The 57671-nt window shown below is 61.1% G+C and carries 43 protein-coding genes (2 of these 43 running past the window's edge); 11 read left to right on the forward strand and 32 right to left on the reverse strand.

Annotated elements, in window-relative coordinates; genetic code table 11:
- A protein-coding gene (locus ACTNB2_RS03400) for a MurR/RpiR family transcriptional regulator (RefSeq protein WP_427719831.1) crosses the window boundary here: on the forward strand, positions 1 to 5 show its final stretch. It extends 850 nt beyond the left edge of the window; 5 of the gene's 855 nt are visible here — the last part of the coding sequence; its start codon lies beyond the left edge, outside the window; the stop codon is at positions 3 to 5.
- A gap of 235 nt (positions 6 to 240) precedes the next feature.
- Here the strand turns inward: ACTNB2_RS03400 and pyrE are convergent, their stop codons facing one another.
- From pyrE to ACTNB2_RS03420, 4 genes are all read right to left on the reverse strand, one after another.
- On the reverse strand, positions 241 to 924 hold the full coding sequence (gene pyrE / locus ACTNB2_RS03405; RefSeq protein WP_154518188.1) for an orotate phosphoribosyltransferase: 684 nt from the start codon (positions 922 to 924) through the stop codon (positions 241 to 243).
- 121 nt (positions 925 to 1045) lie between these two features.
- Positions 1046 to 2581 (reverse strand): LuxR C-terminal-related transcriptional regulator, encoded by a 1536-nt coding sequence (locus ACTNB2_RS03410; protein WP_427718140.1) that lies wholly within the window; start codon positions 2579 to 2581, stop codon positions 1046 to 1048.
- Positions 2582 to 2905: 324 nt separating this feature from the next.
- Positions 2906 to 4219 (reverse strand): apiosidase-like domain-containing protein, encoded by a 1314-nt coding sequence (locus ACTNB2_RS03415; protein WP_427718137.1) that lies wholly within the window; start codon positions 4217 to 4219, stop codon positions 2906 to 2908.
- Positions 4220 to 4429: 210 nt separating this feature from the next.
- Positions 4430 to 5857, reverse strand: coding sequence for a PTS transporter subunit EIIC (locus ACTNB2_RS03420; protein ID WP_441044904.1), 1428 nt, complete (start codon positions 5855 to 5857; stop codon positions 4430 to 4432).
- A 490-nt stretch (positions 5858 to 6347) separates the two neighbouring features.
- Here ACTNB2_RS03420 and ACTNB2_RS03425 point away from each other — a divergent pair, with 490 nt between their 5' ends.
- The 6 genes from ACTNB2_RS03425 (at position 6348) to ACTNB2_RS03450 (ending at position 13964) form a co-directional block, all read left to right on the forward strand.
- Complete coding sequence (locus tag ACTNB2_RS03425; RefSeq protein WP_441041549.1) at positions 6348 to 7682, forward strand: prolyl oligopeptidase family serine peptidase; 1335 nt, start codon at positions 6348 to 6350, stop codon at positions 7680 to 7682.
- A 264-nt stretch (positions 7683 to 7946) separates the two neighbouring features.
- Complete coding sequence (locus tag ACTNB2_RS03430; RefSeq protein WP_441041547.1) at positions 7947 to 9458, forward strand: nucleoside hydrolase-like domain-containing protein; 1512 nt, start codon at positions 7947 to 7949, stop codon at positions 9456 to 9458.
- Positions 9459 to 9666: 208 nt separating this feature from the next.
- Positions 9667 to 10404, forward strand: coding sequence for a DUF4428 domain-containing protein (locus ACTNB2_RS03435; protein WP_154518194.1), 738 nt, complete (start codon positions 9667 to 9669; stop codon positions 10402 to 10404).
- A 24-nt stretch (positions 10405 to 10428) separates the two neighbouring features.
- Positions 10429 to 11751, forward strand: a complete 1323-nt coding sequence (locus tag ACTNB2_RS03440; RefSeq protein WP_441041546.1) for a hypothetical protein — start codon at positions 10429 to 10431, stop codon at positions 11749 to 11751.
- 48 nt (positions 11752 to 11799) lie between these two features.
- Positions 11800 to 13041, forward strand: a complete 1242-nt coding sequence (locus ACTNB2_RS03445) for an SPFH domain-containing protein (RefSeq protein WP_441041545.1) — start codon at positions 11800 to 11802, stop codon at positions 13039 to 13041.
- Between the two features lie 80 nt (positions 13042 to 13121).
- Positions 13122 to 13964: a hypothetical protein gene (locus ACTNB2_RS03450; RefSeq protein WP_441041543.1), complete on the forward strand. Its 843-nt coding sequence runs from the start codon at positions 13122 to 13124 to the stop codon at positions 13962 to 13964.
- A gap of 192 nt (positions 13965 to 14156) precedes the next feature.
- Here ACTNB2_RS03450 and ACTNB2_RS03455 read toward each other — a convergent pair whose 3' ends face one another.
- From ACTNB2_RS03455 to ACTNB2_RS03515, 13 genes are all read right to left on the reverse strand, one after another.
- Positions 14157 to 14780, reverse strand: a complete 624-nt coding sequence (locus ACTNB2_RS03455) for a response regulator transcription factor (RefSeq protein WP_427795575.1) — start codon at positions 14778 to 14780, stop codon at positions 14157 to 14159.
- Complete coding sequence (locus ACTNB2_RS03460) at positions 14777 to 16270, reverse strand: sensor histidine kinase (RefSeq protein WP_441045713.1); 1494 nt, start codon at positions 16268 to 16270, stop codon at positions 14777 to 14779. Before ACTNB2_RS03460 ends, ACTNB2_RS03455 begins: the two co-directional genes overlap by 4 nt.
- Before the next feature lie 2 nt (positions 16271 to 16272).
- Positions 16273 to 18072 (reverse strand): histidine kinase N-terminal 7TM domain-containing protein, encoded by a 1800-nt coding sequence (locus ACTNB2_RS03465; RefSeq protein WP_441041541.1) that lies wholly within the window; start codon positions 18070 to 18072, stop codon positions 16273 to 16275.
- A gap of 225 nt (positions 18073 to 18297) precedes the next feature.
- Positions 18298 to 19728, reverse strand: a complete 1431-nt coding sequence (locus tag ACTNB2_RS03470) for a 6-phospho-beta-glucosidase (protein WP_427718111.1) — start codon at positions 19726 to 19728, stop codon at positions 18298 to 18300.
- 344 nt (positions 19729 to 20072) lie between these two features.
- Complete coding sequence (locus tag ACTNB2_RS03475; RefSeq protein WP_441041539.1) at positions 20073 to 20717, reverse strand: DUF4867 family protein; 645 nt, start codon at positions 20715 to 20717, stop codon at positions 20073 to 20075.
- Between the two features lie 144 nt (positions 20718 to 20861).
- Complete coding sequence (locus ACTNB2_RS03480; protein ID WP_427727273.1) at positions 20862 to 21350, reverse strand: S-ribosylhomocysteine lyase; 489 nt, start codon at positions 21348 to 21350, stop codon at positions 20862 to 20864.
- 149 nt (positions 21351 to 21499) lie between these two features.
- On the reverse strand, positions 21500 to 22990 hold the full coding sequence (locus ACTNB2_RS03485) for an FGGY family carbohydrate kinase (protein ID WP_441041536.1): 1491 nt from the start codon (positions 22988 to 22990) through the stop codon (positions 21500 to 21502).
- Positions 22991 to 23160: 170 nt separating this feature from the next.
- Positions 23161 to 24099 carry a transketolase family protein gene (locus ACTNB2_RS03490; protein ID WP_427718099.1) on the reverse strand — a complete coding sequence of 313 codons (939 nt, stop codon included), beginning with the start codon at positions 24097 to 24099 and terminating at the stop codon, positions 23161 to 23163.
- Entirely contained in the window at positions 24092 to 24928 is an 837-nt protein-coding gene (locus tag ACTNB2_RS03495; protein WP_427718096.1) for a transketolase, read from the reverse strand. Before ACTNB2_RS03495 ends, ACTNB2_RS03490 begins: the two co-directional genes overlap by 8 nt.
- 2 nt (positions 24929 to 24930) lie before the next feature.
- Positions 24931 to 26331 carry an L-fucose/L-arabinose isomerase family protein gene (locus tag ACTNB2_RS03500; protein ID WP_427747626.1) on the reverse strand — a complete coding sequence of 467 codons (1401 nt, stop codon included), beginning with the start codon at positions 26329 to 26331 and terminating at the stop codon, positions 24931 to 24933.
- Between the two features lie 255 nt (positions 26332 to 26586).
- Positions 26587 to 27597 (reverse strand): LacI family DNA-binding transcriptional regulator, encoded by a 1011-nt coding sequence (locus ACTNB2_RS03505; protein WP_441041533.1) that lies wholly within the window; start codon positions 27595 to 27597, stop codon positions 26587 to 26589.
- 219 nt (positions 27598 to 27816) lie between these two features.
- Complete coding sequence (locus ACTNB2_RS03510) at positions 27817 to 28791, reverse strand: nucleoside hydrolase (protein ID WP_441041532.1); 975 nt, start codon at positions 28789 to 28791, stop codon at positions 27817 to 27819.
- A gap of 4 nt (positions 28792 to 28795) precedes the next feature.
- A complete protein-coding gene (locus ACTNB2_RS03515) occupies positions 28796 to 29791 on the reverse strand; it encodes a ribokinase (protein ID WP_441041531.1) in 996 nt (331 codons plus the stop codon).
- Positions 29792 to 29977: 186 nt separating this feature from the next.
- On the opposite strand from ACTNB2_RS03515, the gene ACTNB2_RS03520 reads away from it, so the two are divergent.
- On the forward strand, positions 29978 to 32170 hold the full coding sequence (locus ACTNB2_RS03520; RefSeq protein ID WP_441041529.1) for an acyltransferase family protein: 2193 nt from the start codon (positions 29978 to 29980) through the stop codon (positions 32168 to 32170).
- A gap of 188 nt (positions 32171 to 32358) precedes the next feature.
- On the opposite strand, the gene ACTNB2_RS03525 is transcribed toward ACTNB2_RS03520, so the two are convergent.
- From ACTNB2_RS03525 to ACTNB2_RS03565, 9 genes are all read right to left on the reverse strand, one after another.
- Complete coding sequence (locus ACTNB2_RS03525; protein WP_427747655.1) at positions 32359 to 33555, reverse strand: Nramp family divalent metal transporter; 1197 nt, start codon at positions 33553 to 33555, stop codon at positions 32359 to 32361.
- A gap of 74 nt (positions 33556 to 33629) precedes the next feature.
- On the reverse strand, positions 33630 to 35474 hold the full coding sequence (locus ACTNB2_RS03530; protein WP_441041527.1) for a magnesium transporter: 1845 nt from the start codon (positions 35472 to 35474) through the stop codon (positions 33630 to 33632).
- 320 nt (positions 35475 to 35794) lie between these two features.
- Positions 35795 to 37201 (reverse strand): polysaccharide deacetylase family protein, encoded by a 1407-nt coding sequence (locus tag ACTNB2_RS03535; RefSeq protein ID WP_441041526.1) that lies wholly within the window; start codon positions 37199 to 37201, stop codon positions 35795 to 35797.
- Positions 37202 to 37273: 72 nt separating this feature from the next.
- Positions 37274 to 38029, reverse strand: coding sequence for a PRC-barrel domain containing protein (locus ACTNB2_RS03540; protein ID WP_154516592.1), 756 nt, complete (start codon positions 38027 to 38029; stop codon positions 37274 to 37276).
- Positions 38029 to 38418: a YtxH domain-containing protein gene (locus ACTNB2_RS03545; protein WP_441041524.1), complete on the reverse strand. Its 390-nt coding sequence runs from the start codon at positions 38416 to 38418 to the stop codon at positions 38029 to 38031. The genes ACTNB2_RS03540 and ACTNB2_RS03545 overlap by 1 nt, the downstream gene beginning before the upstream one ends.
- A 136-nt stretch (positions 38419 to 38554) precedes the next feature.
- Positions 38555 to 39382 carry a cyanophycin synthetase family protein gene (locus ACTNB2_RS03550; RefSeq protein WP_441041523.1) on the reverse strand — a complete coding sequence of 276 codons (828 nt, stop codon included), beginning with the start codon at positions 39380 to 39382 and terminating at the stop codon, positions 38555 to 38557.
- Between the two features lie 24 nt (positions 39383 to 39406).
- A complete protein-coding gene (locus tag ACTNB2_RS03555) occupies positions 39407 to 40780 on the reverse strand; it encodes a hemolysin family protein (RefSeq protein WP_427793690.1) in 1374 nt (457 codons plus the stop codon).
- Positions 40781 to 40894: 114 nt separating this feature from the next.
- A complete protein-coding gene (gene trhA / locus ACTNB2_RS03560; protein ID WP_441041521.1) occupies positions 40895 to 41578 on the reverse strand; it encodes a PAQR family membrane homeostasis protein TrhA in 684 nt (227 codons plus the stop codon).
- Positions 41579 to 41668: 90 nt separating this feature from the next.
- A complete protein-coding gene (locus ACTNB2_RS03565) occupies positions 41669 to 42067 on the reverse strand; it encodes a hypothetical protein (protein WP_441041520.1) in 399 nt (132 codons plus the stop codon).
- 178 nt (positions 42068 to 42245) lie between these two features.
- Between ACTNB2_RS03565 and ACTNB2_RS03570 the strand changes: the two genes are divergently transcribed.
- Positions 42246 to 42374 carry a hypothetical protein gene (locus ACTNB2_RS03570; protein ID WP_427718066.1) on the forward strand — a complete coding sequence of 43 codons (129 nt, stop codon included), beginning with the start codon at positions 42246 to 42248 and terminating at the stop codon, positions 42372 to 42374.
- Positions 42375 to 42535: 161 nt separating this feature from the next.
- On the opposite strand, the gene ACTNB2_RS03575 is transcribed toward ACTNB2_RS03570, so the two are convergent.
- The 4 genes from ACTNB2_RS03575 to ACTNB2_RS03590 all read right to left on the reverse strand — a co-directional run bounded on the left by ACTNB2_RS03575 (position 42536) and on the right by ACTNB2_RS03590 (position 47415).
- Positions 42536 to 43741, reverse strand: a complete 1206-nt coding sequence (locus ACTNB2_RS03575; RefSeq protein WP_441041518.1) for a DUF362 domain-containing protein — start codon at positions 43739 to 43741, stop codon at positions 42536 to 42538.
- A gap of 346 nt (positions 43742 to 44087) precedes the next feature.
- The gene (locus ACTNB2_RS03580) at positions 44088 to 45293 is read right to left on the reverse strand and encodes an ABC transporter permease (protein WP_441041517.1); all 1206 of its coding nucleotides are present in this window, start codon (positions 45291 to 45293) and stop codon (positions 44088 to 44090) included.
- Positions 45280 to 46467: an ABC transporter permease gene (locus ACTNB2_RS03585; protein ID WP_441041515.1), complete on the reverse strand. Its 1188-nt coding sequence runs from the start codon at positions 46465 to 46467 to the stop codon at positions 45280 to 45282. Before ACTNB2_RS03585 ends, ACTNB2_RS03580 begins: the two co-directional genes overlap by 14 nt.
- 9 nt (positions 46468 to 46476) lie before the next feature.
- Complete coding sequence (locus ACTNB2_RS03590) at positions 46477 to 47415, reverse strand: ATP-binding cassette domain-containing protein (protein ID WP_441041513.1); 939 nt, start codon at positions 47413 to 47415, stop codon at positions 46477 to 46479.
- A gap of 197 nt (positions 47416 to 47612) precedes the next feature.
- On the opposite strand from ACTNB2_RS03590, the gene ACTNB2_RS03595 reads away from it, so the two are divergent.
- Positions 47613 to 48758, forward strand: coding sequence for a sensor histidine kinase (locus ACTNB2_RS03595; RefSeq protein ID WP_441041511.1), 1146 nt, complete (start codon positions 47613 to 47615; stop codon positions 48756 to 48758).
- On the forward strand, positions 48755 to 49384 hold the full coding sequence (locus tag ACTNB2_RS03600) for a response regulator (RefSeq protein WP_441041510.1): 630 nt from the start codon (positions 48755 to 48757) through the stop codon (positions 49382 to 49384). The genes ACTNB2_RS03595 and ACTNB2_RS03600 overlap by 4 nt, the downstream gene beginning before the upstream one ends.
- Before the next feature lie 458 nt (positions 49385 to 49842).
- Here ACTNB2_RS03600 and ACTNB2_RS03605 read toward each other — a convergent pair whose 3' ends face one another.
- On the reverse strand, positions 49843 to 57174 hold the full coding sequence (locus ACTNB2_RS03605) for a Spy0128 family protein (protein WP_441041508.1): 7332 nt from the start codon (positions 57172 to 57174) through the stop codon (positions 49843 to 49845).
- Positions 57175 to 57631: 457 nt separating this feature from the next.
- Positions 57632 to 57671 carry the 3' portion of a 4Fe-4S dicluster domain-containing protein gene (locus ACTNB2_RS03610; RefSeq protein WP_441041506.1) on the reverse strand. The gene runs 302 nt beyond the window's last position, so 40 of the gene's 342 nt are visible here — the last part of the coding sequence; its start codon lies off the right edge, out of view; it ends in the stop codon at positions 57632 to 57634.

A 57671-nucleotide genomic window follows, 5' to 3' on the forward strand; every position in this document is an offset into this window, starting at 1 on the left:
AGTAGTCGTTTAAGAACGTCCCCAATGACTACTCTGGCAACGGCAGCGAGCGAGCCGCATTCGGAGCAAGACAACGCCGCAAGTAGAGGACGGACAGCGAGCGACGTCCAGGGCGAACAAGTTGGCGTGAAAAAGGCGAGGCATTGACCTTCTGGTCATGCCTCGCCTTTTGAATGACAAATTGTCGCCCTGGGCGGCGCGCAGCGTCGGCCGGTTACGGCGTTTGGTAAAACGCCGTAACTACTCCTGTGCTCCGTACTGCTCGTAGTAGGCGTCGATGGCGGTCTTAAGTTCGTCATCGATGACGACCTTGCCATCGATCTCGTGGTTGTAGAGGGTCTCGACGACCTCGGCCATGGAGACGATGCTCGCGACGGGGAAACCGTACTTTGCCTCGATCTCCTTCTGAGCGGTGGTCACGCCACCCTTGCCGACCTCCATGCGGTTGAGAGACACGATCAGGCCCTTGATTTCGACGTCGGCGGCAGCCTTAACCTTGGGATAGGTCTCGTCGATGGACTTGCCGCTGGTGGTAACGTCCTCGACCATGACCACACGGTCGCCGTCCTGGGGCTCATAACCCAGCAGGTTGCCCTTATCGGCACCGTGATCCTTGGCCTCCTTGCGGTCGCAGCAGTACTTGACCTCCTTGCCGTACAGCTCGTGGTAGGCAATTGCGGTCACGACGGCCAGCGGAATACCCTTGTAGGCCGGTCCAAACAGCACATCAAAGTCGTCGCCAAAGTTATCGTGGATGGCCTGGGCGTAATACTCGCCCAGCTTCTTGAGCTGATAGCCTGTCACGTAAGCGCCGGCGTTCATAAAAAACGGGGACTGACGGCCGCTCTTGAGCGTAAAGCTGCCGAACTTAAGAACGTCGGACTCAACCATAAACTTGATGAACTCTTGCTTGTAAGCCTCCATGCGGGCTCCTCTCGTAATCGCGTACGTGCCCTCCAGTTTAGCGCAGGCGAAGCGTCGATGCGGGTGCGCTTTGGAGCCACATCCCCCCGTTAGAGTAAGGAACTGGGCGGCGCCTCATACGCTAGTCCTTGGGTGCCCAGGACCAGAAGAAGTTGATCAGGGCCACACGCGAGGCGGTACCGGTCTTTTTGTTGATCGAGGAAATGTGACGATAGAGCGTGGAGCGCGAAAGGAAAAGCGTTGCGGCAATGTCCTGAACGCTCTGGTCCGAAACGACCAGGGCCTCAAGAATATCGCGCTCGCGCTCTGTAAGCCCAAAGGTGGCGACGAAGGCGTCGAGGCGCTCATCAGGCGTGAGCTCCGCTGCCTCCACGAGCGCGGGGTCGGAACATGCGGGCGCAAGATCTCCACCAAGATTGTCGGCAGCAAGCGCCAGCCCGTCCTGCATCACGGCATCATCGGTTCGTTGCCCCAACTGTCCCAGCAGCGTAATCGCAATACCCACAAACATCACGAGTGCCGCGCCGACTGCAGCCAGCACGTTTTGACTCGAGATAATCGCCACCGCCGGCGCCGTCACGAGCATCGAGCACACGTTATTGACGACGCGACCCATGCACGGCCAAAAATATGACCAGCGCGCATAGAGCGAGATAGCGGCGAATTTTGTGGTAAAGAACACCACAAAGAAGCCCGAGCCCAGATAAAAGATGATCGTGGCAGCAAGCTCGTTACCGCCATTGCCATCGATGATGAGCACAAAGAACGAAAGCGTGGACAGCATGGCGACACATGTCATGCCGATATTCATATACGAACGGCCATGCAGGTCAAATAGGGCGCCGGCGGCCAACGAGCTCGCAACAAGCAGCAGGCGCGGCCAATCGCCCAAATCGACAGCTCCAAAAGCATGCAAGGTCGTGAGGCCCGCGTTAAGAGCGGCGAATACGCCGGAAAGATACGCCGTCGCCACGGTCAGGCGAACTACGGCGCGGCGGAATGCCGCCTTTGCCTCGGGATCGTCATGCCACTTGGCGCCATATTCCAAAGCATCTACCGAAAGCCCGGCAGCACTGGGTTCAAAGTTTGGATCGGACTCGTCGCGCAGCTTGGCGCGTCGGACCCCATGAAGTAACGCCACCTGCGCGATCGCACAAACAACCAGAACAGCCTGCTGAGGAATGCCGACAGGCATCACCATATGGTTGAGAACCTGCACCAGAATGCCCATGGCATAGGAAAGCGCGGCGGCGCGCGCCAAGCAGGGCGTCCGCGCAAAGCGCCGCGCAAAGTTTGCATGGGCAGTCGATCCGCAGTAGCCCAGCGCACAGCACGCCACCAAACCGCCGGCGATTACCACCTCAGCCCGAACCGCCATGATCAACAGCAGGAATGCCGCCACCAGCAAAACGCCCGTGATATCGCTCGTTGCGTCGATGACATGGGGGCGGCGATAGTACAGAACGGGACGCACAAAGAAGCCAATCACGCTCGCGCCGAGGACAAGGCTCTCATAAATAACGACCTCGTTCGGAGACACGAGCTCGGCCATGCGAGTATCAAAGAGATACTCGCATGCCAAAAACGTGAAGAAGAACAGCGCCAGGCATATAATCTCCCGAATGCCCCGACGCAAATATGCGGTTGTGTCTCCCATGCCCCTCATGGTTAACCCCCAGCCGCTCAATTGTCTGGAATTCCATTTTAATAAAGAACCAGTCTCAATATCGAAGCCAGGCTCGAAATGCCGCTAATTTCGACCCCACCGTCCACATCACGCCGCGATTTTGAGCCGCATGGACCAGAAGGGACACGCGAGACCTCTAGCTCGGCTAGGAGCGTCTCCAACTACCACTCATTTAAGTACGTCCCCAATGAGTGCGACGGAATGGCTCCCTTGGCAGCTTAAAGCTGTCATGCAGGACCCATTCCGTCGCAACCTCATGAAAGGAACTGGATTGTAAATGTTGGAGAAGAGCCGTTAGCGCCCGGGAGTCAAGATCACCAGTGCGTCGTGCTCAAAGGGATGCTGAGCCACGCGCACGGTACCGTCACCGTTGTCGCGAACGGGCAGCTTGGCGATGCGCTTGTCCTCCATGTCGAGGACCGTCGCCGTCCAGCCGCACGCGCCGTCGAGCTTAAACTTGAGCGCCGTAGTGCGCGGCAGGTACGTGACGACGTGATCGCCAACGCGCGCCACACGAATGGCCTCGCGCGCGTCATCGAGCAGCTCCTGCGCCGGAACCACGGCAAGTGCGTCGTCGCCAGCCGTAGCGCCCAGACCGGCAAGCACATGCTCGATCGCGCCAAAGTCCCAAACGCCCGCAAACTGCAGGCACTCCTGCCAGCGGAACGGCATGTCGAAGCCCTCGCCCAGCACCGAGCCCTGGCTCTTGCTGGTCTGCCAGTTCCAAACGCCGTGCGCGCCATAGGTCACACCCGCGCTCGCACCGGCAAGGATCGACGACCACACGCTCGCGCGGCAGTCCTGCGCGGTGAAGCGCCAGTACACGTTGCGTGACGCGCCCATCTGCTCGTAACAGGGCTCGGAGTTGACCATCGGCTTTTTGGGGTAGTTGGCGGTAAAGTCCTGCGGCAGGTGCCAGGCCTCGGGCTGGCCCTCGTAGTTGTGGCCGGGCTGGAACATGTAAAAGTCCAGACGGTCCAGGTACTGTGCCGGAATGGTGCGGTTGCCGCGGTTGATATGCATAGTGCGCAACGCCTCGGGCGCGCGCTTGACGACTTCGTCGAGAGCATCCTCGTAGTAGGCGATCGCCTCGTCGCTGGTAAAGTCGGTATCGCCCGTCACCACGTAGACGGGGTCGAACTCGCCCAGGTTCTCGACGACGCGGGCAACGTGGGCACGGACTTCCTCGCGCGGCATAACCTCGGCACCGCAATGCTCAGCGATCTTGGCACCCCAGGTGCCGGGCACGTAGTTGCACCACATAAGCACGAGCGCCGGACGGATGCCGTGCTCGACGGCAGCGCGACACATGGCGGCGGCGCGATCCCAGTACGCCTGGTTGGGACGGGACCAATCAAAATGCACGCCGTCCTCGCTGGCATAGGGCCAAATGCCCAGATCGGGGCAACAGCGATCCCACTGCGGCAGCGTGTTGATCTGCAGCACGTTCATGCCCTGCTCGGCGCGGCGGGTCAGATAGTAGTCCCAATCGGCCTCGGTAATGCTCGTAAACGCGCTCCAGCACGTATCGGCAAACCAAAAGAACGGCTTGCCCTCGCACAAAAAGCCGTCCTGACGACCGTTGACGGTCAGCTTTCCCAAACTCATCTGCATGTCCTTTCGTTTGATAAAGGAGTTGCGAACCGGCAGATTCTTTCGCGGTAACCCCGCGCGAAAGCCCCTGGCGCTTAGCAAGCCCCGGCGAGCAGGCGCCACGCGCCCCCAATCAGTCTACCTTGTAAAAAGGGCCCCGCCGGGCTTGCGCCTGACGGGGCCCTGTCGTGTAGGTAAGGTCGTATGTGACCGAATGGTTTGGCCTTAGGCCTCCATCTCGGCGAGCTCCTCTTTGGAGAAGCCAGTGGCAAAGACGACGGCAGCGGCGATGGCAAAGGAGATTGCCATACCGACGATAGCCCAGACGGTGTTCATCTGGCCACCCTGCAGGTAGTTGGTGAAGACCAGGAAGTTGGAGGCACCGCCGGCCAGGTAGTAGGTAACACCCATGAAGCCGGAGAACACAGCGCCGATGGCACCGCCGATGAACATACCGAGCATGGTGCGACGGAAGCGCATGAGGATACCGAAGAGTGCGGGCTCGGTGACGCCGCCGGCGATGGCGGAGATGACGTAGCCCAGGGCAAGACCCTTCTCGTCGGGGTTCTTCATCTTGAGGAAGGCACCGAAAGCGCAGCCCCAAACGGCGGCCATAGCGCAGTTGGTGGAAACGAAGACGAAGGGATCGTAGCCGGCGGCGATGATCTGAACCTGAGCGAGCAGGATGACGGGCATGTGCATGCCGCAGACCACGAAGAGCTGCCAGAAGGCGCCGAGGACGGCCATGACGATCAGGATGCCGATACCGCCAAGGTCGGCGAGACCAAAGAGGGCGTTGGCAATCAGCGTACCGAGCTCGTTGCCGATCGGGGCAAGGACGATGAAGGCGATGGGGATGGTGACGATCATGGTGCAGAACGGCGTGAAGACCGTGGACAGCACGTCGGGCATGACCTTCTTAAAGAACTTCTCAACAAAGTAGAGGACCGGCACCGAGAGGATAATCGGCAGGACGGACTGCTGGTAGTTGGCAGCGGTGATCTGGATGCCATAGACGGAGATGATTCCGCCACCCTCCTGAGTCGCGACACTCACGACGGACGGGGCCATGAGAGCGCCGCCGAGGAGCATGCCCAGAACCGGAGAGGCGCCGAGCTTCTTAGCAGCGGCATAGCCCAAGTAGATGGGGATAAAGGTAAACGTGGCCTCGTACAGGGTGGTGTAGAGGAACGTGTAGGTCGGATCGGTATCGGAGATAACGCCGAGCATGGTGGGACCAAGAACCGCAGCGATGGTGCGGAACAGACCGCCGGCCATGAGCAGCGGAATCAGCTGGGTCATGGAACCCGACAGGTAGTCGAGGATGATGTTGGGCAGGTTCTTGATCTCGAACTTCTCCTTAGGAGCGTCGAGGTTCTCGTCGACCGCGGCACCCTGCTTGACGCCGGACATGGCGACGAACTCGGCGAGCACCTTGGGCACGTTCTGGCCGATGATGACCTGGAGCTGGCTGCCGGCGAACTGGCAGCCCAGAACACCCTTGACCTTCTTGATCTTCTCCACGTCGGCCTTGCTGTTATCCTTGAGCGTCAGACGCAGGCGCGTCATGCAGTTGGTGGCGACGGTGACGTTTTCCGCACCGCCCACGAGCTCGAGGACATCGGTGGCAATCTGCTTGTTATCTACTGCCATGGGACCCCTCCCCATATCGTCGTGTGCCTAATCGCCTGGGCGCAGGCACGCCTTTGGCCCGGTGACTATAACCCCTTACGGTTACCGAACCCTTGGATACGCTGTCGTAAACAATCTGTTTACTGAACGTTTACAGCGCTTAGTTTACACTCAGCGTTGAATTTGTGGCAGTTTTGCCGTTTGCAGTCCGGTGAACGGTAGGAAATCGGGGGTGAACGTAATTGAATGCAGAGGCATTACATATAGTGCCATTTATTTATAAATGGTCTTTTACGTGGGATTTTATATAATCTGGCACCTCAATGCCTTGTTGACTCATCAACAAAAGCCCTGCTAGATAGTAGTAAACGAGTGTTTAGTAGTTCATTGAACGTTTGATGCTACCGTTTACCGAGTTCATCCGCTTATTCTCAAATTCTGCTTTACACTAAACATGTTTAGATTGTATTGCCGCGATTGTTTAGCACGCGCGGCACAAGGGAGGCAGCTCATGGAACTCAAATCGTGCACCTACGCAACCGTCAGCACCTTGGGCGACTTTGGCCCCTGGATCAGCAAGGTCGTTCTCGACCTACCCTGCACCGTGCGCGCCAACGATGTCGATGCGAACACTTTCCATATATATGTAGAGCGTCACGAGCGCACGGGCGAGGTCCTGATGCGCAAGGAGCACGGCGCCGACCATGCCACGCCCTCCGTGGGTTACATCGACGTTCTCGCCGCGTATCCGAGTGACGAGAACGGCCGCAAGCTCGCCGTGGGCACCCATGTGGCACTCGAGGTCGCCGAGCAGCGCCTGACCAAAAAGATCGAAGGCGGCGTCATGGGCTCGCGCATGCTCGATAACCAGCTGCACGTCACGCAGCTCGCGGCTCTTCCCGGCGACGACGGCGAACCCACCTGCGGCCTGGTCTTCGATACCTGTCGCGGCGACATCTGCCCCGCGCTCAAGGGCTGGAGCAATGCCGTGCAAAAGACCGCCGTCAATGGCATCGCGCTCGAGTACGGCTTCTTTGAGCCCAGCTTTAAAGCCGAGGACTCGGCCTGCCTCAATCCCTTCGCGCCCGAGGCCACGGTCGTGCCCCAAAAGGCCCCGCTCGTGGTGTACCTACACGGCGCTGGCGAAGGCAGGGGTGCCACGCAGGGCGAAGGCGCCACGCGCGCCTATATCGGCAACCGTGTGACAGCCATTAGCCAGGCGCAAATCCAGCGCTACTTTGGCGGCTTTGCCTGGGTGCTCGTGCCGCAGTCTCCCACGTTTTGGATGGATAACGGCGTCGAGCAGCTCGGCCGCTCCAACCAGAGCATCTACTCCCCCGTACTCAAGGCGCTCATCGACGAGTTTGTCGCCGAGCATGCCGAGCGCATCGACACCGACCGCATCGTGGTCGCCGGCCTTTCCAACGGCGGCTTTATGACCCTGCGCCTGTGCGCCGACTACCCCGATTTCTTCGCCGCCGGCCTTCCCTGCTGTGCCCCGTGGTACAACGCCACGGACGAGGACGTAGCCGCGCTCGCCAAGACGCCGCTGTGGTTTACGCACTCCAAGGGCGACGAGCTCGTGTCGCCGCAGCAGACCGTGCTGCCGCTCACGGCACGCCTGCGTGACGCCGGAGCCAACGTGCACCTTACCTACTTTAGCCATGTCGAGGACCTGACCGGTCGCTATCGCGAGGCCGATGGCTCGCCCAAGAAGACGTTCAACCACGGCGTGTGGATCCACCAATTCAACGACCTGTGTTATCAAGACTTCGACGGGGGCAGCGTGCTCATCGACGGCGAGCCGGTGGGCTGCTGGGAGTGGTCGGCCAGAGTTTCGAGGTAGCCATCCCATCGGGGTCCCTGACCTTTAGTTTTGTAAACGTCCTCGCGCATGAGCCCCGCTTTTCCTGCTCCTTCGGAGCATCGGATAAGCGGGGCCCGCGCTGCGGAATGTTTACAAAACTAAAGGTCAGGGCCCCTAAGTTAACGTCGTTCGAAACGCTGGCCGGCCGCTTCCGGCAGCACGCCGGGTCGGCGGCGATGGGGACGGGGTCCCGTCTTGCCTTGGGCGTAACTGGCTGAATTGATTTTGATTGGAGCTGTTCCTATGTCCCAAGAGTTAACTCGGGTGATTGTTACTACCGATATGGAAGTCGACGATATGAACTCGCTCGTTCATTTGGCTCTGTATCTTAATGTGCTTGATGTTCAGGCTGTGGTGTATACGGCTTCGCAGTATCACTTTCTTGGGGATGGGGTTCATACGCTGGGCGAGGTGAATTCGCATTGGCGGACCAAAGGGCGTCGCTCTTATGAGTGGGATGTTGTGCCTCATGAACCCGATCCGCTGGCCGGCGAGCTTCGTGAGTATCGTCCGTTTCCCGAGCATTGGATTGAGAGTCTCTGGAGTAATGAATATGCCCAGGCTTGGCCGCAGTTGCAGGCGAATGCGGGCGCTGCCGGTGAGCCGCCGTTTCCCACGCCCGCCCAGATGATCGAGCGCACCTTTGTGGGAAATGTTGCCTTTGAGGGTGATGTGACTGAGGAAACTGAGGGATCTCGTGTAATTGCGCAGGCAATCTTGGATGATGATCCGCGTACGTTATGGCTGCTCAGCTGGGGTGGCATGAACACCATCGTTCGCGCCCTCATGAGTATTGCCGAGCGTTATCGCGCCACGCCCGAATGGCCTGCCGTGCAGCAGCGGGTCTATCAGAAGGTGCGCGTGATGGGCGTTGCCGATGGCGTGGGGCAGGACAACTCATGGCTCGACCATGGACGCGAGCTCTTTCCCGAGCTCATCTTTTGGTGTGTGCCCTATATGTATGGCGGCTATGTCGATGCCAAGATGGCTCAACCCGATACGTTGCCGCTGTTTAAGGCACCTTGGCCTGAGCAGAATCTCACGCAGGGTAACGGCCCCCTCATGGCACGCTACATGCTCTATGGCGACGGCAAGGTCTACGAAAATGAGCCCGAGCGCTTTCAGTTTGGCAAGCATGCCCGTCTGGATTGGGGTCTAGAAGGCATGCCCGCGATGCAGTTTGAGCGCGGCGACTTTATGGCCGAAGGCGACAGCATGACCTATATTCCGCTGCTGCCGTTTGGCCTGCGCGGTATCGACGACCGCGGCTTCGACACACTGCTCGGCCGCATGTTTCTTGATGGACATCCCGATACGGACGCACCCGCCGGTTTTGCCGCCATCGGCACGCCCGTAGACGGCAACCCCAATCCCTACCTGCGCGCCTATCAGGAAGACTTTGCCGCCCGCGCGCAATGGTGCGCCCATGATCCGGCAGCTTGCTCGCATCCGACACATGTTGTCGAGGTCACGGCCGACCGCAGCGCTACAGCCGGCGAGCGCGTCACCCTTGCAGCGACCGTCGTCGACCCCGACGGCAAGGGCTTTGATGCACATTGGGATGTCGCCGTGGACCCGTCGAGCTATGCAGGCACGCAGGATCTTTCGCTGTGGCAGGAATGCACGGTGAGCACCGCTTTTATCGTGCCCGCCGACGCGCAGCCCGGCGACCGCTTCGTGCTCACCCTTACCGTGCAGACGCGCGCCGAGCGCCCCTGCAGCCGCTACGCCCAGGTTGCCGTGACCGTGGCATAGCAGGGACGGCGCCCACATTCGGCAGCCGCCACATTCGGCATGGACTGTCCCCAGCTGCCACTCATTTAAGTACGTCCCCAATGAGTGGCCGAAAATGGGCCATGTGTCCCAGTTGTGGAGACTCGTTGAGCCGTCTGGGTATCGTGAAAGATCGAGCGCTCACCCATCATCAAAAGTGACACACGCTACCTGTTGATGGGAGGCAGCCATGGGCTTCTTTGACAAGATGTTCGAGAAGAAAGAGTGCGCGATTTGCGGTACCGAACTGGGGATTTTGGGAAAGACCAAGATCAACGAAGGCTACCTGTGCAAAGAGTGCGCAGGCAAGCTGTCCCCCTTCTTTAGTGGTTGGCGCTCCAGCACCGCGGACGATATCCGCGAGCAACTCGCCTACCGCGAGGCCAACGCCGAGCGCCTGGCCTCGTTCAACCCAACGCGCACGCTCTCTGCCGGGCGCACCAACATCATGCTCGACGAAGACGCGGGTCTGCTGATCATCACTTCGCAGAGCCGCTGGCGCGACGCCAATCCCGACATCATCGAGTTCTCACAGGTACTCGGCTGCGATATGGATATCGACGAGCATCGCACCGAGATCTATCGCGAGACCAAGGACGGCGAGCGCGAGAGCTACAACCCGCCGCGCTACGACCTGGATTACGACTTTAACCTGACTATTCACGTCAACACGCCGTACTTTACCGAGATCAACCTGCGCGTGAACGACTCCACCATCGATCAGCGTGGCTCCATCGAATATCGCGAGGCCAAGCGCCAGGCAACCGAAGTCCGCGATGCGCTGGTACAGCTGCGTCAGGAGACACGCGACAGCGTCGTGGCCGCCAAGGCCCCCAAGACCGCGGTCACCTGCCCCTTCTGCGGTGCAACCACCATTCCCGATGCCAGCGGGCGCTGCGAATACTGCGGCGGCGCCATCGGCGCATAGTCTCCGGCACGGAAAGGACCGGTCATGGCCTTCGAGAGTGTCAACTATCAGTGCCCCGCGTGTGGCGGCCCCCTTCACTTTGCCAGTGCCGAACAAAAGCTTGTCTGCGACTACTGCGATTCGCGTTTTGAAGTCGAGGAAGTCGAGGCCCTCTATCGCGAGCGCCAGGACAAGGCAGATGCCAAAGCCGACGCCGCAGCCGCGGCCCCCAAACCTGCTGTCGACGATGCCGTGCAGGATCTGGCCCAAAACGCCGGCTACATCTGCTCGTCGTGCGGCGCCGAGCTGGTCTCGGACGGCACCGTCGCCGTTACCACCTGCCCATACTGCGGCAACTCCGCCGTGGCGCCCGGCCAGCTCTCGGGCGACTTCTCACCCGACCTGGTGATTCCGTTTAAGCTCGGGCGCGATGATGTCATGGCAGCACTCAAAGAGCATTACAAGGGCAAAATCCTGCTGCCCAAGAGCTTTGTCACCGGCAACCACATCGACGAGGTCCAAGGCGTTTACGTGCCGTTTTGGCTCTACGGCGCCCGCGTGGATGGCGAAGTGTACTTCGATGCGACCAACGAGACCGTGACCGAGGAATCCGACCGCACCGTCACGACCACCGACCACTACGACGCCTACCGTAAGGGCAAAATCTCGTTTGAGCGCGTGCCCGTCGACGGATCGTCCAAGATGCCCGACGGCCATATGGATGCTATCGAGCCGTTTGACTACGACGCGCTGCGCCCGTTCTCGGTCGCGTATATGCCCGGCTACATCGCCAACCGCTACGATGAGGATTGCGAGACCTGCAAGGCGCGCGCCGAGCGTCGTATGGAAGAAAGTACGATTTCGGCCCTGCGCGAGACCGTCGTCGACGAATATGACGATGCCAAGGTCGAAAGCAAGCAGCTCGACTACACCTGGGAAGACAGCAACTACGCTCTGTTCCCCGTGTGGATGCTTTCCACCTCGTGGAACGGCAAGAGCTACCTGTTTGCCATGAACGGCCAAACCGGCCGCATGGTCGGCGAGCTGCCCTGCTCCAAGCCCAAGCTCGCCATCGCCTCGGTGCCGTTCTTTGTAATCGGGTTTGTCCTCTCCCAGATTCTCTTTATGGGCGAGAACGCCTTCGATCCGGACTACCTCACCTTTGATATCGAGGGCATCCTCATCAACATCGTCGCACCGCTGATTATCGTAATCATCGGAGACGTGCTGCTGGTAGGCCAGCTCAAGACGGCCAACGAGGCCACCCACGCCGATTGCTACTGCGGCGAGCTCGACTTGACCGAGAAGCACGACACCTTCAGCCACACCGAGACCACCGTTGTCATGAAGGACAACAAGGACGATTAGCCATTCTGACCAATACCACCCGGCCTTTGACGAGAAAGGAAGATCACCATGGGACTCTTGAAAGCTGGATTGGGAGCTGCCGGCGGCGTCATGGCCGACCAGTGGAAGGAATATATCTATTGCGAATCGATGCCCGCTGACGTCTTGGCCTGCAAGGGCAGCAAGCGCACCGGCGGCCGCAGCTCCAACACGCGCGGCGAGGACAACGTCATCTCCAACGGCTCCGTCATCGCCGTCAACGACGGCCAGGGCATGCTCGTGGTGCAAAACGGCAAGATCATCGAGGTCGCGCTGGAGCCCGGCGAGTTTGTCTTTGACACCGGCAGCGAGCCGAGCGTCTTTAGCGGCAACCTGGGCGACTCCATCAAGGAGACGTTCGCCAATATCGGCAGCCGTTTTGCCTTTGGCGGCGACGCGGGCAAGGACCAGCGTGTCTACTTCATCAACACCAAGGAGATCATCGGCAACAAGTACGGCACCGCCTCGCCTGTGCCCTTCCGCGTGGTCGATAACAACATTGGCCTGGATGTCGACATCTCCGTTCGCTGCAACGGCGAGTATTCGTACCGCATCACCAACCCGCTGCTGTTCTACACCAACGTGTGCGGCAACGTGACCGATAGCTACACGCGCGATAAGATCGACAGCCAGCTTAAGTCCGAGCTGCTCACCGCTCTGCAACCCGCCTTTGCCAAGATCTCGGAGATGGGCATCCGCTACAGCGCTATCCCCGGCCACACCACCGAGCTCGCCCGCGCGCTCAACGAGGTTCTCTCCGCCGACTGGCGCGACCTGCGCGGCGTCGAGATCGTGAGCTTTGGCGTCAACTCCATCGCCGCCTCGCAAGAAGACGAGCAAATGATCAAGGACCTGCAGAAGGCCGCAGTCATGCGCGATCCCACCATGGCAGCCGCCAACATCGCCAGCGCCCAGAGCGATGCGATGCGCGCGGCAGCCGCCAACCCCAACGGCGCGATGGCCGGCTTTATGGGCATGGGTATGGCGGGCGGCATGGGCGGCATGAACGCCAGCCAGTTGTTCGCCGCCGGCCAGGCACAGCAGCAGGCCGCCCCACAGCCGGCTCCGGCACCCGCCCCCGCACCGGCTCCTGCCGCTGCCCCCGCGGCCGGCGCATGGACCTGCAGCTGCGGTGCCACCAACACCGGCAAGTTCTGCCCCGAATGCGGCAGTCCCGCACCCGCCCCGGCACCGGCCAAGTGGTTCTGCCCCAACTGCGGCAGCGAAAACGGCGGCAAGTTCTGCAGCAACTGCGGAACGCCTAGGCCCTAACCCCTCTATCTGGTAATTGGCGGGGGGTCCGCCACCCCCGCATTTGCTTCTATGGGTTTCGTTCGATAAAGGAGGACACCATGAAGACAACGTTCAAAAAGTCCGTACTCGCATTTCTGACATGCGTCCTGGCGCTCGCCTTTGCCCTGACGGGCTGCAGCGGCGGCGGCAAGGACCCCAAGGCCAACTTCGTCGGCAGCTGGGAACTCTCGGGTGGAACCCTGGAGGGCGAAGAGCTCACCGATGAGTACATGGATATGCTCAAGGAGTGGGGCCTCAACTGTATCCTGATCCTCGACGAAGACGGCACGGGCGTCCTCGACATCTTCCTTGAGGTCGCCGACCTGAAATGGGAGGTCAAGGACGCCACCACTGCAACCATCACCGCCGACGGCGATTCGCAGGACATGAAACTCAAGGACGGCAAGCTCGTCCTCGAGGTGGAAGGCGACAAGCTTATCTTTACGAAGTCCGACAAGGATCTGTCCGGTACGCTAAAAAAGGATCGCGAGGCGGCCGAGAAGGAAGAGGAGATCGATGAGGCCGTCGAAGACGACGATGTCCAGAGCGTCGAAATCTCCCCCGCCGTCACCGTCGCCGATGACGATCTGTGCACCATCACCATCACCGAGAAGTTCAAGGACGAATGGGGCGACATCGGCTTTGTCGTCAATATCACCAACAAGAGCGACAAGGACCTGACCTTCTACGCTCCCTCCGGCAAGACCAACGTCAACGGCACCATGAAGGAACCCTGGTTCTCGGCTAACCTGATGCCCGGCACCAACGCCACCGAGGAATTCACGTTCTCGAGCGGCGAGCTTGACAGCCTTGACGACCTGGTCAACACGACCATCGGCATCGACGCCTACCTGACCGATTCCTACGAGGACGTCGCCTCCTACACCGCAACCATCGCGTAGCGGCACGTAACATCAGCCGCGGATTGGCGGACGCATCCGCGCACTTGCCAGGCGGGGCCGCAGGAGTTGATCCTGCGGCCCCGTCGTTTTTATGCCGACAGCACAGCCGCACAAGCAGGCCGCCCGTCGTTTTCTGATGCAAAACGGCGGGCGGCCTATCTTTACGGCGCCGGAACACGGCGAGCGCGTCGATTACGGGCGCTCCATGTTGGGAACGATGCTGCCCTCCGTTACCGCGCGCACGGCCAGGCGCATGATGTTGTCGTAGCCGGTCTTGCTTAGGATCTCCGAGATGCGACGCTTGATGGTACCCTCACTCATAAACAGCTCGGCCGCGATCTCGCGGCGGCTTTTGCCCTCGCAGGCAAGGCGCAAAATCGACAGCTCGACATCGTCGAGTGCCGCCGTGCCCGAAAAAATGCTTTCGGGCGGCTTGGGAAACGTGCAGTAGCCCGCCAGCGTGGAGCGCATCACGGCGAACAGCTCGTCGATACCAACGTTCTTGTACACAAAGCTATCGACGCCCGCCTCGCGAGCCTGATCGACAAAAGTGATCTCGGGCATGCCTGTCATGATGATGACGCGGCACTCGGGCAGCTGCTCCTTGATGCGCGCCGCCGCCACGATGCCGTTTGAATCGTGTTCGGTGCACACGTCCATCAATATCATGTCCGGGTGCTCCTTGAGCGCGACACCCAAGGCCTCGGAGGCATCGGCGATCGCGGCGACGACGGTCATATCGGGCTGGTCGCCAACGGAGCGCGCCAGGCTTTCGCGCAGAATGGCCTGATCTTCGACAATTAACACGCGGATCATGAACTTCTCCTTTGGACCGTGGCGTTGGGGCTCAGCGGGATGGACACCGCAAGCGTAAAGGGCTGGGCGGCGTGGACTTCCAGGCCGCCGCCCAAATCTTGCGCGACATGCCTCATACCTGGGATACCCGTTCCCTCGCGATACGATACGGGGGCCGGGGACCCGTCGTTAGAAATCGTCATGCGCGCGACGGCGCCAGCATTCGTCCCCTCCTGCCACAGGCGCACGTGGACCCGATGCGCCTGCGCATGCCTGGTGGCATTGGTCGAGGCCTCGCGGATAATCTGCAAAAATGCGGCGGCGACACGCGCGTCCTCAGGCAGCGCACCCTCAACATCGATCTGCACACTCACCAAGCCAAAGGCGTGGACGATATCGCTCAGCTGCTCTGCAGGCTCGCTGGCACCGCCACTGCGCAAATCGGCGGCGATTGAGCGCAGCAACGGGTCAATCTGCTCGAGCGACTCATCATCCAGACGTCCCTCCTCCAAATAGCGATGAAGAATGGACAGGCGCTGGCCGATCACATCGTGAACGCGGGCACGCATACGTAGGTAGGCCGCATTGTCGGCAACCTTTTTGGCTTCTTCAATCTGGGCCTGGAGCTCTTGGCCAGCACGCTCAAGCAGGTGGTTGGCTTGCGCCAGACGGTCGTAGGCGTGTGCGTATTCCGTCACGTCCAGGCCGACGACGCGCTCGAACGGACGGCTCGAGACCGTAACGGAGTCACGCACGAACAGACGAATCTCGGAAGGAGAGATCTCGACCACGGCGCGATCCCTACCAAAGCGATCAAGGTCGATATGGGCGCGATTGGCGCTGCTTTCGGGCATTTGCATGCTCAGTTTGCGCAGGTCGTTCCATGTGCTGCTCATGTCGCCCAGGTCGGTGGGCATATGGAGCTCTACGAGGTTTTTGCGCATGCAGCGGTTCATGAGCAGCGGACGGCCCCTCGGGTCTAGATACAGGATGCCCACGGGAATCACGTTGATGGTCTCGATCGTCGAGAACAAGGTGATATCCTCTTGGCGGTTACGGACGTCCATCAAGAGCGCCGCGATGGAACGGAACAGGAAGAACGCTCCCTCTGCGATAAGGACAACGGTCCACGCCGAGCCCATGGCAAAAACCACCGGTGGTGTAACGGCGACAACAAGCAACAGCTCGACCAGCATGACGAGGCGACGATAGCGCACCATAAGTACCACGCCATAGGCAAAGATTGCGGCATTGAGCCACAACGCTCCGCCCATTGCCCTGGCGCAAACGTCAAGCGGCGCCACCAGATACGAGCCAGACGACGTGAACAAGATGAGCGCCGAAATCATCAGGTGAAGCACAAGACTCGCCTCGTAGGCGCAAATCACCTTACGGTTATAGGACGAGCGGCGCGATGCGATGAGCGGGACGTGGATCGTCTGCAGACACGCAGCCAGGGCAAAGACAACATCGAGCGCAACGATTTGGGGAAGTATGAGCGAAATCTGCATCGTCACTCACCCGCCCTCGGCATCAAGACGATCATGCGCAGCTGACCGGACTCGCCCTCAAGGCGGTATGCCACGTTGCGCCCTTGCAAAGCGCTTTCGAGCTCTTGCGCAGCGGGCGTCTGCGAAAGATCTTCATCATCGTTGGAAAAAAGTGTGGCGCGCAGCTCGACGCTGCATCGGTCATGGTCGCCCAAGTGATACATAAGTGCCGGATGATCGGTGGCGTAGGCAAAAAACGCAAAGTCATACACGCAGTCGTACAGCGCGCTTACCGTACTGGCGTGCATCGGGCGCCGTATGGCAATAATCGAGGCGCAATCGACATCGATCGTGCGCAGGTCGCTTGCGAGCTCGTTGGCAATGAGCTGAATGCGGTCGCGGTCAAAACCGCTCTCCCCGTGCTGTGCCAACGTGAGCGACCCCTTCCGTTTGCAATAGGCAACGAGCATCTTGGCGCGCTGCAGCATGCGGTAACGCTCGCGCGAAGATTCCTCGTCAGTCAACGGCGGCAGTGAGCTCAACAAGTCGTACATCTCTTCGAGCGCGCGGGCAAGCGCCTGGTCCACGTCTTGGACTAGCAAGGTCTCGGCCTCTTGATCTGCCAAATGTGTCTTAAGGTCGTAGTCGGCGGCAAGCAGCTCGTTTTGGCGTTGCAGCTCCATGCGACGATGTGCCAGTTCGCGATTGAGCTCGTTGAGCTCCGATACGTCTTGGGCAAGCAGGGCCGATCCCCCCAGCAGCGGAAAAGCACGATACATCACATCGGGATCGGACGCCACGGTAAAGGCATGGGCGCGGCCGTGCTCCTGGTTCCGCAACTCCTCGCGCACGCCTACCGGCATTGGCTTTGACACCGGCGTGGCATAGACCTCCTGCAGGTCGCGCGTTAGAACTTTGAGGTCAAGCGGCAAGGTGTCGAAGATGCCGGCGATATCGTGGTACGACGGAATGACACCGCAATCGAGACAGATTTCCATCGCCACCACGCACAGGATGCAATAGACGAGCGAAAAGTTGAGCCTCCATGCCCAGGGCACGCGCAGAACATATGAGATGGCAAAGAATGCGCCGCCCAGCAGCACGAGCGCCGCCATGCCCGAGAAACGTTGGATGCGAAAGGACGAGGACCGACCAACCAGGATAAAAAAGGCCACGAAGTTAAAGGCCGTCCACACGAGGAAGGCGAAATAACCCCGGCCGTACGTGTAATCGTTGCTCCAGGTGTCGCTTGTACGGTCAAAGCGGAAGACCTGCTGGTGAAAATCGTTGGTGAGCACAAATCCGATAAGCAGGATGGCCACAATCCACAGCGCAGCACGGTAGCGGCGACCCAGGCGGCGTTGCTCCAGGCCCGCAAGGCGCAGGCCGCAGAGCTGGTAGAGCAGCGGAATGAGCGTCATGGGCACGTAGTACAGGTACCACAGCATGGTGGCATAGAACGGCGTGAACGACTTGTACTTGAGAATGACCTCGATCATCCACAGGGCACAGATGGTGGCGATGGCAACAAGGCGGCGGCGCAACACATAGTCCAAACAACGCAGATAGACCAACACGCCCCAAGTCGAAAATACAATTGCGGCGACAAGCAGCGGGAGAGGGCTCGAATGGGCGAGCGCATCCACGACCTCTTCGGACACCTCGCTATAGGCGGGCACGGCGTTAGAAAGTTTGGGGTCGAAGGCGAACAGCACCGGCAAGATCGCCAAAAGCATGAGGAACAGCGCGGTGATGGCGCCGGCGATAGCAAAGACGCGGTGACGGTACACCTGATGTGTTATGCCAACAAGGAATCGCGGCATGGCGAAGAGCCTGCCGCCCCTGGGATCCGCAACCGGAGCGGTCCGGGCGGCCGCGTGGCCGATATGTCGCTCGCGGGTACTCATAGTCCCTTTAGTGTACCGACAGGCGGGCCCAAAAGCGGGCCGCATGTCCCAAAATCCGCAGACGGCAAGACGCCCGGCGAGCAATAACTACTCGCCGGGCGCCTTGGTTAGAAGGCTATGAAGTTGAGTGTCTCAGCTTCCTTAGGACAGGTCCTCACCATTAGAAGCAATAACCTTCTTGTACCAGTCGAAGCTCTTCTTTTTGGAACGCTTGAGGGTACCGTTGCCTGCATCGTCGCGGTCCACATAGATAAAGCCGTAGCGCTTGGACATCTCACCCGTACCGGCAGACACCAGGTCGATCGGGCCCCAGGTGGTGTAGCCCAGCAGGTCAACGCCGTCCTCGGTCACCGCATCGCGCATCGCGGCGATATGCTGGCGCAGGTAGTCGATACGGTAGTCGTCGTTGATGGAGCCATCCTCCTCGACAACATCCTTGGCGCCCAGACCGTTCTCGACCACAAACAGCGGCTTCTGATAACGGTCGTACAGGTCGTTGAGGGTGATGCGGAAGCCCAGCGGATCGATGGCCCAGCCCCACTGGCTCTCCTGCAGGTAGGGGTTCTTGGCGCCGGCGAAGGCGTTACCCTGGGTGCGCTCGACATCGGGGTTATCGGCACCGGCAGAGCAGCGGGTGCTGTAATAGCTAAAGCTGATGAAGTCGACAGTGTTAGCGGCCAGGATCTCGCGGTCCTCGTCCGTCATGCCCACATCGATGCCTAGACGCTCGAGCTTCTTGACGGCATATGCCGGGTAGTAGCCGCGGCTCTGGACGTCGACGAAGAAGTAGTTGTCCTGGTTATCGAGCTGCGCCTGGCGCACGTCGCCCGGACGGCAGCTGTAGGGGTAGTAGCTACCCGCGGCGAGCATGCAGCCGATCTTGATCTCGGGGTCGATCTCGTGGGCGATCTTGGTTGCCCAAGCGCTGGCGACGAGCTCGTTGTGGGCGGCCAGGTACTCGACGGCCTCCTTGTTCTCGCCCTCCTCAAAGACCAGACCGGCACCCATAAACGGCAGGTGCAAGATCATATTGATCTCGTTGAAGGTGAGCCAGTACTTCACCAGCCCCTTGTAGCGGGTAAAGATCGTAGTCGCGAGGTTCTTGTAGAAGTCGATGAGCTTGCGGTTGCGCCAGCCGCCGTACTCCTTGATGAGGTGAATCGGGCAATCGAAGTGCGTGATGGTCACGAGCGGCTCGATGCCGTGCGCCTGACACTCGCGGAATACGTCCTCGTAGAAGGCCAGGCCAGCCTCGTTGGGCTCGGTCTCGTCGCCGTTGGGGAAGATGCGGGTCCAAGCCAGGCTCATACGGAAGGTCTTAAAGCCCATCTCGGCAAAGAGAGCGATGTCCTCTTTGTAGTGGTGATAGAAATCGATGCCGGTCTGCGCGGGATAGTAATAGCCGTCCTCGAAGTCGAGCATTTTACGCTGGCCGGAGACCACCGCATAGCGCTCGGGGCCGTGCGGAGCCACGTCCACGTTGGCCAGGCCGCGGCCGTCCACGTCGTAGGCACCCTCGCACTGGTTGGCAGCCGTTGCGCCGCCCCACAGGAAGTCATTACGGAAAGCCATGTATCAATCCTTTCGCACGCTGTTGTCATAGGCTCAGTATCCCTGCAAACAACGCGTCGCTCAACGGCAGTGGCACAGGCCGATACTTCTTTTCGCGTGCAGGCGCCCGGCAGCCACCCCGCCTGACACTTTTTGATACCCGCCTGCCCAATCCACCACAAAGGGGACAGGCACCTTTGTGGCGGTTTGGAGCGGTTTGTCTCGATCTGTAACAGTTAGGCCGCCAAAACCGGGCCTGGTGTTACAGATTGAGATTGTTCGGCCAGTCCCTTGCAGTTTGTCTAAATCTGTAACAGGTAGAGACGATTTAGCCCGCTAGATGTTACAGATCGAGACAGAAGATTCTAGTCACAGGCGATGTCGAGGTTTTTGCCGATGAGACCTACGTAGCCGCCTTCGGCTGCCTTGGGGCTGTCAGCATGGCAGAGAACCCACTTGTCGGCCTTCCAGTAGCAGTAGCTGTCGCCGGCAGCAGGCATATCGGCCGCAGCCTCGGGACGCGGACCGTTGGTGCCGGCGGGCAGCGCCACCATCACCTGGAAGCCACCGTCGTCGACCATGCACGGCGTGTAGTGGAGCGTGGTGTTGAAAACCTCGACAACCTTGCCCGCCGGCACGCGAAACGCCTTGACGCACGCGGTGTCGAGCTTGCCGCCCTCGATCTCCCAGCGATGCGCCACGAGTAGGATAAAGTCACGCGCCCCCAGGTTGAACTCGCTGGCACGGTGGTACTCCAGGCAGTTGAGACGCGTGTTGTGGCCATTGCACCAGCCGAGCTGGAAGGGACGGCCGCCAAACATGAGAAAGCCAAGCTTGTCGGCATCTTTGACGCCCTCGAGCTCCGGCGCGCGCGCCACGTACTTACTGCCCTCGGGGATGGGCGTAGCGGAGAGTGCCTCGACGAGTGGGGCGGTCAGGCCGGACGGGACGTCGTCCCACACGCGGCCATAGGACTTGAACTCGAGATCGTTGACAGAGTAGATATGCATGTTCACTCCTGTTCGTAAATGTGACTATACGAACATTCTAGAACAAACATGAGCGATTTTGAACGCTCGTCCAGACCACTCAACAAAAAGGCGCCCCCGCATAAGCGAAAGCGCCCAATGCGCGCGTTTTGGGCGATAAAACCCTTACGCCTGCTGATAGTGCAGGTGCTTCTCGTCGATATCGGCCAGGTCGCGGTCGAGGTAGCGGCGCGCGAGCCAGTTTGCCATGGGAAGGTTCTGGTCCAGGTAGTTGCCGCACTCCTCGGGAGCGGCTCCGGGGACATCGCCCTCAAAGTCGGCGACAAACTCAAACAACTCACGCACGAGCGGCAGAATCTCCTCGCTCGTCACCTCGCCAAACACGACCAGGTAAAAGCCCGTGCGGCAGCCCATGGGGCCAAAGTAGACAATGCGGCTCGACCACTCGGCATGGTTGCGAAGGAATGTCGCGCCTAGGTGCTCGATGGTGTGGCACTCGGCCGTGTTCATGACCGGCTCCTTGTTGGGCGTGGTCAGGCGCAGGTCAAAGGTGGTGACGACAGCGGCGGTCGCCGGATCGCGGTCGATGCGGCTCACGTACACGCCGGGCTCAAGCTGCAAATGGTCAACGGAAAAGCTCGCGATACGCTCCATGGCAGATCCTCTCGATAGTCAATTTGGGACGGGGGTCTTTTAGCTGGTTCGAATGGTCGCACCAATCATACCAGTCAAAAAAGCCCCGTCCCAAATGAGCTGCCCGAGACGGGGATCAATGAGTTTTTAATCCCGTCCAACAAATCATTCTAGGCTGTGTAGGCAATCGTTGATTTCACGGCGTGGCGCCAGCCGGCGATCTTTTTGGCGCGTTCGTCAGCGGGCATCGACGGCTCCACGATGCCGCGGGCGCCGTAGACATCGACGACTTCGCGCGTGTACATGCCCAGCGCGATGCCGCAGGCCCAGGCCGCACCCAGGCCGCTCATCTCGTCGTTGCTCGCGATGCGGATGGGCGAGCCAACCAAGTCGCTCTCAAACTGCATCAGGTACGCGTCGCGCGTGGGACCGCCGTCAACACGAAGCTCGGCCAACGTTGCACCCGAATCCTCGACCATCGCATCGATCACGTCAAAGATCTGATAGGCGATCGACTCGTCGGCGGCCTTCACGAACTCCGCGCGACCCGTGGTGCGCGTCATGCCAAAGACGCAGCCCTCGGCGTCACTCGCCCAGTGCGGCGCGCCCAAACCGGTAAACGCCGGCACAAAGTAGACGCGGCTCGCCGGATTGGCGGCGTAGCACAGGTCGGTAACTTCCTCGGGGTTATTGATGAGTTCCAGATCGTCGCGCAGCCACGTCTTGACGGCGCCGGCGTAGCTCACGTTGCCCTCGAGCACGTACTCGGTCACGCCGTCCATACGCCATGCGAGCGAGCTCGAAAGCCCGTGCGAGCTGGCAACGAACTCGTCGCCGACGTTCATCATGACCGAGCTGCCGGTGCCATAGGTCGCTTTGGCCATGCCGCGGCTATGGCAGCCCTGCGCGAACAAAGCGGCATGGCTGTCGCCGAGCACGCCGTGAATGGGCACGGGTGCCGGCAAAAAGCCGCCCAGGTCCGTCATGCCGAACAGGCCATCGGAATCGGTCACCTGCGGCAGGCAGGCCGCATCGACGCCAAAGGCCTCGCACACCGGCTCGCTCCAGCAGCCACGGCGCAGGTCAAAGAGCTGCGTGCGGCTGGCGTTGGACCAGTCGCAGCGAAACTCCGCGCCGCCCGTGAGCGTCCAGACCACCCAGGCATCGATGGTGCCCAGGCACAGCTCGCCTGCCGCGGCAGCCTCGACAGCAGCGGGAACGTTCGCGATGATCCAAGCCATCTTGCCCGCCGGGTAGTAGGGCGAGAGCACCAGGCCCGTCGTGTCGCGCACCAGCTCGGCCACACCCCCGCGCGCGGCCAGCTTGTCGCACAGCTCGCGGGCGCGGGCGCACTGCCACACTACGGCGTCGCACAGCGGCTCGCCCGTCGCGCGGTTCCAGGCAACGGTGGTCTCGCGCTGGTTGGAGATGCCGATGCCGGCGATGTCGGCAGGATCGACCCCGGTCTCCTCCACCACGGCGCGCGCCACGGCCAACACGTTGGCGGCGATCTCGGCCGGATCATGGCTCACCCAGCCGGCCTCGTTGACAATCTGGCGATGCGAGCGATCGGCACGATGAATCAAATGGCCGCCCTCGTCCACCAGCAGTGCCTTGGTGCCCTGCGTGGATTGATCGATTCCGATGATGTATTTGCTCATGTACTCTCCCATTCCTTCCGCCAAATCAAAGACGACTGGCGGACAAGGAGCGAGCGGCCGTCAAGTGCCGCAGATTGCCGTGAAAGAGGAGCGCCGCGTACTTTGCGTACGCAAGCGACGGTTTGAACGGCAAGGTGCGGTGCTTGGCGGCCGCGCAGCGTCTGTATCTACTAGTTGCCGAGGAACTCGGCGACGGTCTGCGCAATTCCGGCACCCGTCAGGCCGTAGTGTGCGAAGACCTCGGGGCTCGTGCCGGTGATGACCGGTGCGTCGGGCAGGGAGAGGCACTTGACCGGACGCGGGCAATGCTCGCCCACCACCTGCGCGACCATAGAACCCAGGCCGCCGAAGGGGCTGTGCTCCTCGACCGTCACGACGGCGCGCGTGGCACCGGCAGCCTCAATCACGGCCTCGGCGTCAAGCGGCTTGACGCAATACATGTCGAGCACCGTTGCCGAGATGCCCTGCTCGGCCAGCAGGTCGGCAGCGTCCACGGCATGGCGGACCATCTCGCCGGTGGCGACGAGCGTCACATCGGTGCCGCGACGCACCCAGGTGGCGCGATCCATCTGGAACGGGCACTCGTCCTCGGTATACACGTCCTCGACCGGGTTGCGGCCCACGCGAATGTAGGCCGGCTTGTTGTCGGCGACCAGGGCCCGCACGAGCTCGGCGGTCTGGAAGCGGTCGCTCGGCAGATACACGCGCATGTTGGGAATCGCACTCATGGCGGCGATATCCTGCGCGGAGTGATGGCTCATGCCCAAGGCGCCATAGGACACGCCGCCCGAGATGCCGATGAGCTTGACGTTGGTGTTGGAGTACGAGACGTCGACCTTGCACTGCTCATACGAGCGCGTGGTCACAAAGGACGCCGGCGAGGCGGCCCAGGCCTTCTTTCCGCACGAAGCCATGCCGGCGGCGATGCTCACCAGGTCCTGCTCGGCAATGCCGACCTCGACGGACTGTTGGGGATACTGATCAAAGAACGGCGTGAGCGATGCGGAGCCGCGGGAGTCGGAGCATAGGACGACGATGTCCTTATCGGTCTTCGCGGCCTCGAGCAGCGTGTCGCAGATAACCTTGCGATTGGCGATCTTGTTAGCCATTGACGGCCTCCTTATGGGCAGCGAAATCGGCGATGATCTGAGCATATTCCTCATCATTGGGCAGGTGATGGTGCCAGGCGGCCTTGTCCTCCATGACGGGCGAGCCATAGCCCTTCACCGTGTTGAGAATGATGACCGTGGGCTTGCCGCAGGTCTCGGCCGCAAGCGTCAGCGCGGCGTCGATGGCCCGGACGTCGTTGCCCGGAATGGAGAGCACGTTCCAACCGAAGGCGGCCCAGCGCTCCTCCTGCGAGTCCTGCTTCATAACATCCTCGGTGCTGCCGCTGATCTGCAGGCGGTTGCGGTCCACGAGTGCGCACAGGTTATCGAGCTGGTAGTTGCCGCCGCTCATGGCGCCCTCCCAGACCGAGCCCTCGGCAAGTTCGCCGTCGCCCATGATGGTGTAGACGCGGTAGTCGCGGCCGTCCATCTTGCCGGCGAGCGCCATGCCCACGGCCACCGGCAGGCCGTGACCCAGCGAGCCCGAGTTCATCTCGATGCCCTTGAGCTTGTTGTTGGGGTGGCCGATGTAGGGGCTGCCGAACTTGGAGAAGCGGGCCTTGACGTCATCGAGGTCAAGATAGCCCTCGTGGCAGAGCACCGCGTAGTAGGCTTCCATGGCGTGGCCCTTGGAGAGCACGAAGCGGTCGCGGTTGGGATCGTCGACGGTCTCGGGCGAGATGTTGAGGTGGTTGGCATAGAGGGTCATGAGGGCGTCGATCACCGACATGTCACCGCCGATGTGGCCGCCAGCGCCAGCCATGATGATATCGACGCAATCGCGGCGAAGGTCCCAACGCAGGGACTCAAGCTCTTCGATAGTTGCCATTTCTACTCTCCTCGCAGGTAGGCTTTAACGTCTTCTTCGATGGGGTCGTACAGGTCGGGGGCAATACCGAGGTACTTGCACGCCTCGTAGAGCACCGGCACCACGTTGGCGTGAATAGCGACGCAGTGGTGGATGTAGGGACCCTCGACGATCTTGGCCTCGAGGCGCTTGAGGTTGTCGACCTCGACCCACAGATAGGTGCCCATGCCGGCCGGGCCGTCGATGCCGCGGGCGTTACCCAGCAGCAGCGAGTACTCGCCGTTGTCGCCGTCAAAGCGGGCAAGGGTGAGGTCGCCATGCTTGGCCTCGGCCGTCAGCGCGCCGGGGTGATCGAAAGCCAGCGGATAGGTGAGCTTGGGCTTGACGGCCGCGCAGCTGCAGGGCCAGGGGCCGCAGTGCTGCAGCAGCTCGCCGTTCTCGTTATCGGGATGGCGCACGGTCCAGTCGGCGAACATGCCGCGGTGACGGCCCAGGTCGGCGGCCTCGACCATCAGCGCGGTGATGGCGCCGTGGATATCGGTCTCGCATACGATAGGAATGCCCATCTCGTTGAGGATGGCGTTGGCGGCACAGGGCATAATGCCCAGCTCGTCCTGCAGAGCGTTCCAGCACTGAATGGCGCCGGCGTTGCAACCGTACTTCTCGACCAGGCGCTTCATGGCGATGGCAAGACCGGCGACCGCGGGAACCTTATCCTCGGGGATGCAGATCTCAAAGCTGTCGTTGATGTGGGCAAGCATGGTAGCCATGGCCTGCTCGTCGGCCTGGGCGTCGCGCACGGCCTGGACAAGCTCGGTCATGGGAATGGGCGAAAGCTGGATGTTGAACTTCTCGAGCAGCTCGCCCTCGTTGCACATGGTCGACCAGAAGTCGAACGGACGGGTGGCCATCTGCAGGATGCGGGTGTGCTTAAAGGTCTTGACCACGTTGCACACGGCCAAGAAGTCCCAAACGCCGCGCTCGAACTCGGGATCGGTCAGGCGGCAGTTGGTCATGTAGGTGAAGGGAACCTGGAAGCGGCGCAGGACCTTGCCGGTGGCGAACAGGCCGCACTGGCTATCGCGCAGGCGGGTGCCGTCGGGCTCGGGGCGCTCGTCGCGCGGGCCCCACAGCAGCACGGGTAGGCCGAGCTCGCGGGCAAGGCGAGCGCAAACGTACTCGGTGCCAAAGTTGGCGTGGCACAGCATAATGCCATCGACGCCCTCGGCGCGGAACTTCTTGACGATAGGCTCAATGTGGCTGTCGTCGAACAGCAGGCCCTCGTCATTGATGTCGTCGATATCCACGATGTCGACGCCGATCTCACGCAGGCGATCAGCCGTCAGGCCGCGATACTTGATTGCGTCCGGCGCGCTAAAGATACTGCGGCGCGTGGGCACAAAACCGAGCTTGATCTTGTCCATGTACGTCCTCCCCTAATCACATGTTCAGTAAACAGACGCATGTTTCGTTTTGTTCTGTTTACTAAATTTTTACTCCAGTGTTTAGAAGTTTAACGCGAGATACCCGTGGGCGGTAGAGAAATCAGCCTAAACGGTATGTAAACAAACTGAACATACAAGGGCAACAAAAAGAGGGCCCCGAAGGACCCCTTTTGGATGACGTAATTGTTCTGCCGTAGCGAGCTTTGCCGCCCTGCGGCCCGGCGTTGCCTTTGCCTAGATCTCACGCACGCTCTGACGCTCGACAAAATAGGTCGATACGGCTGTCTTGCAGGTATAGCTCTTGGGATTGCGGATGTTGCCCACCAGGCGGCGCACCGCGATCTCGCCCACCTCGTGCTTGGGAACGTGCACCGTGGTGAGCGGCGGGTTGGAGAAGGCGCCCAAAGACAGATCGTCAAAGCCGATGATCGAGACATCCTCGGGCACGCGTATGCCGTGCTCGTTGAGCGCGCGCATGGCACCCACGGCGAGCACGTCGTTTTCGGCAAAGAAAGCCGTCGGCAGGTCGTCGCGCGAGACGCTGTCGAGCCATGCGCCCATGTCGCGATAGGCGCCCTCGAGCGTGGTGCCCAGCGTAACGCGCCATGTCGGGTTGGCCTCAAGGTCTGCGTCCTCAAGCGCTTGGCGATAGCCGCGCTCGCGATCCTTAAAGTTGCGGATGCGAAGGTCGCCTGCCAGATAGCCGATCTGCCTGTGACCTTTCTCGATGAGGTGATCCACGGCGCGCAGCACCGAGTCGGTGTTGGCAATGACCACGGCATCGAAGTACTGACGATCGCTCCAGCCATCGAGCACGATCAGGTGGGCGGCAGCGTTGGCAAACAGGGCGTAGTCTTCCTCACCCAACTCGGTACCCATCAGCACGATAGCGGCGGACGGATCGGCGATCAGGCCCTCGACCTTCGGACGCACGGCGTCCAAGTCGCTAAAGTCGAGCGAGACAAAGCTCGTGCTCATGCCGTGACGACGCGCCTGGCGCTCCACGCCCTCGATGACCGCGGGATGGAAGGTGCTCTCGTCCAGAATGGCGCCCGTCTTGCGCGCGAGCACAAACTGAATGCTCTCGAGCTGCGTCGACTGCTGATAGCCAAGCGATTGCGCGCACTCCAGGATGACCTTGGCGGTCTCTTCACTCACGCTGCGCTTGCGGTTGAGCGCGTTGGACACGGTCGCAGGCGAAAAACCGGTGATGCGGCTGATCTCGCGAACACTTGCTTTGGCCATTGTTCCCCCTAGCAACGGCCGTGGCAGAGCATCGCAACTTGATGACTCGACAACTAAACGGCCGCAAATTCAATCTAAACAGAGTAGTAAATGTTTATGAGCTAGTTTAGCCTGTTGTCAAGCGAAGTGGCACGACTATTCCCCCAACGGGCACATTTACTCGGTAGCTAAAAAAGCCCCGTCCCAAATTGACTACATGGGGCGGGGCACGGAAATCATTTAGCCAAGAACACGGGCCATGCGCGTCTTGAACTCGGACAGGAAGCGCGGGGCATCCACGGTCAGCGCCACTAGCGCGCTCTTGTCCGGATCGGACAGGCGATGCTCGTCGCAAATGGTGCGGCCGCGATACTCGCCCAGCAGATCAACACGCAGGTTGCAGCCGAGCGCACCTACAAGCGTGGGGTCAATCGCCACGGCAACGGCCAGCGGATCGTGCAGCGCACAACCACCCAGGTAGGGTGCGTTCATCTCGTACGAGCCAATGTAGTGCTCGACCATGCTCGCAAATGCGCAGCCGGCCATGGTGCCCGAGCCCGTCCATCCGGCAATGTCGCGACGCGTGAGCACCACGCGATGCGTCACGTCCAGACCCACCATGGTGAGCTTGCGGCCCGAGCGCAGCACGGCATCGGCCGCCTCGGGATCGCTTGCCATGTTGGCCTCAGCGCCCGCGCTCACGTTGCCGGGCACGGTCAGGGCGCCGCCCATCACCACCACGCGGCCGATAGACATCACCGCCGCCGCATCGCGCTCCAGGGCAAGCGCCAGGTTGGAGAGCGGGCCGGTCGCTACGTAGACCAGATCGGGACCATAGGTGCGCGCGGCATCGATCAGATAATCGACTGCAGCGTTGCCGTCGGCCGACGTCGCCCCCACCGGCTCGTAGGACGACGCGGGCACGCTCGCGCCGCCGATGCCGTTCTTGCCGTGAATGAGTACGGTGGACGCCGGCGGCGTATAAGGCTCAGTCGCCTGCAGAGGACGGTCGGCGCCCAGGTACACCGGCACCTCGGGACGGCCCAACAGGTCCAGCACCGCCAGGCAGTTGCGCGCCGACTGGTCGACGCGCACATTGCCAAAACACGTGGTAATGCCCACGAGCTCAACCTCGGGGCTCGCGATGGCATAGGCAAGCGCCATCGCATCGTCCACACCCATATCCAGATCAAGGATCAGCTTCTTGATTGCCATTGTTCTACTCCGCTTCTCCGTCTTGTACTAAATCGTCTAAACCAAACACGCGCTCAACTTCGGCGCGCGTGGGAATCGACTGCTGCGCGCCCAAGCGCGACACCGTCACCGCCGAGGCGCGAGCACCCGCGGCCATGCACTCAAAGAGTGGCAAGCCCTCCAAACGAGCCGCAGCAAGCGCACCGATAAATGTATCGCCCGCGGCCGTCGTATCGACCACCGCGCTCGAAAGCACCGGCATGCGCAGCAGCTCGCCGTCGTCGCCGAGCGTAACCGAGCCGGCGCCGCCCAGCGTGATGACCGCGGCTTCGGCACCCTTGGCGAGCAAGGCATTGAGCGCCGCGACGCAGCTCGCATCGTCTGCAGGCAAGATGCCCGTCAGCACCTGGCACTCAGTCTCGTTGGGACAAACCAGGTCGACTGCAGGCCAGACCTCCGCAGGCACTTCGCAGGCAGGCGCTGGATTAAAGACCGTATAGAACCCCAGCTCGTGAGCGCAAACAAGCGCCTCGGCCGTCGCTGCAAGGTCACATTCGCCCTGGGCGATAAAGACGCTTCCGGCAGCCGGGGCAATATCGCTGGCGTCGCCGTCGAGCTCATCGGCCACCAGGCGCCTCAGCGCGCGAGCAACGTCCTCGCCCGCGAGCGCATGGTTAGCGCCCGGCGACAGCACGATGCGGTTATCGCCCTCACAGCGAATGATGGTCGCCGTTCCCGTCTCCACGTCGTCGCGACACGCCACAAAGTCACAGTCCACGCCAGCATCTTGGAGCCCCGCCACGAGCGACGAGCCAAACGCGTCGCGGCCGACCGCGCCGATCATGCGCGTGCGCGCGCCCATGCGCGCAGCTGCTACGGCCTGGTTGGCGCCTTTGCCGCCGGCGTTGGTGATAAACCCGCTGCCGCCGACGGTCTCGCCCGCACGCGGCATGCGCTCGCACGCCACCGAAAGGTCCATGTTCATGCTGCCGAACACCGCAACGATGCCGCAATCTGCCATGGAAACCTCCTCGTCCGCGGGCTCTGCACCCGCTGTCGGCCGTCAATCGTGCGCTCTCGCACTTCTATAACTTTAGTTCACTTTGATGTGGACGCGCACTTGAGCTTACGCCAGCAGCAAGCATTCACAGGAGTAGGCGGCTACAATGAAAGCGTGCTGATTATTCTCGTCATTGGATGATGTTTTATGGAACAATTCCCGCGATCGAGCTCGCGCAGCTCACGCCATGCGAGCGATCAACAAGCGACGCACGAACGTTCGCGCACTAACCGCCAAACCACCGAGCCGCGCCGCGCTGCAGGCTCCCATCGCTCGCCCGCCAACAAGGGCGCCCGCACCGACAGCGCCGCAAAAGAACAGGCGCCCACGCGTCCCAAATCTCGCTACATCCCCGCCCTCGACGGCCTTCGCACGCTCGCCGTTGTCGCGGTGGTGCTCTATCACCTCAACCTCACGTGGGCACAGGGCGGCCTGCTCGGTGTCACGATCTTCTTTGTGCTCTCGGGATACTTGATCACGCGCCTGCTCATCAACGAAATAGCAAAGACCGGTCGTATCGATCTTAAGAGCTTCTGGATCCGCCGCATCCGTCGCCTGTTCCCCGCCGTGGTAACCGTCGTGGTGGTGACCTGCGCACTGTGCACTGTCTTTAACCATGTGATGCTCACCAAGATGCGCCCCGACATCCTGCCGTCGCTGCTGTTCTTTAATAACTGGTGGCAGATTATGCAGGACGTTTCGTACTTTAACGCCTTGGGCGACCCCTCGCCGCTCACGCACTTTTGGTCGCTTGCCATCGAGGAACAGTTCTATCTTATTTGGCCGCCGCTGCTGCTCGCCATGGTGTCGGTGCACATGAGCAAGCCCAACACGCGCCGCGTGGTCCTGGGCCTTGCCGCGGTATCCGCCGTCGCCATGATGGTGCTCTACAACCCCGCCACCGACCCCAGCCGCGTGTACTACGGCACCGACACCCGCGTGTTCTCGTTGCTGCTGGGTGCCTGGATGGCCTTTATTCCCGATCGCGACCTGGCGCCTGCGCGCCTTGTCCGCCATCTGGGGCTCGACCGACTGGCCGGCGCCGGCAAGCACGACAAGTCAAAGAGCGACACCGCCGAGGCCGCCACGACAAAGCCAAGTGAGCTCGCACGCTTTTGGTCCTCCCCCGCATCCATCGATTTGATGGGCGGCGTTGGCCTGGTCGGACTCGCCGCCATGGTCGCGCTCACCAACGGCTATACCGCGTTTCAGTATCGCGGAGGCACGCTGCTGTGCTCCATCCTCACACTGATGGTTATCGCGGCATGTGTGCAGCCCCAGGGCATGGTCGCACGGGCCTTGGCCGCCGAGCCGCTCGTATGGATCGGCAAGCGCTCCTACAGCATCTACCTGTGGCACTATCCGCTGCTGCTGCTTATGAACCCGGTCGCCAACATCAACGATACGCCCTGGTGGCAGTACATTTTGCAGGTGTTGTTGGTGGTCGCCGTGGCCGAGTGCTCCTATCGCTTTATCGAAACGCCGTTTAGGAAGGGCGCTTTTGGGCGCACCGTTTCCGAGCTCCGCGACGGCACCACCACGCCCGCCGGCTGGATGCGCGCACATGTCCCCACCTGCGCCGTTTGCGCCGTCGTGCTTGTTGTGGCGCTGGGCGGCCTGGTCTTTGTGCCCGACACATCCGCGCTGAGCGGCGAGGGCGCCGAAATCCTAAACAAGGAGGCCAAAAATGCAAAGCCTCAAGATCAGCAGGCGGCCGACGACTCCGACAAAGACGACGACGGCTTCCCCGACGGAGCCTACGACCTGCTAATGATTGGCGACTCCGTGTCCCTGCGCGCCGTCGATGCCTTTGACGGCGTGTTCCCGCACAGCCACATCGATGCCGAAAAGGGCCGCCAGTTTGATGCGGGCCGCGCGACATTTGAGGGCTATATCCAGCAGAACCTTGCCGGCAAAATCGTGGTCTTTGCCCTGGGCACCAACGGCTTGGTGACCGACGACCAAATCGACGCCATCATGGCCGATGCAGGAGATAAGCGTATTGTGGTGTTTGTGAACACGCGCAGCCCGCAGCCGTGGGTTGGCTCTACCAACCAGGCCATCGCCAACGCCGCCAAGCGCTATAAAAACGTGCGTGTTATCGACTGGTACGGATACAGCACAAATCGCAACGACCTGTTCGATGGCGATGGCACGCATCTTTCGACCGCCGGCGTGACCGAGTACCTTAAGCTCATCCACGATGCCGTCAAGAAGGACCTACCCGTGCACCCCGAGGACCACGTTAACGATCCGCAGCCGGCGGCTGTCAAATCCGCTGCCGAGGCACTCGTCAACGCCCTCGCCTACAAACCGCACAAGCTAGGCACCGACAAGTAACGCACCGCCAAATCTGCTTACAATCCGGCGCTTGGGACCACTTCCGCGACTTACAAAGCCGCCTCTGGGCTGTTAATTCACCCCAGAGGCGGCTTGATAGCTGCACATCGGTATATAACTAGCACCCTATAGCAGACAAAAACAGGCCGCAGCCCATGGCGCGGCCTGTTTAGTGTCCAAGAGAGGTGCTACGCGCTGTAGCCCATCGCTTGCAGAACAAACATGACGACCGTCAGCACCGTAATAACGCCGATAGTCGCCCAAGTGAGCACATTCCACACACGGCCGTTGCGGTTGGCGCCCATAATGTGCCGATCGGCGGCAATAACCACCTGAAACACCAGAACCACGGGCAGCAACACGCCGTTGATGACCTGCGAGGTCATCATAATCTGGAACAGGTCGACGCCGGGCATGAGCACCAGCACGGCAGAAATGCCAATGATTGCCGTAATGATGCCGCGATAGACCGGGGCCTCGTCCCAGCTGCGATCGGCACCGCGCTCCCAGCCAAACGCCTCGCAGATAGCGCTGGATGTAACGCCCGGCAGCACGCAGGCGGCCAAGAAGCTCGCCGCGACCAGGCCCGAGGCAAACAGCACCGTGGACCACTGGCCCGCAATGGGCTCCAGCGCGCGGGCAGCGTCTGCAGCGTCGCTAATCTGAATGCCCGCGGGGAACAATACCGTACCGGTCGTGATGATAATAAAACCGGCAATGACATCGGCGGCAATCGAGCCGCTCACGGTATCGATGCGCTGCAACACGATATCGTCCTCGCCCGCATTCTTATCGACCACGTTGTTCTGTGCCAGGAAAATCATCCAGGGCGCGATGGTGGTACCGATCGTCGCGACCACAAGCGACACGTAGCTGGGGTCATTTTGAATGTTGGGTACAACCAGATCGACCGCCACCTCGCCCCAACTGGGACCAGCCATAATTGCAGCGACAATGTAGGTCACAAACACACAGCTCACCAGCAACAGAATCTTCTCGATACGCTGGAAGCTACCCGACATGGTAAGCATCCAAACCATCAGCGCCACAAGCGGCACCGAGATGCTCGCCGGCACGCCAAAGAGGGCAAGGCCGCTCGCGATACCCGCAAACTCCGAAATGGTCACGGCTGTGTTGGCAATCAGCAGCGCCGCCATGGCCAGCACGCTCTTGCGCACGCCAAAGCGCTCGCGAATGAGCGAGGCCAGGCCCTTGCCCGTCACGCAGCCGCAACGCGCCGCGGTCTCCTGCGTCACGATGAGCAGCACGGTCATGACGGGAAGCATCCAGAGCATCTTGTAACCATAGCTGGCACCGGCGCTGGAATACGTGGCGATGCCGCCGGCGTCATTGCCCGAAAGCGCCGCCAGAAGGCCAGGGCCCATGGCACCAAAGATGGCCGCGATGGTCAGCTTTTGCTTGGTGCCCTGCTTTTGCTTGCTATTTTGCACGCGACCACCTAACCCATGACCGACATGGTGAGCAGCACCGCAGCGGCACAGTACGCCACGCACGAGATCATAACGGCAATGACGTTCATGGCGGTACCCGACGTATTGAGGTCGTGCTCGTCGCGCCAGAACAGCACCATCAGGTAAATCACAGCGCTCATGTTGCCAATCAGGCAGACGATGGCCGCGATGTTAAAGCAGCCGGTAAAGAGCTGCTCCTCAAGCATGGGCGCGTCGGGGAACGCCGTGGTGCGCACCAGCTGAGCGCACAGGTAGGTCACGAGCGACAGGATCAGGCCCATGCCCGTGCTCTGGAAGAAGAATCCCAGATACGGCTTGGGTTCATCGTCATGGCCGTCGTACTCCAGGAAGTAGTTCTTGACGAACGACACCATACGCGAGGCAGCCAGCAGCACGAGCGGCATGGCGCACATGGGGAACACCACCAGATGCGCGGAGCCCAGCGCCGTCCCCAGCACTGCCGCCATGATGCACGAGGCAATGCCCCACACGACAACCCAGTACTGGCGATGCACAAACCAGCTGAGCACATTCGTCGAGTCGTCGGACGCGCTATCGCCCGAGCCGACGCCTGCGATCTGCAGGTCCTCCTGGTGCTCCTCGGCGATAACGTCCATGGCGTCGTCGAAGGTCACAATGCCCAAGATGTGGCGGTTCTCATCGCAGACGGGGATGGCGACCAGGTCGTACTTGGTCATCTCATCCGTTACGTCTTCCTGGTCCTCGTCGGGCGACACATAAACCAGGTCGCGGTAGGCCAGCTGGCCCAGCGTGGCGTCGCGGTCGGCCACGATCAACGTGCGCAGCGAGAGCACGCCGGTCAGCATACCGCTCGGATCCTCGGTATAGACGTAGTAGACGCTTTCGAAATCCTCGTCGAGCTTGCGGATCGCCTCGATGGCGTCACAGACCGTCGCCGTGGCAGGCAGGGAGACAAACTCCGAGGTCATAATGCGGCCGGCAGTGTTTTCCTCATAGCCCAGCAGGTTACGAATCGCCTTCTCCTCCTGAACGCCCATCAGGCGCAGGAGCTTCTCGGCCTTCTCGTAATCGAGCTCATCGATCAGGTCGGCGGCGTCGTCCGGGTCCATCATGGCCAGCATCGACGACGCATCCGTGTCGGACAGGCCCTCGAGCATCTCGGTCATGAGCTCGTCGTCATCGAACTCCGAGATGGCCTCGGCGGCCTGGGCGGTGTCGAGCTGCGCGAACACCTGCGCGCGCAGGCGAGGATCGAGCTGCTCGATAATGTCGGCAATGTCGGCAGGATGCAGCTCGCCGAGCGTCTTATGCGACACCGACAGCTGGATGTTCTTAGTCGAGCGATCGAGCAGGTCCATGTAGGACCAGGCGATGATGTCCTCGCCGAGCGGTTTGCCCAGGTGCTTCATAAAGCCCTCGACGACATGTTCAAGAGCGGGGCTGATTGCGCGCAGCAGACCGCGGGCACCGACTTCGGCACCCAGCAGGCGCAGCTGATTTTCGCCCGACATGGAAAACTTGATGTCGTTTACGCGCACGACCTTCATGCCCTGCGTGTCGACGATTTGTTTATTGAGCACGTCGCGCGCGAGCAAGAGTTCGGTCGGCTGCAGGTACGAAAAACGGATTTCGGTGGCCGACGTCTTAAGGTATACGCCCGTCTCGTCGATACGGTCGACCCATTTTCGCCAGCTGATCATAAACGGCGTCTTGCCGGGACCGCGGAACGCGAGCGACGTCACGTGCGGAAAAACTTCGCCGGTAGCAATGCCAAAATCGTTCACAACGCCGAGCTTTTCGCCATCGACGTCCAAGACCGGCAGTTTGAGCATCTCACTCAGATAATTCACTGGTGCTCCCCATCATTATTCCTTCGGACCGTGGCCATGCCGGCACGCCATCCGTGGACTTTTAGATATGTATACGCATGCGCGGGCGGCACACCGCTCGGCGCTCACACCCCGTGCATGCGCAAGAAGCACCTGCAAGGGGTCATCGACTGTATGGTCGAGGTTTGGATTTCACCTGCAACCTTTCTCTTGACCCTTGTTATCCGCAGTAACTATAGCATCAGCATCGCGCCGTGACGCCAAATTTATGCTCCAAACATCGCAGGCATACCAAACGCTGACGCATCCGTGACATAGTCGTTTAAGAACGTCCCCCATGACTAGTCTGTGGTGTCGTTATCTTCGGCGAGCTGGGGAAACACGGCGTTCTTGGGCATGGAAGTCTTCGTTAGCGAGGTGAGTTTTTTGCTCAGCGACGTATCCGTCTTAACCAAATCGCTCAGCGTCACGATCTTGTAGCCCTTGGCGACAAGGCCATCGATGATCTGCGGCAGCGCTTCGAGCGTCTGTTCGGAGCACTCGTCGCTATCGGTGAACAAAACAATGTTGCCCGGAGTCACCGATTCGAGCACTGTCGAAACCTGTTCGTCGGCGCCGTTGAGCAGCCAGTCGCCCGAATCGATATTCCACGAGACCACGGCAGACACCAGGTCCATCGCATCGATCCAGTTTTGCTCGTCAAACGCGGCGTAGGGAGCACGCAGCAACATCGTCTCGACGCCGGTCGCCGACTTAATCGCCTCGGTGCCCTTCGTGATCTGCTTGCGCACCGCCTCGCGATCCTTGCCCTTGAGCGAATCATCGCTGTAGCTGTTGGAGCCGATCTCGCATCCAGCATCGACAATCGCTTTGGCAGTAGCGGGCGAGGCTTCCGCAGCATCGCCCGAAAGGAAGAACGTCGCCGTGACGCCCTTTTCCTTGAGCACCTGCAAGACCTGCTTGGTCGCGCCGCTCGGACCCTCGTCAAATGTCAGGGCCACGTACTTTTCGTTGCCCTTGGGCGCTACGCTCGCGCACTCGACTACGCAGTCGGTGGCGGGCACGACCTCGCCGCGGTCCTGCGTCTTGCCCGACTGCTCGCCGACCCATACCTCGGAGCGGCCCCGAACGCCCCAGGTTTTAACGTATTCGATAGCGCCCGTGCCCTCGACCTTCAACTTGGGCTCAATGGTCGTGACCTGGACCTCGTGCTTCTCGTACGTGTCGCGGCCGTCTTTGACCGTCACTTTCTCGCCGCCCGTTAGCTCGCGGCTATTCCACTTGCCCTGCTTCACCCGTTTGCCGTCCACCTTCACCGACAGCTTTTCGCCGCCACGGCGGGTAAGCACGCTATCGTCGACAGCCAACAAGTCGCCGGCATCGTAGGTGTCGGTCAGGCCTTGATCATCGATAAGGTTCTGCAACGTGGAGCCCACGCGCACCGAAGCCTGCTCCCCATTGAGCACAATGTCCACGCTGCGATTGACATAGCCCACGACGGCAGCGATAAACAGCACGAGCGCACAGCCGACAGCGATGAGCGCATAGGGCAGGCGGGACGGTCGGCGCGGTGAGCGCCCGTTGCCGATGCGCGCGCTGCGATCGCTAAACCCACGGCTATGGTTGAGGTACATCGCGCCGGGTTTACGGCGACGTCGACGCTGACCGCTGGGCAGCTGCCCCAGGTCGCGTCGCGCCGTCGGACGCGCACCCGAGCGCCCGTTTAAGTTAGATCCGTTTTGGCGCATGTGCCCTCCCCCATAAACACAGCGAGCCGGAGCAACATGTCTCCGGCTCGCCCCCCGTCATTTGGTACGTCGCTATTTGCTAGCTTTTGACGAGCCCCCGCTCGCCTTTTGATATTCGTCCTTAAAGGCCTTGAACATACCGCGCGTCTTGCCGAGCTGCTTGCCCAGTGCGCGACTGCCCTTGTCCACAGCGGCCGATCCCTTGTCATCGAGCACCTTGGCGCCCTTCTTGACCTTATCGCCCACCACGACACTGGCCTCGGCAGCCTTGGCGGCCGCGCCACCCGAATACCCGAGCGACTTGACCTCGTCCGAGACAATCATCGCGCCGTTCTCGTAGCCGCGCAGCATCGTCGGCGGCATCTGTGTGTCGCCCACCAGCACACTCGAGGCAGTGCCGGCGGTCACGTAGAACGTCTGCACGATACCCGAACGCGGCTTGAACTCAACGTCCGAGCAGTAGCCCACGACGTCGCCCGATTCCGTGCGCACGTCCATGCCAACCCAGATGATGCAATCGTCCAGGTTGATATCGAGGCGCTTGGCCGCGGCGGCATCGTAGGTGCCCTTGACATCGTCGACCGCGACAGCACCCTCATAGACGCCGATGGCATCGAGCGCCACAAATCGATCGGGGCGCTCGATCATGCCCGCGATATCGGACTGGCGAACCATAAAGCCCACCACGCGCGTACCGCCCGGGGTAAAGACCGGAAAGTGAATCTTGCCGAGCTTTTTGGGGCTGCGCGGCGTGCCGTCCTTTTTGGTGCGCTTGTCTTCGGCAGGCTTACGATAAACCTTGACGCCGACAAAATCCCCTGCGCGCATTATGCCTCGGTCGAGGGCTCCGTGGCCTCGGTGTCGGCCTCAGTGACGTTCTCGACCACGACGTCGGCAGCGGGCGTCACGTTGCCGCCCGAGATGGCGTCGTTGAGCTGCTCGCGAAGCTGGTCCATGCGCTCGCGGGCCAGGTCGACCTTGGCGCGCAGGTCATCGGTCTTGGCGTCGACCATCGGACCAAAGTCGTTGACCGCGGCACGAGCCTCCTCGGCACCGTGCTCGTAGGTGTCGCGCAAGTTGTCCCAGGCATCGTTGGCGATATCGGCGGCCATGGCACGGGTCTCGGCACCCGAGCGCGGGGCCAGAGCAACGCCGATGATAGCGCCGGCGGCAGCGCCAAAGAGCGCACCGGAGACAAAGCTGAAAGTCTTTCCCATGATCATTCCTCTCCTGCGGGCACCTCGATGCCCACCGTTTGAATGCTGTCCATTATACCCGCAGCGCAACACTTGCCGTCGTGCACATCTGCGTACGGTAAAAGCGCAGGTACATGATAGTGATAAGCGAGTGAGCCTACTCCTGCGGCATGGCAGGCATGGCCACCGTGGCCGCCGGGTCCTCGCCGGCGCCATCAACGAGCGGAAGCGCACCTTCCTGTGCGGGGCCTGCCGGAACCGTCGCCGCGCCACCGTAGACGGCAGCGGGGGCCTCGTGGCTCTCGGCGGTCGCGCCCTCGGTATCGATTGCCTCCTGCAGCTCATCGTCAAAGCTCGGAACACCCTGGGGCTCCACGGGCTCGGACTCGACAGCTTCCTCAGCAGCTGCCTCGACGCCGGGTTCGGAATCGGCAGGAGCCTCGCCTTCGGCCCCGTCCTCGGCGTTTGCGGCGGCGATGGCCTCGTGCGGATCCTTGCCCTCGGCCTCGGCGCGCATACCCAGCACCAGGTTGCGCAGGCCCGCGACCGTGCCCTCCACGTCAGGGGCAGGCTGGTCGGCGTGCAGATAGGCCCAGTCCATCATAAAGGTCGCCGAAGACAGCGCGCCGATGGCCAGCGCGTCATCGGGGCATGAAAGCTCAACCTCAAAGACACGCTCATCGTGCTCGCTTACGCGGGTACGGCCGCACGAAATGCTGCCGGCGAGACCGGTCTCGTTCATGAGCTCCACTGTCACGTGCTCAAGCAGATGGCAAAGCTCGGTCTGGCCCATGCAGTCCTGGAATTCACGACCGGAATCGCCTAGGCACAGGTGCTTGGCAATCGCGGGCACCAGGTAGTACACGCGCGCCGTGGCCTCGATGTCCTCCGAGGTCATGAGCGGCATGCCGGGGTTCACCAGCACATGCGCGCAGATCTTGTCCTCGCTGACGGTGACCTTAAGGATGTTGAACAGGCCTGCCATAACTCTCCCCTACTCTTCCTTGCCCTACTCGTCGCCGTCGTGCGGGTCCGCAGAGCCCGCGCCCGGCGTCGCCGGCTTATCTGCCGAGGACTCGGAATCCTTCTTATCGGTTTCGGCCGGAGCGATCACGCGAATAAGCGAGATGCGCTGGCCACGCATCGACTGCACCTTGAACTTGTACCCTGCAACCTCAAACACCTCTCCGATGTCGGGCACCGAGTCGCAAAGTTCCAAAATCCAGCCGGCGATGGTCTCATAATCATCGCTTTCCTCGAGCGGCCAACCAAGCTCAATCGCATCATCGCACGAAAAACGCCCATCGACGAGCCACTCACGGCGCGAAAGACGCGTGAGGTACTTGTTGTCGGGGTCGAACTCATCCTCGATCTCGCCCACGATCTCCTCGACGATGTCCTCGATGGTAATGATGCCGGCCGTGCCGCCGTACTCGTCCACGACCACCACGATCTGGTCGTGCGAAGTCTGCATCTCGGACAGCAGCGGCAGGATGTCCTTGGTGTCGGGCACAAAGGTGGCGTCGCGCAAATAACCGGCGATGGGCTGGTCGCCCTCGCCGTCGAGCGAGGGCTGAATCAGGTCCTTGATGTGCGCGATGCCCGCCACGTTGTCGGGATCTTCGTGATAGACGGGGATGCGGCTAAAGCCGGTCTGGCGCATAGTGGACAGCACGTCGGCGACCGTCTCGTCGTCCTCGCACATGGTGGTGTCCACGCGCGGCACCATGACCTCGCGGGCAACGGTATCGCCCAGGTCGAAGATCTCGTGGATCATACGCTTTTCCTCGTCGAGCAGGTCGTCCTGCTCCGAGACCATGTACTTAATCTCTTCCTCCGAGACGTTTTGGCGATCGTCGGCGCTCTTGATGCGCAGGATGCGGGCCAGACCATCGGAGCAAGCACCAGTCAGCCACACGAGCGGACGGGCAATCTTTTGGAAAAACGACAGCGGCCCCACGACCTGCTTGGACACGCCTTCGGCATTGGCCAGACCAATGCGCTTGGGCACAAGCTCGCCAATCACGATGGACACGAAGGCAACCGCAACGGTGATGATGACCGGTGCCAGTCCGCGCGCGATGGCAGAGAGCGGCGCGATGCCAAAGCTCATGAGCCACGTGGCGAGCGGGTCGGACAGGCTCGTCGAAGCAACGGCGGACGAGGCAAAGCCCACGAGCGTGATGGCGACCTGGATGGTGGCGAGCAGCTGGTCGGAGTCGGCAGCCAGCTTAACGGCACGCTCGGCGCGTTTGTCGCCTTCCTCGGCCTCGTGCTCCAGCACGGCGCGCTTTGCCGTGGTGAGCGCCATCTCGGACATAGAGAAGTAGCCGTTGATGAGGGTCAAAACGAGGGTGGTGATAAGGGAGATGGTTATGTCCATCGGGAGTTTCTCGAACCTCCAAGATTCGGGACGTTAGGTAGTAAGCGTAGATAACGGATAGGGCAGTTGCGTCCGGCGGCCGCTTGGATGGGTCCGCAGGCACAGACGTGATCGCTAGATTACGAAGAGGATCACCGCCATGAACTGGAAGATACTGCCGGCGAGCACCCACAAGTGAAACACACTGTGCAGGTAGCGCACGTTTTTAGCGATATAGAACGGCACGCCCACGGTGTAGCACACGCCGCCGACAGCGAGCAGGGCAAGTGCCACGGGGTTGAGCAGCGACACGAGCTCGGGCAGCTTAAAGACGACGAGCCAGCCCATCAGCAGGTAGACCAGGCCGCTTACCCAGTGCGGTTGACGCTCGCGCATAAAGCACTCGAGGGCGATGCCGATAATGGCGATGGCCCATACGGCAAAGAACAGCATAGGGCCGCCATCGTTTACGAGCGTGATGAGGCAAAACGGCGTATAGCTGCCGGCTATGAGCAGGTAGATGCAGCTGTGGTCGATGATGCGAAACACGCGCTTGGCGCGCGCGGGCTGAATCGCGTGGTAGAGCGTAGAGGCTAGGTATTCGAGGATAATGCTGACGCCATAGACAATCGCCGCGGCCATGTGGGCTGGGCCTCCGCCGCGAAGAGCGGAAAATACGATCAGGAGCACCAGGCCCGCGATGCCCAGCAGGCAACCGACACCATGGGTGACGGAGTTCATGATCTCCTCGCCCACCGTGTAGTGTGGAACGGCCGCGGTCTTGAGTCGCGGCTTAGAACTGTCGCTCGAATCGGACATGCCGGTTACATCCTCCAACGTAAAGAGTTCTCAACACTATATCAAAGCGTCTGGGTACGTGCGAAATTTGCACCATACGTGACCCCTTGTTTACCCATTCTTTGCTTGTTGACGCATCAACGGCGAACATCCATAATGCGCTTGTTTTAAGTGTTGACGTATCAACATCTTTAAGAAGAACCGTAAATGTCTCAAAGCGCACACCCCCATCGAAAGCTTAAGATAACCGTCGTTGTTGCGCTGGCGCTCGTTGTCACGTTGCTCGGATTTGCCGGCAACTTTTTGTTTGACTTTGCCCTGAACCCCCAAGCGCCGTACACCATGAAGATGATGCAGGATGGCAAAGACGACAAAAAAGGTGAGCAGCCGGATGCCGAGGAAACCGAGGCGCGGGCGTGGTTTAAGGAGAATCGCGAGAGCAGCAGCCTCACCGCGGGCGACGGAACCGAGCTTGCCGCTTGGTGTTTTGCCGCCCCAGAGACCACTCACAATTACGCCATCTGCCTACACGGATACACCAATGAGCCCATCGGTATGGCCCGATACGTCAAACGATTCCATGACCGCGGCATGAACGTGCTCGCGCCTGCCCAGCTTTCCCTTGCACGATGTAGCAAACTTGGTGTGCAACGTGCGCGCAGGCTACGACTTTCATAAGGCAAGCAGTGTGGAGCAACTCAAACACGCGACGGCTTCCATGTTGTTTATCCACGGCGCCGCCCACGCCAAGAGTGCGCAAGTTAACCCCGAGCTCTACTGGAACACAGTCAACAACTTCCTCGACGAGTATTTTTAGGCAACAAGCAACGTCTGGGTTTTGTTGCCAAAAACGCCTTGTGGTCGGCGGTATTCGACTTTCCCCGCACTTCCGAAAAGCCGCCCGTGAGCGCTGTGCTCGCGAGCGGCTTTTGCTCGAATTACGCCACAAAGGCGCTTGTATTGTCCAATAGCTAGGCGCTATTTGACCTCGATAAGCTCGTACTTGCTCGTGCCCAGGCCGATCTTCTCGGCGTGCGCGATGCACGCGCGCCAGTCGGTGTCGGGATGCGTGATGCAGAAGGGGTCACGCGCCTGCTCGCCCTCCAGATGCTCGTGGCTGTGCTCCATCTTGGCCGCACTATCGGTGAGCTCGGTGTTGGGCAGCGGCTCGGACGCCATGACGGCGTCGGCGCAGGCCTGGTCGATGGCGACCGGGTCGAAGCTCGCGAACATGCCGATATCGTTGACGATAGGCGTATCGTTTTCGGGATGGCAATCACAGTTGGGGCTGATATCCATGGCAAGCGAGATGTGGAAGCTCGGGCGGCCGTCGACGACGGCCTTGGTGTACTCGGCGATCTTGCAGTTGAGCACGTCGGCCGCGGCGTCATAGACGGGCTTGATGGCGTCCTGGTTGCACACGCCGATGCAGCGTCCGCAGCCCACGCAGCGATCGTGGTCGATGGCAGCCACGTGCACCGTGCGAGTAGCGCCGCTGGCAAGCTCGCGCTCGCGGGTGTCGTCGAACGAGATAGCGTTGTGCGCGCAGATCTTTTCGCAGGCACGGCAGCCAACGCAGTGCTCGGTCGCGACGTTCGGCTTGCCGGCGGCATGCTGCTCCATCTTGCCCGCACGGCTACCGCCTCCCATGCCCAAGTTCTTCATGGCGCCGCCAAAACCGGCCTGCTCATGGCCCTTAAAGTGGGTGAGGCTAATCACGATATCGGCATCCATGAGCGCCTGGCCGATCTTGGCCTCGCGCACGTACTCGCCGCCCTCGACCGGGACGAGCGCCTCGTCGGTACCCTTGAGGCCGTCGGCGATGATAATCTGGCAACCCGTGGCATACGGGGTAAAGCCGTTCTGGTAGGCGGTATCGATGTGCTCGAGCGCGTTTTTGCGGCTACCCACATAGAGCGTGTTGCAGTCGGTGAGGAAGGGCTTGCCACCCAGCTCCTTCACGACATCCGCGACGGCGCGGGCGTAGTTGGGGCGCAAAAAGCTCAGGTTGCCCAGCTCGCCAAAGTGAATCTTGATAGCGACGAACTTGTTCTCAAAGTCGATCTGCTCGATACCGGCGCGGCGGATGAGGCGCTTGAGCTTGTCGAGCTGGCTCTCGCGAGCATGCGTACGCAAGTTGGTGAAGTACACCTTAGCGGGTGCTGCGGGTGAAGTTGCGGTCATAGATCTATCCCCTCGGTCTATATGGCGTTACAGACATAGAGGATGGTACCCGTTAAAGTGGGGTCAAAGTCAAGTACGGCGCCTAGTCATTGGGGACAGACTTATTGGGGACAGACTTAAATGACTGAAACCACTCATTGGGGACGGACTTAAATGAGTGCCTCGCCACCTGGCGGCTAGGGACGTTCCTTTCCTGCCGGCAGCTGGGGACAGTCTTTGCCAACCCTGCCGGCGAGCCGGCGAATCGGCAAAGACTGTCCCCGATGACTAGTCGTTTAAGTCTGTCCCCAATGACCACTCTTGGTCGTTTAAGTCTGTCCCCAATGAGCACCCAATGACTAGGTGGCTAGGCGTGGGATTTGGCGTGAGTGAGGGCTAGGCCTACGGCGGCGATGGCCATGGCAAAGAGCACCGTGACGCCCAGATCGCAGACGATGTCGCCCAGCACGGTGGACGTCAGGTCCGACGAGAGCGCCTTGCCGATTGCGTCGTTCACCCAATACGTCGGCACAAAGTGCGCCACCGTCTGAACGGCCGGGCCCATCAGCGACAGCGGCATCCAGGCGCCGCCCAAAAACGTCATGAGCATGCCAAGCAGGTTGCCCACACCGTTGAGCAGCTCCTCGCGCGCGCCCAGGCTCGACAACGCAAAGCCAACGGCCAGCGGCGTGCACGCCAGGGCAAACGTTGCCGCCAGTGCCAGGCATACACGACCCACGCCGACCTCGGCGACCGCGCCGGCAAAGCCCACGACGCCCATCATGCTCGACACAAACCAGATGCAGACGGCGAGCACGGCGGCGGCCGCAAACACGGCAAGCGAGCGCTGACGCTCGGAGACCGGACTGGCCTCCATGCGGCGCACGCGCTCGGGCTCGTTCATGCCCGAGAACACCAGCCCCACCGATACGATGACCGACGAGATAATCGCGTACGTGCCAAAGTTGAAGTACGACTCAAGCGTGGCGGCGGCTGTCGAGTCGACCTTGACCTGCTCAATCTCGACCTCCGCGCGCTTGACGGCGGCATGCTCGGCGGCCTTGGCGACGTCACCGTCGGAGGCAGTAGGATCAAGTGCGGCCGCAGCGCCCGCGAGCGAGATCCAGCGCGAGGCCTCGGCAGACGAAAGCGCCGCCGCCATGGTGCCGGCACCGTAGGTCACATCGAGCTTGGGCAGGGACTCCCCCGCTCGGGCGGCTGCAACGAGGTCGTCCTCAAACCCCTCCGGGATAAAGAACACGCAGTCGGCGCTGCCCTTGGCGCTGTTGCTCTTGGAGAGCGCGTCCGCAAGGTCGTAGGTGTCCTCGCCGATACCCGTGACCAGATCAAAGCGCGAGCCCAGGTGCTTGGTAAGCGCACGCGAAAGGTCGCTGTCGTCGCGGTCGACCACGATCACGTTGGTGTCGTAGGGCTCGTACTCGGTGAGCTGCGACGAGTTCCAGCTCACCGATGCCGCGATGAATACGCCCATGAGCGAGATGAACACCGTATAGATGAGCAGGTAGAACGGGTGCGCCAGCGCCATGCGAAGCGCAGTCTTAAAGGTGCTCATAGCAGCTCCTTCCAAAGATCAGCGTGGCGACGGCAACGAACAACAGCGCCATAAGGACCAGCGCGCCAGCGCGAACGGCAAAGGGGCCCAGGTCCTCAAAGAAATACAAGCGGTTGAACATGTCGCAGATGAGCTTGACGGGATTGAGCCAACTCTCGGCCGGGCAGGCGCGGGCGACGTCGTCGGCAAGCGCCATCGCCGGCTCGCCATAAAGCCCGGCGAACAGGGCGCACGTGGTGGCAAAGCCTGTGAGGATGCCCGACTTGGACGCCTTGCCGCCCTTAACGGGAAGCGTGCCCACAAAAAGGCCCAAACCCGTCGCGGCAAGCGCGGACACGGCACCACCCACCAGACACAGCCCCTCGCGCCCGCCAAAGTCAACGCCCACGACCAGGCGCACGTAGCCGATCGCAATCGCCATCGAAGCAAAGGAGACCAGCCACGAGCCCACAAAGATACCGGCCAGCGATGCCGTCTTGGAAAGACCGCCCACGCAGCGACGCGCGCCAAGGCCCGACAGATTGGGCTGCAGGTCGACGACGCTCAAGGCGGCAAACTCGGCAGACATCATCGCGACCAGGCCAAAGAGCGCGTAGTAGTAGATGACCGTGCCATCGGGCGTGGCACGCGTCAGGCTCACACGGCGGGTTCCGCCCTCAAGCGACAGGGCGCGCGCAACCACCTCCGGGTCGGCGAGCGCCGCCGGGTTGTCCTGGGCAATCTGGCGCATGAGCTCGGCATTTTGCGTATACGAGCTTGCCACCGTCTCCAGGATGCTGCGGTCGGTGAGCACCGACGTCGCACGCGAGCTGTCATAGCTCGAAAGCAATGTGAGTTTGGGCGTGCCCGCGGCATCGACCGCATAGATGCCCGCGACCTCGCCGGCTTTAAGCGCACGGCTCGCATCGACTGCGTCGTCGCACTCGTGGATCTCGAGCAGTTGGTTGTCGCCTTCCTTGGCAAGCGACGTCGCCACGTCCTTAAAGGTCGAGGCGCCCCAGGCCTCATCCGCCACGACGGCCACCGGCACCGGGTCGACCGTGCCGTCGGAGCTCAGATTCGCAAACATAAACATGAACATCGTGGAAAGCGCGACGGGAAAGATCGCGCCCCAAACCCACGTGCTCGGCCGGCGCAGCAGCGTCTTGACCGTGATAATAATGGTGTTGAACATGGCCGCCCCCTAGTCGCGCAGCTCGCGGCCGGTGATCTCGAGGAACACGTCGTTGAGGGTCGGCGGCTCGCTCCACACGCGGCCGAGCGCAACGTCGGCAGCGCGCAGCGTGTCGAGGATGTCGACCAGATTGTGCGGGCTCGCTTCGCAGGTGCAGACGAGCTCGCCGCCGGACAGCTCGACGCTGAGCACGTGCTCGAGGGCGCGCAGTCGCTCGACCGTGGCGAGCTCGACGGCGCCGACCTCGACGGTCACGCGCTCGCCCATCTGAATCATGCGCTTGAGCTCGTCGTTGGTGCCCTGCGCCAGCACGCGCCCGCCGTCCATGATCATGATGCGGCTGCAGATCTGTTCGACTTCCTCCATGTAATGGCTGGTATACACCACCGTGGCGCCTTCGTCGCGCAGGCGGCAGATGCCCTCCAGGATGGCATTGCGGCTCTGCGGGTCGACGGCCACCGTGGGTTCGTCGAAGAAGATGAGCTCGGGCTTGTGCGCGATGCCGCAAGCGATGTTGAGGCGACGCGCCAGGCCGCCCGAGAGCTTGCCGGGGCGAAACTTGGCAAAGTCGCCCAGGCCGACAAAGTCGATGGCCTCGTCGACCAGCGCGCGACGGCGTTTGCGGTCGTTGACGTAAAGGCTGCAGAAATAGTCGATGTTCTCGCGCACCGTGAGCTCGTCGAACACCGCCACCTGCTGCGGCACCACGCCGATGCGGCGCTTGAGGTCGTAACGCGTGGGCGTCATGGGCTCGCCGAACAACTCGATGGTGCCTTTATCGTAGGCGAGCAGCTGCAGGATGCAGTTGATGGACGTGGTCTTGCCCGAGCCGTTGGGGCCCAGCAGGCCAAAGATCTCGCCGGGGGCGATGTTTAGGTTAAAGTGGTCGAGCGCGATAAGATCGTCGTAGCGCTTGACGAGGTTTTCGACGTGGACGATGTCTGTCATGAGGCAGCCCTTCCGTTGATTTCGGCCCGGTACGATTGCATCATCGCAGGAGCCGCCAGCGCGCGCCAGTGAGCTTTGTCACGAGTGCGAGGCTCGGTCGCGTGGCCTGCCGGCACCCCCGATTTGCCACGTGGGAGGAATGTCACAGTTGCGCAGGCGGCCCCTCCACCACGCGCGGCTTCGCGTACAATACCCGTATGAACAGGCTTTTCGACAAATCGATCGTGCTGGCGTGCTGTATTGCGGCCGCCATGGGTCTTGCTGTGGACGCTCGTCTGGTCGCGGCGTTTTGCCTTGGCGTTATTGCCACCTCGCTGGCCGAGATGGCGCAGGACAAACGCACGCGCCGTGCAAGCGAGGCAGCGAGCTACGTTTACATCATCGCGGCCGTCTTCATACCGCCGTTTGTGCCGTTTGCGCCCCTCGCCCTCTATGACATCGCGCGACGCGTGCGCCGTGAACACGTTTGGGTCACGCTGGGCGCCGGCGCCATCTTTGTCTGCGCACTCGTCGCATATGCCCACGCCGGCGCGCTTCCCACCCGTGCGCTGCTGTTGACCGCCATCCTTTCAGTCGCCGCCACCTTGCTGTCTCTGCGCACCGCTCAGCTGGAGCGCGAGCAGGAGCGCATGCGTCGCACCCGCGACGAGCTGCAGGAGCGAGCCCTCGCGCTCGAGGCGCGCAACCGCGACCTTGCCGACCGCCAGGACTACGAGGTCGAGCTCGCAACGCTCGCCGAGCGCGCCCGCATCGCGCGCGAGATCCACGATAACGTGGGACACCAGCTCACGCGCGCCTCGCTGCAAACCGAGGCCCTACGCGTGGTCCACGCCAACGAGCCCGGCGTCGCCGCCGACTTCGCTGACGTCAAGCGCACCGTGGACGAAGCGCTTCAGCTCGTGCGCTCGAGCGTCCACGCGCTCAACGACAACGCGGCGAATCTCTCCGTACAGCTCGAGCGCATCGTGGAAGGCGCGCACTCAGATGGCGGGCCGCAGATTGAACTTGAGGTTTTGGCCGAGCATGCGCCCGCAAATGTCGCCAACTGCTTTGCGGCGGTCCTGCGCGAGGCACTTTCCAACGCCATACGCCATGCTTGCGCCCATACTGTCACCGTACGATGCATGGAGCATCCGTCGTTTTACCAGCTCATCGTTACCGACGATGGCGCAGGCGGGGCTCAAGCAAGCGGCCGCAACGTCACAGGAGGCATGGGGCTCGGCTCCATGCGCGAGCGCGTCGAGGCGCTTGGCGGCACCTTCACCGCCGGCCCGCGCGCCGGCGCCGGCGGCTGGCGTGTGTTTGCCACCGTTCCCAAACAGCAAGGAGATGAGGGCCGATGAGGCTCATCGTTGTCGACGACGACCGTTTGGTGGTCGATTCGCTCAAGATTATCCTGGGCGCCCAGCCGCAGATCGAAGTGGTGGGTACCGGCGCCAACGGCAACGATGCGGTTTCACTCTATGCCGAACACGCACCCGATATTGCGCTGCTCGACATTCAGATGCCGGGGCGCGACGGGCTTTCGGCGGCCCGCGAGATCCTCGAGCGCGACCCTGCGGCGCGCGTGGTGTTTCTGACGACATTCTCGGATGACGAGTACATTGTGTCGGCGCTCAAACTGGGTGCCCGCGGCTACCTGATCAAAACCGATGTCGCTGCCATCCCGCCGGCGTTGGCCCAGGTCATGGACGGCAAACGCGTGCTCGAGGGCAAGGCAATCGAGGATATCAACTTTGATGGGGCGGGCGTCGAGGTGGGCACGACCCGCCGGCCCGCGGCCTTCGTCAGCCTGACCGACCGCGAGTTCGAGGTCGCCGAGCTCATTGCCCGCGGCCTCGATAACAAGGAGATTGCCGCCACCGCCTATATGGGCGAAGGCACCGTGCGAAACCACATCAGCTCAATCCTGGCCAAAATGGGCCTGCGCAACCGCACGCAGATCGCCATCGCCTACCTGCGAGGGTAGTTGCCCGAAGACCGACCGCCCCGACATAACAAAATGTCTTCTACCGGTTTAATGCCATTTCAAAACTATGCCGGTTTACGGGGCTAAACTCAGGACCCCCATCCATACCCGCGTTTTCTGTAAAATGACGGCTCGTCTACCTGCGGTTTTATTTTCACGAATATCAGCATGGTTGGGGACTCGTGATTCAGCCCCGTAAACCGGCCTAGCTTTGTCCGAGCGGCCACGTCAAGTGTCTCCGCAAGCCGCTCCAAGCCAAAAATGATCCGTTTTCCTCCGTCCCCAAGGGATCAGCCGGAACCGCTCGCCTACGCACAAAAGCGGCGCCACCGTGGGGGGTCATTCGACCGGGGGGGGCGGGGGGGGGGGGGGGGGGCGGGGGGGGGGGGGGGGGGGGCTATGTTCTGGCTCCCCGCCGGCCGCCCGGGGCCTTTTGGCCCCGGGTGCCGCCAGCGTGCCTAGCGTTTACGGATACCCCAGACCAGGGCTCCGACGCCGGCCATGGCGATAACAAACGTCATGAGCAGTGCGGCGGCCTGCTGGTCACCCGTGGTGGGCAGGAAACCCTTGACCGTCTTGACGATGTTCGTCACGGTCTTGGGCGTGCCGGGATCGGGCGTCGGCACGGGCGTCTCGGGCTTCTTGTACGTGTTGTTGAACACGATACCCTCGACGCTCTTGTCGCCCTTGGTAAAGGCGACGTTCGCCTTGAGGTTTCCCTCGCCGTCATCGGCCACGTTGACGGTCGCGGTAAAGACGGACTTGTCATAGGTCATACCGGCCTCGTCGCCCTTGACCTCGCTGATGGTGTAGACGTACGTACCGGGCTCGTCGTACTCGAACTTGTCGAAGTTGATCTTGCCGTCGGCATCGTTGGTAACCGTAGACTCGATGTCCTCGCCAACGAGCTTAAAGCTAAACTCGTCCTTCTTGAGCTCGCGTCCCTCGAGCACCTTGACCGCGCCGATGGAGACCTGCGTGGGCATGGCGTGATACTTGTTGGTAAAGCCAGCCGACTCGGTAGTTCCCTCGAGCTTGTGCGTCGCGGTCAGTGTGCCGTCACCATTGTCGGAGACGGTGGTCACGACGGTGTAGGTCGTACTGTCATAGGTGACGCCCTTGTACAGGCCGAGCGCGTTGGGGCAAGCCTCGCGCAGCGTGTACGTGTGCGTGCCGGGCGCCTCGTAGCGGATCGGGCTCAGCGTAACGTTGCCGTTGGCGTCGTTGGTACCGCTGGCGACAACCACGCCGTCCTCGAGTAGCTCAAACGTGAACTCGCCGGCTGCAAGGTCGCGGCCGGTTAGGCGCTTGACCGTCTTGACCTGATCGGTCACCACAGAATCGGTAGGCGTCACGCTGTAGGTGTTGGTGAACGTGAAGGCAGCGCCGTCGTCACCCTCGCGCACGACCTTCAGATGTCCAGCGCCGTCGTCAGTCACGGTGTAGGAAACCTTACGCGTGGCGTTGGCGTCGTTAGTCACGCCAGGGGCACTACCGGACTCGGTCACCGTGTAGGTAAAGGTGTGCGAGCGCGGGGCGGTGGGGGCTGCGGGCTCGGACTCGCCGCCGGACTCGTCGGCATTGGCGTCAGCGTCGACGTCGACCTCTTCAGCCTCCGCCTCGTCGGCCTCGACTTCGTCAGCTTCGTCTGCCTCGGCCTTATCGGCCGCATCGTCCGTCACGCCCAAGGCGCGGTTGAGGTCCTCGAGCGTAAAGTGGATCTTGCCAAAGTCCACGTTGCCGGCCGCGTCGTTGGTTGCGGTCGTGCACTCGGGCATCGGGGCGCCCGCCTCATCGGCGGTCACGGTAAAGGTGAACTTACCCGTGATATCGGCCGGGGTCAGGCCCTCGGCAGCCTGGAGCTTCTTGGCGCCGGCGAGCGCGGCGTCAACGGCATCGGCGCCGTAGACGTTCTCGAACACGGGCTCGACGCCACCGTAGCCAGGCTCCGCCGTCAGAGTGCCGTCGCCGTTGTCGACGACGATGACCTTAAAGCTAAAGCTCGACTTCGCGGCAGTAATACCCTTTGCTGCGAGCGGGGACGTGTATTCAAACGCCGTGTAGTTGATAGTCCACGCAAGCTTAGCATCCGTGTCGGTACGGATGGCGCGTCCGGCGCTCACCAGATCGGCGAGCATCTCAGTCGTGTAATGCAGCGTGCCAAAGCTCACCTGGCCGTTGATGTTGGTCGCCACAGTGCCGTCAATGGCTTCCGTCTCGCCCGCATAGGCGATGCCAAAGTAGAACTCGCCGTTGGCCAGCGGACGACCGGTCAGGGTCTTGGTGGCGACAATCTGCGCAAGCTCGCCGCCCGGGTTATCGGTCGATGCGTGGTAGCTGTTGGCGAACGGGACCACGGCGCTCTCGACCTTGTTCTCGCCGCTCTTGTGGACCGTCACAGGCGTGCCCTTGGGTCCGCCAGAAACGGTCGTCGTAGCGGTGAGTGTGCCGGCGCCATCGTCGGCGATAGCAATCGTCACCGTGCGCTCGGCGCTGTCGTAGGTGTAGCCGGGCTGGCCGTCGTTCTTCTCGGCCACGGTGTACGTAAAGGTCTTGCCGGCATCAGCCTGCGTAAACTTGACCTCATGACCCGCCAGAATGTCAATCAGACCGACCGTTGCCTCTGCCGTTGCAGGGGACTTGTACACGTTGGCGCCCTCGTGCAGGCCGAGCGCGATGGCTGAAGCCTCATCGGCAGGCGTCACGGTAAAGGTGAACTGACCCTCGGTCATGGGACGTCCGGAGAGGGTCTTGCTGAGCTTGAGGCCGCCAGCCGCGGCGTAATCGAGCTCAGAGCGGTACGTGTTGGTGAAGCGGCCGCTTTCCTTCTTGGTGACGTTGGCGGTCAGGGTGCCGTCACCGTTCTCGGTCACGGTCACTTCGGCGGTTGCGACATGCGCGTCATACGTCATACCGGCCGCGCTTCCCGCGTTCTCGCAGATCTCGTACTTGTAGGTTCCGGCAGCCGTGTAGTGGATCGTGCCGAACTTGATGGCGGCGATGCCATCCTCCGCGTCCTTCTTGCTCACGGTTACGGTTGCCGGGTCGGGCAGTGGGGTGCCCTCGGGGGCCGTGATGGTAAAGCTGAACTTGTCTGCATCCGTCCAGTCGCGACCGTCGATGGCCTTGCTCAGGTCAAAGTCGAGCTCTGCGTCGATCGGGGTCACACTGTAGGTGTTCTTGAACTCGGCGGGCTCGGTGCCCTTCAGGACATGCTTTGCTTCGAGAGTGCCGTCGCCGTTGTCGGTGATGGTGGTCTCGATGGTGTATTCGGCGGTGCTGTAGGTGATGCCCTTGCTGGTGGTTCCGCCGTTGACCTCGCGTAGCGTGTAGGTGTGCTTGCCGGCCTTGGTGTACTTCACGGCGCTCATCGTGATCTTGCCTTCGGCATTGTTGGTGCCGGTGGCGACGGCCTTGGCGTCCTCGCCCTCGCCCTCGACGAGCTCGAAGGAGAACTCGCCGTCCTTGAGGTCGCGGCCGGTCAGGGACTTGGTCGCGGTAATCTGGTCGGTGACGCTGAACTCACCAGGATTCGGCTTGTAGCTGTTGCTGAACTTCGCCTCGTCGTCGCCCTTCAGGACATGCTTCGCCTCGAGCGTGCCGTCGCCCTTGTCGGTGATGGTGGTCTCGATGGTGTAGGTCTTGCCATCGTAGGTGATGCCGTTACCGGCGTCGCCCGGGACCTCGCGCAGCGTGTAGGCGTGCTTGCCGGCAGCGGTGTACTCGATGGGGCTCATCGTGATCTTGCCTTCGGCATTGTTGGTACCGGTGGCGACGACCTTGGCGTCCTCGCCCTCGCCCTCGACGAGCTCGAAGGAGAACTCGCCAGCCTTGAGGTCGCGGCCGTCCAGAACCTTGGTCGCGGTGATCTGGTCGGTGACGCTGGAGCTAGACGGCGTCAGGTTGTAGGAATTCTTAAACTCGGCAGGCTTGTCGCCCTGCAGCTTGTGCTCCACGCTGAGGGTGCCGTCGCCGTTGTCCTTAATGATGGTCACAATAGTTTGTTCGGCGGTGCTGTAGGTGATGCCGTTCTCGGTGGCGCCGGCCTTGGTCTCGCGCAGTGTGTAGGTGTGCTCGCCGGCAGCGGTGTAGGTAACGGCATCCATCACGATCTTGCCGTCGGCATTGTTGGTGCCGGTGGCGACCACGTTATTGCCCTCCACGAGCTCAAAGTGGAACTCGCCGGCCTTGAGGTCACGGCCGTCCAAGGACTTGATCGCGGTAATCTGGTCGGTGACGCTGGAGCTCTTGGAGCCAGGCTCGTAGGAGTTGGTAAACTTCGCCTCGTCGGCGTCCTTCAGCTCGTGCATGGCGCTGAGCGTGCCGTCGCCGTTGTCGGTGACGGTCGTCTCGATGGTGAACTTGGCATCGCTGTAAGTGATACCGCCGGCGCTGCCCTTGACCTCGCGTAGCGTGTAGGTATGCTTGCCGGCCTTGTCGTACTTCACGGAGTTCATCGTGATGCTGCCGCTAGCATCGTTCTTACCGGTGGCGACGACATCGTTACCCTCGACGAGCTCGAAGGAGAACTCGCCCTCCTTGAGGTCACGACCAGCCAGAACCTTGGTCGCGGTGATCTGGTCGGTGATGCTGGAGTCCTTGGGCGTCACGTTGTAGGCGTTCTTGAACTCGGCGGGCTCGGTGCCCTTCAGGACATGCTCGGCCTTGAGGGTGCCATCGCCCTTGTCGGTGATGGTGGTCTCGATGGCGTACTCGGCATCGCTGTAGGTGATGCCCTTGCTGGTGGTTCCGCCGTTGACCTCGCGTAGCGTATAGGTGTGCTTGCCGGCAGCAGTGTACTCGATGGGGCTCATCGTGATCTTGCCGTCGCCATTGTTGGTGCCGGTGGCGACGACCTTGGCGTCCTCGCCCTCGCCCTCGACGAGCTCGAAGGAGAACTCGCCGTCCTTGAGCTTGCGCCCGGCCAGGGACTTGGTCGCCTTGATCTTGTCGGTGACGCTGAAGCTCTTGGGGGTCAAATTGTAGGCGTTCTCGAACTCAATCTTCTTAACGTCCTCGGCGCCCTTCAGCTTATGCGTAGCCACCAGCTGGCCCTTACCGTTATCGCTGATGGTCGTCACGATGGTGTAGACGTTTTCGTCGTAGGTGATGCCACCAGCGTTGCCCTTGACCTCGCGCAACGTGTAGGTGTGCTGACCGATCTCGGTGTACTTGATAGCGCTGAACGTAACCTTGCCGTCAGCGGCGTTCGCAACGGTCTCGATAAGCTCGGAGTCCTCGCCCTTAACCTCGCGCAACTCAAAGCTGAACTCGCCGGCCGTAAGGTCGCGCCCGGTCAGGACCTTGGTCACGGCAATCTGGTCAGTAACGCTGGATTCAACAGGATTCGTAGCGTAGGTGTTCCTGAACTCGGTCACGTCGGCTTCGCTCCAAGCCACCTTCACCTCAGCGCTCAGCTCACCCTTCTTGTTGGGCGTTACCGTCACGGTGATCTTCGCAACGTTCTTGCTGTAGGTGATGCCATCGATAGTTTGACCAGCGTTCTTCTCGCGGACCTCATAGGTGTACTTGCCCGGCTCGGCATAAGTAATCTTGCCAAAGTTAATGGCTGCCTTGCCCTTGTCGAGATCGGCATTGGTCACAGTTACGGTCGCGGGGTCGGGCATCGGGGCATTGTTGTCGGACGTCGCGGAGAGCTCAAACTCAAACGCATCCGTACCCGTCCACTCGCGGCCCTCGAGCACCTTGGTCAGACCAAACTCCGCCTTGGTATCCACCGTTGCCGGCGTCATGCCGTACTTATAGCTAATCTTGCCGTTATTGCCCAGGTGAACGTCAACCTCTGTTGCGTTCGACTTGGCGGATGTGTTGTTCCACTTGGGATTGAGCACGTCACTCGCGGTACCAGTGCTGTTGCTCTTCTTGGTGGTATGGAGCTCGTCGATAAAGGCCAGACGCGCGGTTCCCGCGCTAAACGAAAGGTTGTCGTCCTCGTCGGCAACAAGAGCGTCGTCAAACTTCGCAGCGTCGCCGCCGATAAACTCGATGACGGCAGAGGCGGGCTTGGCCTCGCCGTTTTCGCCCTGCTCCTCAAACTCATCCTCGTAGTAATAGATGCTGTCGGCAGCCAGCGAATCCTTCGCAGGCTGCGTGCAATCCTCGTCCACATAAATGAGAGTCTGCTTCTGGAAATAGTAATAGCGGTTGGTGTCGGCAGGCTCAAAGTTCGCGATCGTATCGCCCAGCGCGCCAGCGTTCCACTTGTTCGCGTAGAAGTTGACGGTCTTGGAACCGTTCTCCGCGGTGGTCGAATTGCTCTTGATGTAGTCCTCGAGCCCCTTTACGTTCTTGGGCGTAAACAGGTTATCGAGCGCTTCTTTCTTAACGCTTGAGGTGTAGTTCACCTGAATGGGCTCAGTATTGTCGACCGTAAGCACGCCGTCGGTGATCTTAAAGTGGCGCAGCGGAATCAGCGACGCAGGAATCTTAACCGTTACGATATCGCCGGTCTGAGGCTTGCCCTCTTCGGCATGCTGAACGGTGATGACCAGGTTCGCAGCGGCACCAGAAAATGTGTAGGTGTCGACGTTACCCTCGGGCTTCTTTGACGGTTTTTCAAACGTCTCGCCGCCATACACGACGGACGTAAAGTCGTCGACCTGCATAAAGTCGCCCAGCTCATCGGTAAACGTAATGTAGCCAGACTTATGCTCGCCATATCCACTGTGAGTTTTGGTTGGGTAACCAGCCTGGATAATGCTTCCGGAGATATCTTTGAAGATTTCCTCGAGCTCGGCGGCGCTGGTTGCCGACTTGTAGTAGTCGGAGTTTTCCGCACGTGTGCCAAGATTATCGCTCGTATACGACTTTGCGTCGGGATAATTGCTCGACACGGCATGCATGAACTTATTCTCTTTGCTTGTGCGCTCTTTCGCGGGGTCGGCATTGGGATCTGCGCCGTCAAAGATGCCGATAGCGTAAATGTCGGCACCTTTATTCTTGAGGTTCTTGGCGCTACGGATGGCGCTATTGGCAACCCCGGCCTCGAATCCATTAGAACTCGTAGGTGAGCCATCGGTGAAGAAGAGGACGACCTTCTTGGCGTCGGCGCGACCATCATTCAAAAGATTCTGGGCAAATTCCATGCCAAAGTCTGCCTGAGTAGCGCCGCCGTAGTTGATGTCGTTTATCTTGCTTTGAAGGGCAGTCGCGTTATCTCCCTTGCACACCGTTAAGCGGCTTACAACCTGCGAGTAGTTATAGGTGCTTCTGCCATCACGATATGTGTCATTACCAACCTTATTGGTCTTCTTACCTGCAAACTTTACAATAGCAACTTGATGCAGTTTGGACTTATCTGCAATGCTTTGGTTTTGCGTATTGATAGCACCGATAAAACCATTTGCTGCGGACTTAAGCGCCGCCATGCGATTCTCGGCGCCATCCATGTCATCCTTCATCGAGCCAGATGCATCCAGTACCATCACGATGTCGAGCGGCTTGCCGGAAACCGTTGTATCAGATGTCGAAGAGATAGCAGACAGCGTGGTCAGGAAATCTGACTCTCCGTTCTCGACTGCCTTGACCGTCTTGTCGGTCCAGATTCGGCCGACGTTTTGAGTTGTTACTTCCTTTCCGTTATAGCCGCCGGCCCAGAACTTCCAGTAGTTGCTGGTGTCGGGGTCGACGACCTTTCCGGTCATTGTCGGTCCGTCCATTCCGGTGCTGGACCTGGCGTTGGCCTCGGGCAGCATGGCAAATGCTGCAGCCGGCAACACCAGCACTACGGCCAGTATCACCGCCAAGAGACCCCTCGTGTACTTACTCATCGCGTCTCCCTTCTCGCGATTTCAGACCTTGCGTCAGCCTAAAGTTACGGAATGAGACACAATTTGAGCAGGTGACACACGTTCCAGATTCGGTTTTGAACGTGAGACAAATGTCTCACCAAAGTTGAGACACGAGGGTTTTCGCAGGAAAACAGGTGCGACTCAAGATCGACGGCCAAAATCGCCCGTTTTCTTCCACCCCCGAGGGAGTGACCGATGGCGCTCGCCACGAAACTGGCCCATCTACTACGTTTAGTCCGGTGCCCCCGACCATAACCGCGTTTCATGAAAAACCGCAGGCTGTCTACCTGCGGTTTTGTTTTTGCAATTATCTGTATGGTCGGAGGTTCGCTATCCAGCCCCGTAATCCGGCATAGTTTTGTTCGCGGCGGCCCAACCGCGCGTTTAAGCGCGGGGCCGGTGGGGCATTTTTGCCCCACCGGCCCCTATTCCAGCGCTACTCCGGCTTGGTTTCTACCGTGGGAGTCTTGTTCGCC

This window comes from Collinsella sp. HCP28S3_G2, from assembly GCF_052065125.1.
Taxonomy (GTDB): Bacteria; Actinomycetota; Coriobacteriia; order Coriobacteriales; family Coriobacteriaceae; genus Collinsella.

Excerpts from the sequence above, each read along its gene's own strand:
- pyrE (WP_154518188.1), bottom strand. The coding sequence starts at position 924 with ATGGAGGCTTACAAGCAAGAGTTCATCAAGTTTATGGTTGAGTCCGAC.
- ACTNB2_RS03410 (WP_427718140.1), bottom strand. The coding sequence starts at position 2,581 with ATGGGAGACACAACCGCATATTTGCGTCGGGGCATTCGGGAGATTATA.
- ACTNB2_RS03415 (WP_427718137.1), bottom strand. The coding sequence starts at position 4,219 with ATGAGTTTGGGAAAGCTGACCGTCAACGGTCGTCAGGACGGCTTTTTG.
- ACTNB2_RS03420 (WP_441044904.1), bottom strand. The coding sequence starts at position 5,857 with ATGGCAGTAGATAACAAGCAGATTGCCACCGATGTCCTCGAGCTCGTG.
- ACTNB2_RS03425 (WP_441041549.1), top strand. The coding sequence starts at position 6,348 with ATGGAACTCAAATCGTGCACCTACGCAACCGTCAGCACCTTGGGCGAC.
- ACTNB2_RS03430 (WP_441041547.1), top strand. The coding sequence starts at position 7,947 with ATGTCCCAAGAGTTAACTCGGGTGATTGTTACTACCGATATGGAAGTC.
- ACTNB2_RS03435 (WP_154518194.1), top strand. The coding sequence starts at position 9,667 with ATGGGCTTCTTTGACAAGATGTTCGAGAAGAAAGAGTGCGCGATTTGC.
- ACTNB2_RS03440 (WP_441041546.1), top strand. The coding sequence starts at position 10,429 with ATGGCCTTCGAGAGTGTCAACTATCAGTGCCCCGCGTGTGGCGGCCCC.
- ACTNB2_RS03445 (WP_441041545.1), top strand. The coding sequence starts at position 11,800 with ATGGGACTCTTGAAAGCTGGATTGGGAGCTGCCGGCGGCGTCATGGCC.
- ACTNB2_RS03450 (WP_441041543.1), top strand. The coding sequence starts at position 13,122 with ATGAAGACAACGTTCAAAAAGTCCGTACTCGCATTTCTGACATGCGTC.
- ACTNB2_RS03455 (WP_427795575.1), bottom strand. The coding sequence starts at position 14,780 with ATGATCCGCGTGTTAATTGTCGAAGATCAGGCCATTCTGCGCGAAAGC.
- ACTNB2_RS03460 (WP_441045713.1), bottom strand. The coding sequence starts at position 16,270 with ATGCAGATTTCGCTCATACTTCCCCAAATCGTTGCGCTCGATGTTGTC.
- ACTNB2_RS03465 (WP_441041541.1), bottom strand. The coding sequence starts at position 18,072 with ATGCCGCGATTCCTTGTTGGCATAACACATCAGGTGTACCGTCACCGC.
- ACTNB2_RS03470 (WP_427718111.1), bottom strand. The coding sequence starts at position 19,728 with ATGGCTTTCCGTAATGACTTCCTGTGGGGCGGCGCAACGGCTGCCAAC.
- ACTNB2_RS03475 (WP_441041539.1), bottom strand. The coding sequence starts at position 20,717 with ATGCATATCTACTCTGTCAACGATCTCGAGTTCAAGTCCTATGGCCGC.
- ACTNB2_RS03480 (WP_427727273.1), bottom strand. The coding sequence starts at position 21,350 with ATGGAGCGTATCGCGAGCTTTTCCGTTGACCATTTGCAGCTTGAGCCC.
- ACTNB2_RS03485 (WP_441041536.1), bottom strand. The coding sequence starts at position 22,990 with ATGAGCAAATACATCATCGGAATCGATCAATCCACGCAGGGCACCAAG.
- ACTNB2_RS03490 (WP_427718099.1), bottom strand. The coding sequence starts at position 24,099 with ATGGCTAACAAGATCGCCAATCGCAAGGTTATCTGCGACACGCTGCTC.
- ACTNB2_RS03495 (WP_427718096.1), bottom strand. The coding sequence starts at position 24,928 with ATGGCAACTATCGAAGAGCTTGAGTCCCTGCGTTGGGACCTTCGCCGC.
- ACTNB2_RS03500 (WP_427747626.1), bottom strand. The coding sequence starts at position 26,331 with ATGGACAAGATCAAGCTCGGTTTTGTGCCCACGCGCCGCAGTATCTTT.
- ACTNB2_RS03505 (WP_441041533.1), bottom strand. The coding sequence starts at position 27,597 with ATGGCCAAAGCAAGTGTTCGCGAGATCAGCCGCATCACCGGTTTTTCG.
- ACTNB2_RS03510 (WP_441041532.1), bottom strand. The coding sequence starts at position 28,791 with ATGGCAATCAAGAAGCTGATCCTTGATCTGGATATGGGTGTGGACGAT.
- ACTNB2_RS03515 (WP_441041531.1), bottom strand. The coding sequence starts at position 29,791 with ATGGCAGATTGCGGCATCGTTGCGGTGTTCGGCAGCATGAACATGGAC.
- ACTNB2_RS03520 (WP_441041529.1), top strand. The coding sequence starts at position 29,978 with ATGGAACAATTCCCGCGATCGAGCTCGCGCAGCTCACGCCATGCGAGC.
- ACTNB2_RS03525 (WP_427747655.1), bottom strand. The coding sequence starts at position 33,555 with ATGGGCCCTGGCCTTCTGGCGGCGCTTTCGGGCAATGACGCCGGCGGC.
- ACTNB2_RS03535 (WP_441041526.1), bottom strand. The coding sequence starts at position 37,201 with ATGCGCCAAAACGGATCTAACTTAAACGGGCGCTCGGGTGCGCGTCCG.
- ACTNB2_RS03540 (WP_154516592.1), bottom strand. The coding sequence starts at position 38,029 with ATGCGCGCAGGGGATTTTGTCGGCGTCAAGGTTTATCGTAAGCCTGCC.
- ACTNB2_RS03545 (WP_441041524.1), bottom strand. The coding sequence starts at position 38,418 with ATGGGAAAGACTTTCAGCTTTGTCTCCGGTGCGCTCTTTGGCGCTGCC.
- ACTNB2_RS03550 (WP_441041523.1), bottom strand. The coding sequence starts at position 39,382 with ATGGCAGGCCTGTTCAACATCCTTAAGGTCACCGTCAGCGAGGACAAG.
- ACTNB2_RS03555 (WP_427793690.1), bottom strand. The coding sequence starts at position 40,780 with ATGGACATAACCATCTCCCTTATCACCACCCTCGTTTTGACCCTCATC.
- trhA (WP_441041521.1), bottom strand. The coding sequence starts at position 41,578 with ATGTCCGATTCGAGCGACAGTTCTAAGCCGCGACTCAAGACCGCGGCC.
- ACTNB2_RS03575 (WP_441041518.1), bottom strand. The coding sequence starts at position 43,741 with ATGACCGCAACTTCACCCGCAGCACCCGCTAAGGTGTACTTCACCAAC.
- ACTNB2_RS03580 (WP_441041517.1), bottom strand. The coding sequence starts at position 45,293 with ATGAGCACCTTTAAGACTGCGCTTCGCATGGCGCTGGCGCACCCGTTC.
- ACTNB2_RS03585 (WP_441041515.1), bottom strand. The coding sequence starts at position 46,467 with ATGTTCAACACCATTATTATCACGGTCAAGACGCTGCTGCGCCGGCCG.
- ACTNB2_RS03590 (WP_441041513.1), bottom strand. The coding sequence starts at position 47,415 with ATGACAGACATCGTCCACGTCGAAAACCTCGTCAAGCGCTACGACGAT.
- ACTNB2_RS03595 (WP_441041511.1), top strand. The coding sequence starts at position 47,613 with ATGAACAGGCTTTTCGACAAATCGATCGTGCTGGCGTGCTGTATTGCG.
- ACTNB2_RS03600 (WP_441041510.1), top strand. The coding sequence starts at position 48,755 with ATGAGGCTCATCGTTGTCGACGACGACCGTTTGGTGGTCGATTCGCTC.
- ACTNB2_RS03605 (WP_441041508.1), bottom strand. The coding sequence starts at position 57,174 with ATGAGTAAGTACACGAGGGGTCTCTTGGCGGTGATACTGGCCGTAGTG.